Consider the following 57,671-nt stretch of genomic DNA (forward strand, 5'->3'; position numbering starts at 1 on the left):
TCCTTTGATAAAGCTATGATGAGCCGAAAACCCTCTCTTCTCAATTAATACAATTTGGTCTCATGGGCGTTGATGTCGGACAGCAGGCACTTTTCGGCCTCGGCTACTACCATCAGCGCTTCACATACTTCAACCGAACCAAGCAATCCGACGCGAACACTTCCGAGGGGAACTGACGAATGACTGCAATCGCCAACCGCTATGATTTTGCCCTGATCTTCGAGGTCGTCAACGGCAATCCCAACGGTGATCCGGATGCTGGCAACCTGCCGCGCATTGATCCCGAAACCAACAAGGGACTGGTGACGGATGTGAGCCTCAAGCGCAAGATCCGCAACTATGTTGATCTCGCACTCCATGGCCAGGAAGGCTATCATATCTATGTCGAGGAAGGCTCCATTCTCAACGAAAAGCATCGTCAAGCCTACAAGGCGCTGCGACCCGATGATCCGAAGGTGGAAAAGGACGCCAAGCTGACACCGAAGGATGACATGGAAGCCAAGAAACTTGTCGCCTTCATGTGCAAGAACTTCTTCGATGTACGCGCATTCGACGCGGTGATGTCGACCGGCATCAATTGCGGTCAGGTGAAGGGGCCGGTGCAGCTCACCTTCGCGCGTTCTGTCGAGCCTATTCTGCCGCTCGAGATCTCGATCACCCGCATGGCAGCGACGAACGAAGCCGAGAAGAAACAGAAGGCGGAAGGAGACGATTCTCCCGAACGCATCGAAAACCGCACCATGGGCCGCAAGCACATCGTGCCATACGGGCTCTATGTGGCGCACGGTTTCGTCTCCGCCAGGTTTGCCGAACGTTCCGGCTTCTCCGAGGAAGACCTGCAGCTTCTGTTCGAGGCACTTGTGAACATGTTCGAACACGACCGGTCGGCGGCGCGCGGCGAAATGGCGACCCGCAAGCTGATCGTCTTCAAGCATGAAAACGCGCTCGGCAACGCCCCGGCACACCAACTGTTCGACCTCATCCGGATCGGACGCAACATCGACGGTGAATTCCGGGTTATCGACAAGAGTCTCGACAACCTGCCGCCGGCCAGAAATTTTGCCGACTACATGGTGACAATCGACCGCGAAAATGTGCCAGCAGGTGTGGAGGTGATGGAGATCCTGTAAACCATGATCTCGAACCGGGTGCCATTGCCGGAGCCCGAGGGCGGAGAACCCATCCCTATCTCCGCCCTGCAATACGCTGTCTATTGCCTGCGGCAGGCAGCCCTCATCCATCTTGAGCAGGTGTGGGCCGACAACCGTTTCACGGCGGAAGGCGAAGTGCTGCATCAGGTGGCAGACAAGGGCGGAACGCGCAAGGTCAAGGGCATCCGGCGAGTCATGGCGTTGCCCATCGCATCCCGCCGACTTAACATTTCCGGCATTGCCGACATGGTTGAGTTCTATATCGGAGCGGAAGGCGAAATTCCCTATCCTGTCGAATACAAACGCGGCCGACCGAAACTCCACCGCGCCGATGAGGTGCAGCTCTGCGCCCAGGCACTGTGTCTTGAGGAAATGACAGGCCGGCCCGTTCCGGAAGGTGCCCTCTTCTATGGTGAGACAAAACGGCGTGTCACGGTTCCGATCGATGCCGAGCTCCGTGGCCTCACTGAGGAGACGATAACTGCTCTGGCAGAAGTATTCGCAAGCGGCCGCACACCGCCGCCTACGGTGAAACAGCAGCACTGTCGCGCCTGTTCACTCAAAGAGACATGCCGGCCGGATGCAGTGGTGCGTTCGGCACGTGTCTGGCGCAGCCGCATGGTTGAGCGGCTGATCGCGCAGGAGGAACCCGAGTGAAGAAGCTGCTCAACACACTTTATGTGACGACCGAGGGGGCTTCGCTCCGCAAGGACGGCGAAAACCTTGTCGCGGAGGTAGAGGGTATCGAAACGGGGCGTGTGCCGCTGCACATGCTATCGGCGGTCGTCGTATTCGGCGCCGTACTGATCACACCAGCCTTGATGGCAGCGCTCGCTTCTGCCAGCATTACGCTAACCTTTCTCAGCCGGCACGGGCGGTTCGCAGCGAGACTCGAAGGGCCGACCAGCGGCAATATACTGTTGCGGCGGGCGCAGTATCGTGCCTGCGATGCGCCGCTCGATATCGTTCGCTCGATTGTGGTGGGCAAAGTTGCTAACCAGCGCGCCGTACTGATGCGCGCACTGAGGGACTATGGCAACGAATATGTAGCTGGGGAGCGCATCATGATTACCGGAGTCACCGAACGCCTTGCCCAGATCCTGAGGCGCGCGGAACTTTCGGATGATACACTGGAGCGCCTACGCGGTTCCGAAGGCGAAGCCGCCAACCTGTATTTCTCCGTTTTCGACCTCCTGATCCGATCACCCGATCCGGAGCTGCGGTGGAATGGCCGGTCACGCCGACCACCGCTTGATCCGATCAATGCGCTGCTTTCCTTTCTCTATACGCTTCTGACGCATGATTGCCGCTCGGCGCTGGAAAGCGTCGGGCTCGATCCGGCAGCAGGCTTTCTGCACCGTGACCGGCCAGGGCGGCCAAGTCTGGCGCTTGACTTGATGGAGGAGCTGCGACCGGTATTTGCGGATCGGCTGGCGCTATCACTGGTCAACCGCCGGCAGCTGCGCGCAGGTGATTTCGTCACGCAGGAAAGCGGCGCGGTGGTGATGCGCGACGAGGCGCGCCGGACGGTACTCACCGCATGGCAGGAGCGCAAGCGCGAGGAACGGATTCATCCCTTTATTGAGGAAAGGGTGTCGCTCGGTCTTGTCCCCTATATCCAGGCGCTGATGCTGTCGCGGCACTTACGCGGCGATCTTGACGCCTATCCACCATGGTTCTGGAAATGAGGCGCAAATGCTCGTACTCGTGACCTATGACGTGAGCACGACGTCGGAAAAAGGTGCAGCCCGCCTGCGGGCAGTAGCCAAGGCCTGCCGCGACTATGGCCAGCGGGTGCAATATTCCGTCTTCGAAATCGAGGTGGATCCGGCGCAGTGGACGAAGCTCAAGGCACGGCTTGAAAAGATCATCAGACCGGACGTGGACAGCCTGCGCTATTATTATCTTGGCTCAAACTGGCAGCGCAAGGTGGAGCATGTGGGGGCCAAGCCGCCGTCTGACCTCAACGGCACGTTGATCTTCTGACGCGGAGCAGATCCATCATTGCTGTGTGCGAACCCCCAGCATGTCGGAAAACACGCTACCTTTCGCACCACAGCCAGCTCTTTGACATTGTTGAAAGATCGAAATTGCAGACGCTGCCTTACCCGGCGCGCCGCGCAAAGCCTAGCATGTTCGCACAACAGGCGTTTTTGACGCAGCAGAATCGTTGCATTATAGGATGACAGTCGCCTCCCGTGCGGAGGCGTGGATCGAAACATCGTCCTGCCAAGGTCAGCCAGCAAGCGCTTAGGTCGCCTCCCGTGCGGAGGCGTGGATCGAAACCTGACAAAATCGGTCGTGGCGCTCGTGGAGGGCCCGTCGCCTCCCGTGCGGAGGCGTGGGGTGAAACTGCACAAGCATCGGTTTATGACCGGCGACATGCACCCTGCCCTGCATGCACCACACACATGCGCGGCCATTACACGGCGAACCGCTCAGTGTTTTCAGTTGCTCAATGCCATAGTTGGCAGAGAATGCCGATCCACAGCTGCCACGTCCTGCCCTTGACCTGTCTCACAAGACGTCGTACCACGCCTTGCAAGCGAACCTGACTGCAACGGCTCGGAAAACTGATCTGACCGGGAAATCCAGGCGCCCCAGCCAGTTTCCCCAATTACAGGTTGGTGCAAGATTCCATGAAAAATGGAGCGTAAACCCTTTTATAAGGACAATCTATTTAATAACCTCATTCGATTTCGTAATGGAATCAACCATATCTGTTCATGGGATAAGTACTCTACATTGTACAAATGCAGGGGGTCCAAAATACGCCTTATTCAGCGAGAATCATGGATTCGACTTGACGAGCTGATTTCATAAACTACTCCTGAAACGAATTTTGAAAATGAATTGGTCGTGACAATAACCAGGTTAAGCATAGACACATGAGCATGGACATTTCCCAGCCACACAGCGCGACCGGTCCAGATGAACTACGACCGATCAAAGGCTTCAGGGTTGCCCTTGAGGATATTACGGAAGCGCTTGCCAAATATCGCCTGGCGCTGATCTTCGGCTGGCAGGATGTTGCGCAACGCTATCGCCGTTCGCGTGTGGGCGCATTCTGGCTGACGTTGAACATGGCCGTTTTCGTTTCTGCGCTGGGCGCGATCTTCGGCACACTGTTTCAAAGCCAGATGAGCGACTTCCTGCCTTATCTGTGTTCCGGCATCATCATGTGGGGCTTCATTTCCACCTCATTGTCGGAAGGCTGCAACACCTTCATCAATGCATCCGGCATGATTCTGCAGATCCGGCTGCCATTCTTCATTCATGTCATGCGCACAATCTGGCGCAATCTGATCATATTGGGACATAATATCATCATTTTCCCGATCGTAGCGCTGGTGATGGGCAAGGCCATCACTTTTCACGCCCTTTGGGCCATACCGGGCCTGGTTCTGATCTGTCTCAACCTTTCATGGATGATTCTGGTGCTTGCCACATTGTGCGCGCGCTATCGCGACATGACGCAAGTCCTGACAAACATATTGCAGGTTCTGTTCTATGCCACACCGATCATGTGGATGGAGAAAACGCTGCCAGCGCATGTTTCCCGTCTATTCATCGACGTGAACCCGTTCTACCATCTGATACAACTGGTGCGGGCACCCCTGTTTGGCGTTGCTCCAACCGTGCTTGACTGGTCTGTCGCCATTGGCATGGCCATTTGCGGCTGGATTTTCGCACTGATATTCTTTGGCAAATATCGCTGTCGCGTAGCGTATTGGTTGTAACCATGACACATATCAAGCTGCAAAACGTCAGTGTCGAATTTCCGATCTTCAATTCGACCACACGCTCATTCAAGAACAAGGTTCTGAGTGTTGCTACGGGCGGCAAGATTGAACGCAAGACGGATCGCATCGTCATCATCCGTGGTCTGGACAATATCAACCTTACTCTGAATGAAGGCGACCGCGTCGGCCTGATCGGCCATAATGGCGCAGGCAAGACGACATTGCTGCGCGTTCTGTCCGGCATCTATACGCCAACGCAGGGGCATGCGATCATCCACGGCCAGGCCGTATCGCTGATCAATATCAATCTGGGTATCGATCCGGATGCGACAGGGCGCCAGAATATCCGGCTGCGCTGCGCCATGATGGGCATGACGCCGCAGGAAATCGCTGAAAAGATTGAGGATATCTGCGAATTTACTGATCTCGGCGAATTTCTCGATGTGCCGCTCAGAACCTATTCCACCGGCATGCAATTGCGTCTGGCCTTTTCTGCCTCGACCTCGATCAAACCCGAAATTCTCATCATGGATGAATGGCTTTCCACCGGTGATGAGAATTTCAAGGAACGCGCCAATCAGCGCATGCAATCTCTGGTTGATTCAACCAAGATCCTCATCCTTGCAAGCCATTCCAAGGCGCTCCTGGCAAAAAACTGCAACCGCATCATCTGGCTGGAACATGGCCGCATCAAGATGGATGGCCAGCCGCAAGATGTTCTGCCAGCCTATTTCGGCTGAATGACAGCTATTGTGCCATACAACCGGCGGCCTGTCTGACGACAGCGCCGCCGTTTTGGCAATCTTCATCGCCTGCCGGCAACTGGACGGTGGCCTTCAGTCAGTAGCGCACAGGGCATTTGCAAGCTTTTCGGCCTGTACACGAATATCCGGGATGGCGGTGACTTCCCAATAAACACCCTTGGTCAAGGGGCCGATGGCATAAAGCGGATTGGCAGCCTCGCCCATGGCATTCACGATTTTCAGCTCTGGCGTCACGTCAAAACCGAGATCGGTCTGGTCTGGCCTTGCCAATCCCCGCTCCAGCAGGGAAAGCAGGGCACGGTTGCGCGTGACGGAAAAACACAGATTACCGCCACGGCAATCAATGATGGTGGAGACGCGCAGTTCCGTCACATCATTGCCGTAACGGTTGCGATAACGGATGAGCATATCCGTATCCATCTGCGACACGGATTGCAGATAGCCTGAGCGGATAATAAGCTGGCCAGTCTGGCGCGCCTTGTCAATTCTGTCGGCCACTTCCGGCGCCATGCGGTGGCGGTGCACATCCCACCATGGACGCAGATGGCGCAAGAAACGCTGCTTATCCGCCAGCGAAAGGTGGTGCCACAACTTCTGGCTATGCGGCCGCAATCCATCAATGATGCTGCGCCAGTCACCGCCTTGTTTCGTGGTTTTCCGGATCATGACGCGCACTGTCTGCATAAGCCTTGACAGGGGCGCACCAAAAGACAATTCATCCGCCTCGATCACGGCCGGTACCACGACAGTGTGCCGCGCCGGCAGCAGCCCACGTCTGGAAATGGCATGAATCGGCACCTGATGGCCGCGATCCAGCAGAGACAGAACACTGTCAACCATTGACAGGCCCGTTCCGAAAATCGCAACCGTCTGATCCGGCGCAATGTCGAACATGCCATTGCTCGTCCAGTATTCGCTGACCTGGCTGCCGGAACTGGTCACGGACGGTTCATTACCGGTTGCAAAAATCACGACATCGGCAGAAAAACGCTTGCCGCTTTCCGTCACGACAATCGGCTTGCCAGCCTCAAGCATCGTATCGACAATTTCATCCTGATGAATGACAAGGCGCCTGTCACCTGCATCCAGATAGGACTGCAACAGCGATTCCAGATAGTTGCGATAAAGCCGCCGCGGTACAAAACTCTGCTTTTCCCAGCCCCCTTCACGCGGTGGAAGTCCGCAGGCCTGCAACCAATTGAAGAAATGATCCGGATCATCCGGAAAGGCGCTCATATTGCCAGCGCGCACATTGAGCAGATGGTTGGGATTTTCCGTCGAATAGGCAATGCCGGCGCCAATCTGGCCGGTGAGTTCGAACAGAACGACACGTCCGCCACGCCGCAACAATTGTGCTGCCATGATGACGCCACTGGCGCCGCCGCCGACAATGATGAATGATTTCAAATGCTGGCACCTTTCATCATATCACCAGATCTCCCTGGCCACTTGTAGATCAGCCTCTTCCTTGTTCTTCCCCAGTTCCGGACAGAAGCCGGCTCCCGAGCGGCCCAAATCCCACCAATTTGGTAGGTTCCATGATTGGCTGCTGCTTGTAAAGCCATGCCATGCATTTTCCTGTCTTGCTAATGGCAAAAAGGAGAAAGATCATTCCCGTTTCTTTCCTGCGGCGCAAGGTCGATCTGCTTTTGAACACATATCGTTGACAGTCTATAGACAGTCTGTAACTGAAACCGGGACTGGTATTGAGCCGTTCAACACCCATATCCTAGAACATTAACGCATTCAGATGATTAACCAAACGGCATTTCAATTGTGCCAAGACAGGAATTGAATATGTATCAGGCTCCTCTCACTTTCCTCAAAAAGCGTCGAACCCAATATGCACTGGGCAAGAACCTTCCAATAAGCAAGGAACAGACGAGCGAACTCATTCAGGAAGCCATCAAGCACTCACCTTCCGCCTTCAACTCGCAGAGCTCACGTGCTGTCATTCTGTTTGGCGCTGAAAGCGAAAAATTCTGGAATTTTGTCAAGGAAGCCCTGCGCAAGATTGTTCCTGCCGAAGATTTTTCTGCTTCGGAAGCGCGTATCAATGGCTTTGCTGCTGGCGCCGGCACGGTTCTGTTCTATGAAAACCAGGATGTGGTCAAGGACCTGCAGGAAAAGTTTGCGCTTTATGCTGACAATTTCCCGCTCTGGTCGGAACAGTCGAGCGGCATGGCACAGCTTGCCGTATGGACGACGCTGGCCAATGTCGGCATTGGTGCAAGCCTGCAGCATTACAATCCGCTGATTGATGCCGAGGTTGCGGCTGAATGGAACATTCCTGCTTCTTGGAAGCTGCGCGCCCAGATGCCATTTGGCTCCAATGAACAGCCATTTGGCGAAAAGGACTTCATGGACGACAAGGAGCGTTTCAAGGTTTTTGGCTAACCCCCCATTTCAAGCCAGGGCCGGCTAAAACGCCGGCCCTTTTTTTCGATCGTAAGACAACGCACTTGTCAAAGCGAAACGCCGGCAGCTGGTCGAGCGCAGACTGCAATGCGACAGAGCAATGTTCCCAAACGGCCTGATAATGGCTCAGCCGCCGTGAAACGATGTCTTTCACCAAGCTCCAGACTGTCAGCCTCGTAGATCTGCATATCAAGCGGCAGACCTCAGAAAGATTGGCCTTCGGGATTGAAACGAATGAAAGCAGCAAAAGATTGAGCGCCCTTCGAAGCTCATCTCTTTCTTGTAGGCCACACGAGAATCGGCTTGCCATATTTGTGTTCACCGATCTGGAAAACGACGTATCGGGTGAGCATTCGATAAAATTGCCTTCCGGATAAATATAGAACAGTCAGGGCTGACCGCCCCTGATCTGCCCACCGATAGAGGACGTGCCGAAGGCATCGGCATTCTGACTGCCTTTGGCCGAGGTGGGATGACTTCCTTGCCCGTTTCACCGACAAGGCGCGCCGCATGGAACATGAACGGCGCTTCAAACAGGCTCGGATGACGATCACCCGGCGCCTTCATACGCTCTTCCAGCAGGCTTGAAACTGCCTGGATTGTTGCCAGACTGCCCGCCGACAGCATGACGATCACCCGGAACCGATCAGCTGCGCATTTTTTGAAAATGTAGGGATTTTGTCGAGGCCTGCATTCGTCCACGTATCGGACATGAAAATCAGCCCGTGATCAATCCGCATTCCAACATAACAGGTTATTGGCAATTCCGTATGGCATGTCGTCTATGGTATCTCTCAGGACAATGCACTGCAGAGTCGGCCATCAAACCATCACTGCCCGACATTGATGTGAACGCAAGACTTTCCTCCGTGCCGCCAAGCCTGATGCCGGAGATCAGCGCTGCATCACGACAATCAAGCCAGTTGCAAGACTCACATAGCAGTCATTGGAACAGATATTGTTTGCCGCATCGAACCAGACCCAGCCAGGCCCCCACCCGATCCTCGACCACACCGCTTGCCGTAATGACAATCCCGGTGACGTGGCGGTGATGCTGGACAGGGTCAGTCCTGTTGCCGAAGCCATCAATATGGCTCACTTCCTGCACGCCACCTTCAAGCGCGGCATCTCATTTCAGTACACTCTGCCGGGAACGGAGAGGAGATGCAGCCTTTGCACGGCATCGGGAACCGGGTATCCATAGGAATAATGCGAAACATGCCGGATATTGAGCAGCATGGCGTCTTCTCAATAGAAATTGCAGGCTTCGGCGATTTCATTGCCGAGCTGATTGTTGTCCGGATGCTGCTCATCAAGCCAGCGCTTGAGAAACTCATGAGGTTGGCGGAGCTCTCCGCCATGACTAATCAGTTCATCAACTGGCTTCACTGGCGCCCCTCTTTTTGCCTGTCATTGTTCAGCAGGCAATTTGCGGAATGCAAGCGGTGAAATAGTACAATTGCGCAAAACAGGCTTGCAGATTGCAGGCAGCACAAGCGTATGAAGATGAAGTCAGTGGATGGTCTGTTACGAAAGAGACCTTACGCTGCCATGTATTATACTATAATCTCAATGTTATATTTAAGTTTATAAAACCATTGCCGTAAGGGTTGCACGTCGTCTCCCGCGCATGAAACCGTTCGCTCCGGTATATTGTGAAGGACAGGAACGCCTTGCCTCATGCCGGACGATGCGCCTTCACCACGACCGGATCCGTTTCAATCCGCCCTGCCCCGATCAGATCAAGGCAATAAGGTATCGCAGGGAAGACCGCCTGCAGGGTGAGCGCAATGGAAGCCGGCTTTCCGGGCAGATTGAGTATGAAACTCTTGCCGCGACTGCCTGCCGTCTGGCGCGACAGGATGGCCGTTGGTGTCTGCTCAAGGCTCACACGGCGCATCAGCTCACCAAAGCCCGGCAACTCCTTGTGCAGAACCGCCTTCATGGCTTCAGGCGTTTCATCGCGCGGCGAGGGACCTGTACCACCCGTGGTCAGGATCAGGTCGCAGCCGACATGATCGCAAAGCTCAATCAGCGTATCACGCACCGATTCCATACCATCCGGAATCACCCGCCTGACAATGTCATAAGGTGTTATGACAGCTGATCTGATCCATGCCTCGATTGCCGGGCCGCTCAGGTCTTCATATTCCCGCCTGCTTGCCCGATCTGAAACTGTGACAATACCGATTCTGACGCGCACCTTTGCCTTCCACACTACTGTTCGACAATTGGCAAATTTATTTCGTTAATTGTTCATATTTCCGCAAACAATAGGCTTGCATTATGGCATTATTGCTGCCATAGTTCCATCTGCGTCGGCGGATTGATGCCATGCATTGTGACAATACCGCAAGAGTGCTTTATAAATAGTTCCAGAGTTTCAATAAGATGCCGTTCTCCAGAGATTTCTATCTCGGCCGATTTACCCCTGAAGAACTCAATGACCTGCAGTCTGCCTATCTGCTCTCCTGTGAGAGGCTGAATCGTTGCGCCATTACCTCACCCTTTCGCGATGAAATGGCGCGTGAGATTACCCAGATTTTTGAATGCGGCATCAAGGATCCGGCAAGGATTGCCGAAATCATGGTCAAGGTGGCAAGCGTCAAGCACAGCCAGCCCAGAGAGACCGATAGCAACAGCACGATCGCACCGCCAAAATCACTGTGACAGGCCAGTGACCAGCCTGTTTGAGCGCCTGATCCGATCAGGCATGGCGCTTTGGCCTGCCGCGCCGCAATGTGAAAAGCTCAAACCCCACAGCCATTTCTGCCACGTAAACTTTGGATTCAGCATTTCCCGGTAAGCTTCTGTCAAGAATTGGGTTTTAACCAATATTCTCCTTTGTTGCGTACGGGTAAAAATGCGTAAATCGGTTGTTTCCGCTCTCATTGTCTCCAGCATGGCGCTTGCCGGCTGCACATCCAGTTCAGGCGTGGACGGGCTGATGATGCAGGCTGGAACTTCGGCGGAAACAACGGGATCCGTTGTGCGCCCCTCAGTCCCCGTGGCTGCAGCCGAGCCTGCGCCACAGCAGACAGCACCAGACAGCCCGTCCCTTGCCTGGGCTGGCCCGGTTCCGCAAGCTGCCCAGTTCAATGCAGCCCCGCCTGCCGTCGTGCCGCAGCCAGCACAGCGTCCGCAAAATGTCGTTGAAAAGCCGATCAAGGTATCTGCGTCCCAGATGTCAGCCTATCCGGTCAGGCGCCTGAGCCGTGAAACGCGGCACAAGATCTATGCCCATCGTTTCCGCGATGCAAAGCCCATCAATTTCGGCAAGGCCTCGCCCTTGCGCCATCCGGTGCATGGTGTCGATGTCTCACGCTGGCAGGGCAATATCGACTGGGCGCGCCTGCGCACACAGGGCGCCAATTTCGCCTTCATCAAGGCCACCGATGGCGGCGACCATCTCGATCCGATGTTCATGAAAAACTGGCATGCCGCGGATGCGGCCGGCATCAAGCGCGGCGCCTATCACTTCTTCTACTGGTGCCGTTATGCCAGCCACCAGGCAGACTGGTTCATTCGCAATGTGCCGAAGGATCCGAACGCCCTGCCGCCGGTGATTGACGTTGAATGGAACGGGGATTCCTCGTGCAAGCGCCGCTTGTCTCGCGAACAGGTGCTGGAAAAGATGCAGGTCTTCATGGACAGGCTCGAAAAGCACTATGGCAAGCGCCCGATCATCTATACGACGCCGGATTTCTACCGCGACAATCTGGAAGGCGCGTTTCTCGACTATCCATTCTGGTTGCGCGCCGTCAAGGAACATCCAAGCAAGGTCTACAAGGGACGCCGCTGGCTGTTCTGGCAATATTCCGGCTCTGGCCTGTCACATGGCGTGAACGAGAAGATTGATCTCAATGTCTTCTATGGTTCGGAACATGACTGGCATCGCTGGCTTGCCCGCGTGACCGGATAATCTGCTTGCCTGCCGATCGGGCGGAATCATAAAGCCGGACGGATCGCCCGCCCGGCTCTTTTGTTCATTCCCGACCGATTCTGGCCAGATCATAAGGCGTTGACTGGTACATCTCGTTGATCCAGTTGCCAAATAGAAGATGTGCATGGCTGCGCCAGCGATTTTCCGGCGGCCTGGTCGGATCATTGTCCGGGAAATAATTGGCCGGAACCGGCGTGTTCGGCTCAAGCTGGACATCGCGGAAGTATTCGTCCGACAGCGATGTCGTGTCATATTCGACATGGTTGAACATGTGCAGCGCGCGATGACGCGGATCATGCAGCAGGCAAAGCCCGGTCTCGGCACTGTCAACCAGAATCTCCAGGCCGCTGTCCTGCGGAATATCGGCCTTGCGCACTTCCGTCCAGCGCGAGACGGGAATGGAAAAATCATCTGAAAAACCACGCAGATAGGGCGAGCTTGGCGCCAGATTGCGCTGACGATAGATGCCGGAGGCCTTTTGCGGCAGCTCATATTTTGGCATGCCGTGAAAATGATGCACCGCCGCCTGCGCGGCCCAGCAGATCGTCAGCGTGCGATGCACATTGGTCTGCGTCCAGTCAAACACGCGCTGCATTTCGTCCCAATAGGTCACGTCCTCGAACCGCAGACGCTCGACCGGCGCACCCGTGATGACAAAACCGTCAAACTTCTCGCCCTTCACCTCTTCCCATGGCAGATAAAAGGAGAGCATGTGATCAGCCGGCGTGTGACGCGCGACATGGTTGGTGATGCGCACCAGAGTAAGCTCCACCTGTAGGGGCGTAGCACCAAGCAGGCGCGCAATCTGCGTTTCGGTGGTCACCTTGTTCGGCATCAGATTGAGCAGGCCAATCCTGAGCGGACGGATATCCTGACGAATGGCATCCGCCTCACGCATGACCATAACACCCTCGGCTTCAAGCACGCTGGTTGCAGGCAGGTCATCAGGTATCTTGATCGGCATGTTGCGTCTGTCCTTGTTTTATTGGTGCAGACGCCTGTGGCTTGATCCGTATAATTGCCGGCTGGCCACATCCTCCCTATCGGGAGTACCACCTTGCCCGGAATGGCAGGTTGGCGTTGGGCGTCTCCCCAACTCTTGATGTTGCATCCCTTCTAATCAAACTTGCGCCAACACGCAACCGGAATTGCATCCTTGCGACCGGCAAGCTGGTACAGTCTGCTTTCCCGGCAAGCGAATTCGCAAAATCATTGCTTGCCTGCGCTGCGCCCTGCATGGGGAAGCGGCCCTTCCCCCGCCCTGCCTGCCGATGATGCCTGTGCTCGCTTTCTGTGCTACAATGGTCCTGTCCCGCATTCCGGCTGCGGCAGGCGGGCATGAAGCGCCATGAAATACATAAAGGCGCAGGGAGGATTGAACATGAGCAGCATTTTCTTCTGGATGGCACTCGTTCTGGCCCCGATCCTGATCGGCACGGCTTTTGCCTATGTGCGGCACATGCGTCACGAGGATGATTTCTGAGCTGGGAAGCAGCCTCATCCGACGACAAGGCGGCTGTCTGCGTATAGCCTGGCCTGCCACGCGCTCAATTCCATCCCTGTCATGGCCGCTCATTGACCGGTTATGACAAGTCAAAAGGCTACAGCGTTTCATGCTCCGCGCGCAGGCAAACCGCCTTTTTCTTTCACAAGCTTGACACGAACCAATGATCGCGATCTGCTCATTTTTCAAATGACTGCAGTTCATATTGTCATGAAACCTATTTGTGAGGGAAACAATGTCTGGTTCCATGCGCCAGTTCTTTCTGTCGATCGCCATCCTTGCCTTTTGTGCAATCGGCATCAGCGTTTCCCAAGCTGCGGAAACCCGCAAGGTTGTTACGACGGATGACAGCGATTATTTCGGCTTTGATCTGCGCACCCAGAAAAATGTGACGCTTGACCAGTGCAAGACGGCCTGTCTTGGCGACAATGCCTGCCGCGCCTTCACCTATAATGTGAAGGCGAAATGGTGTTTCCTGAAATCGGATTTCAACACGCTCAATCCGGCACCCGGCTCTGTTGCCGGCAAGGTCGTCACCGTGGCCGCCGAAGCCGATATGGGCGCCCCGCCTGCCCTCGGCTTCCTTGCCGATAATCTGGTTGCAGAGGCCCGCCGCTATACGGCAGATCTTGCCAGGACGGACAACGCCCTGGGCCGTGGGGAAAATCTGGCCGCCGCGCGCGAGGCGCTTGCCAATGGCGATCCACGCAATGCCATGGCCTATTATGCCGCCGCAGCAAACAGCTCCCCGGATGACAGCAGGATCTGGATCGAGCTTGCGCGCGCCATCATGGCGACAGAACCGTCGAACGACCCGGAAAAGGCCAGATTACAGCGCAATGCCACTTCTACCGCATGGCATGCTTATCAGACCTCGCGCAGCCGCACCGACCGCGCTGCCGCACTTGCCCTCATGGCAGAAGCGCTGGAGCGCCGTGAGCTGTCTCGCCCTGCCCTGCAGGCCTATGAAGCCAGTCTGGAACTGGTCAATTCCGGGCCGGTGCGTGCGGCCTATGAGGATCTGAAAGCGCGCAAGGGTTTTCGCATCGTTGATCACAGCGTTGACAATGACAATGTCAGCCCGCGCATCTGCGCGCAGTTTTCCGAAGATCTGGTCAAGGCTGGCGTTGATTACGCCAGTTTCGTCAAGCTTGACAACAAGACCCCACAGGCCATTGAAGCCAAGGGCCGGCAGATCTGCGTCGAGGGGCTGGAACATGGCCGCCATTATGATGTGACCTTCCGTTCCGGCCTGCCTGCCGCCATTGGCGAGAGCCTGCCAGCCCCGGTCAATCTTTCGATCTATGTGCAGGATCGTCCGGCCTCGGTGCGCTTTACCGGCGACAGTTTTGTTCTGCCTGCCAAGGCACGGCGCGGCATTCCGCTGGTCAGCATCAATATGGATGCGGTCAGGCTGAAGCTTTACCGCATTGGCGACCGTTCACTGGCGCAGCTCTTGTCCGGCTATCAGTTTTTGCGCCAGCTCGACAATTATGACATTTCCACCGTCTCCGATCAGCTTGGCACCAGCATCTGGGAAGGCGAGATCGAGATCGCCAATAATGTGCTGAACCGGGAAACCACCACAAGTGTGCCTATTGACGAGATCTTGCCGCAACGCAAGCCCGGCGTCTATGTGCTGACAGCCGAGCCTGTGATCAGCAAGCAGGAAAGCTATGAGGCCAAGGCGACGCAATGGTTCGTCGTCTCGGATATCGGGCTTTCCACCTATACCGGACAGGACGGCATTCACGTCTTTGCCCGTTCGCTTTCAAGTGCAAAGCCGCTTTCCGACATCAAGCTGACCCTGCTTGCACGCAACAATGAAATCCTGGGTGAAGCCGTAACCGGCAGCGACGGCATGGCCATCTTTGCGCCGGGTCTTGCGCGTGGCTCAGAGGGTCTTGCGCCCGCCGTCATGATGGCAAGCCAGGGAGAAGAGGATTTCGTGTTCCTCGACATGACCCGCGCCGGCTTTGACCTTTCCGATCGCGGCGTGACGGGACGCCCCGCTCCCAAGGCCCTTGACATCTTTGCCTGGACGGAACGTGGCATTTATCGCGCGGGCGAAACCGTTCATGCCGCCGCCCTTGCCCGTGACGATCAGGCAAGAGCGATTGAAAACCTGCCGCTTACCTTCATTTTCACCCGCCCGGATGGGGTGGAAGATCGCCGCCTTGTCTCCGACAGTTCAAAGATGGGCGGCCATGTGGTTGACCTGACGCTGACGCCCAATGCCATGCGCGGCACATGGCGGCTGGCAATCCACACCGACCCGAAACAGCCAGCCATCGCCAGCCAGATGTTTCTGGTTGAGGATTTCGTGCCGGATCGCATCGAATTTGATCTGACCGCCGACAAGACGGAAATTGCCGCCGGTGAAAGCGCAAATATCAGCGTCGATGGCCGTTTCCTCTATGGCGCACCGGCGGCAGATCTTGCGCTTGAAGGCGAAATCACCCTTTCCACCACGCGCGAATGGCCGCGTTTCAAGGGCTATCATTTTGGCCTTGCCGATGAAGACAGGGGCGAGGCAAACCGCATCGCGCTGGATGATCTGCCGCCAACCAATGCCAAGGGCAAGGCAACCTTCCCTGTCAGCATTGATGCACTGCCTTCCACCACGCAACTGGTCAATGCCAATATAGCCATTCGCATGCGCGAAAGCGGCGGTCGTGCCGTTGAACGCAAGCTCGACCTTGCCATCCGCCCGCAGGGCGACATGATCGGCATCCATCCCGACTTTACCGGCAATGAAGTGCCGCAAGGCGGCACGGCAAGATTCCGGCTGATTGCCACCGACAATCAGGGCAACCGCAAGACCATTGATGGCGCCAACTGGTCGCTCAACAGGATCGAGCGCCGTTATCAGTGGTTTCGCAGCGGCAGCAGCTGGAACTATGAGCCGGTAACCGTCACCAGGGCCGTTGCCAATGGCCAGATTGACCTTCACGCCGACGCCGAGGCCGAACTTGCCCTGCCGGTCGATTGGGGGCGTTACCGCCTCGAAGTTGAGGCGCCAAATGGTACCGGCCCGATGTCGAGCCATGAGTTTGATGCCGGCTGGTTTGTCGAGGCAACCTCCACCGAAACACCGGATGGCCTGGAAATTGCCCTCGACAAGGAACAATACAGGACGGGCGAGACAGCAAAACTGCGGGTAAGTCCCCGTTTTGCCGGTGAATTGCTGGTTGTTGTTGGCGCGGAAAAGCTGATCAAGACCTTCACAGCCCATGTGCCGGAAGGCGGCACGACGGTTGATATTCCGGTGACAGAAGATCTGGGGGCCGGCGCCTATGTGACGGCAACACTGTTCCGCCCCGGCGAGGCGAGTGAAAGCCGCATGCCAGCGCGCGCCATTGGCCTGAAATGGCTGAAGGTTGACCCCGCCGGGCGCCAATTGTCGGTCAAGCTTTCACCGCAGGAAAAAATCACGCCGCGCGGGCCGCTCGTCATCCCTGTAGAGGTTCAAAATGCCGGCGGCGAACAGGCCTATGTCATGGTGGCTGCGGTTGATGTCGGCATATTGAACCTCACCCGTTATCAGCCGCCAAATCCGGAAAACTGGTTTTTTGGTCAGCGTCAGCTGGGGCTGGAGCTGCGTGATATGTATGGCCGTCTGATTGACGGCTCGCTCGGCACCACCGGCAGGCTGCGCACTGGCGGCGACGGCGGCACCATGGCCGTGGAAGGAAGCCCGCCCACGGAAAAACTTGTCGCTTTCTTCTCCGGCCCCGTCGAACTCGACAATGAAGGCAAGGCAACCATTGAATTCAACATTCCGCAATTCAATGGCACCGCGCGTGTCATGGCCGTGGCCTGGACGAAGAATGCCGTTGGTCATGCCTCAACCGATGTCATCATCCGGGACCCGATCGTGCTGACAGCCGGTCTGCCGCGTTTCATGGCACCGGGCGATGAGGCGACAGTTACGCTCGATCTTGCCAATACGGATACGCCAGATGGTGATTATCATCTGACGATTGAAACCAGTGACAATCTGCATATCGCGCAAGATTCAATCCCTGAAACCGTGACACTGCAAGGCGGCAAACGGAAAACACTCAAACTGCCGCTCAAGGCAAGTGCCACCGGCTCTGGCAGCCTGATCATTCGCGTGGCAAATGATGCCGGCCTTTCCGTTGAGCAGAATTTGACACTGCCGGTTCGCCCGATCGATCTGCCGATCACCACCCGCAATGTGGTGAGCCTTCCGGGCAATGGCGGCAGCCTCAAAATCGATGGCGAACTTTTATCGCAAAGCCTGCTTGATGGTGCCTTTGTCAGCGTTGCTGTCATGCGCAGCGCAGCCTTTGATGTGCCATCGCTTCTGCTGGCACTCGACCGCTATCCCTATGGCTGCTCCGAACAGACCACGAGCCGTGCCCTGCCGCTGCTTTATCTGGGTGAAATGGCAGGCGCGATCCAGAGCGATTCCACACCGGATGACGAGGAGGAAATCAGAAAGCGCGTTCAGGATGCGATCTATCGTCTGGTAAACAATCAGTCATCATCAGGCTCCTTTGGCCTATGGGGTCCGGACGGATCGGGCGATCTGTGGCTTGATGCCTATGTCACCGATTTCTTCACCCGTGCGCGTGAAAAAGGCTATGACGTACCCAAGGAAGCCATGGTCGCGGCTTTGTCCAACCTGCAAAATTCGCTTGGTTACAATACAGACGTGGCCGAACGTGGCAGCGATATTGCCTATGCGCTCTATGTGCTGGCACGCAACAAAAAGGCCTCGATCGGGGATCTGCGCTATTACAGCGACACCCAGCTCGACAATTTCGCAAGCCCCATGGCGATGGCACAGATTGCGGCAGCGCTGGCGCTTTATGGCGACAATGAACGCTCCGACCGCGTGTTCAACGCAGCCCTTGCCCGTGCTGTAGCAAGCACGAACCATGATCTCAGCCGTTCCGACTATGGCTCGCGCCTGCGTGACAGTGCAGCCATCCTTGCCCTTGCCGCCGAGAAAAAGCCACAACCGCCTGTCCTGCCTGCCTTGATCAGGCTAGTGTCAGCGGCACGCGCGGATGCGACCCATCTGTCGACCCAGGATCAGGCCTGGATGCTGCTTGCCGCGCGCGGCCTCAATCAGGACAATGCCAGCATTGATCTTGCCGTGAATGGTGCCGAACATCGCGGCGCATTTGCGCAGCGTCTTGACGGCAGACAGCTAGAAGCCCAGCCGCTGCTTGTCACCAATCGCGGCAATAATCCGGTTGATGTGGTGGTCACCGCCGTTGCCCCGCCTGCGCAATCCCTGCCTGCCGGTGGTGATGGCTTCCGTATCGAGCGCAGCTATTATGCGCTCAATGGCGAGCCGGTTGACATCACCAGCGTGGAACAGAACGAACGCTATGTCGTGGTCTTGCGGATTGAGAACCTGCAAGACTGGCAGACACGCCTGCTGGTGAGCGACCTTCTGCCGGCCGGTCTGGAAATCGACAATCCGGGTCTGGTTTCCAGTGCAGATCTTGGCAATTTCCCGTGGCTGGAAAATACCGAGGCGGCCCATCTCGAATTCCGCGATGACCGTTTTGTCGCAGCTTTCGAACAGGCGGCAGGCACGAAAAAGCCGATCACGCTGGCCTATGTCGTGCGCGCCGTCACACCCGGCCTTTACACCCATCCGGCGGCAACAGTTGAGGACATGTACCGGCCGCAATTTTCTGCCCGCACCGCAACCCGCCTGATGGAGGTCACAGCGCCCTGATGATAAGGCGCCGGAAAATCCTGTTTGCCTTTGCCGCGCTGGTCATCAGCGCGGCAGCGCTTGTGGCTGGGCTTGGCTGGCTTGACAGAGCCTATCCGCCGCCCCTGCCGGAACGGTTGACAATTTCAACCGAAGTGCTTGATCGCGATGGCGAATTGCTGCGCGCCTATGCAACGCCGGATGGCTATTGGCGGCTCAATACGCGCATTTCCGATGTCGATCCGAAACTCATCAAAATGCTGATCGCCTATGAGGACAAGCGCTTTTATGAACATGGTGGCATAGATCCTGCCGCCCTTGGCAGGGCTGCGCTGCAACTCATCACCAATCAGCGCATTGTCTCCGGCGGCTCGACCCTGTCCATGCAGCTGGCACGTCTGATCGAGCCGCGCAGGCAGCGCAGCCTTGGCTCCAAACTCTTGCAGCTTGCACGCGCCATCCAGATTGAGCGGCGGCTCAGCAAGGATGAAATTCTCGAACGCTATCTGACGCTTGCCCCCTATGGCGGCAATCTTGAAGGCGTGCGTTCTGCCGCGCTGGCCTATTTCAACAAGGAGCCGAGAAGCCTCACATCGGCTGAAGCTGCCCTTCTTGTCGCCCTGCCGCAATTGCCGGAACGCCGCCGCCCCGACCGTGCGCCCGACAATGCACGAAAGGCGCGTGATCGCGTGCTTTCCCGCGTTGCCGAGGCAGGTGTGATTACGCATGACGATGCCGAACGCGCCCGCCTCGAATCCGTGCCCACCACACGTGCCGCCTTGCCTGCCTTGGCTGCCCATTTTGCCGATCTTGCCTTGCGCAAGGCGCCAATGGCGCCACACCATAAACTCACCTTGAAGAAATCGGTGCAAACCGGCCTTGAAGCTGCCGCGCGCGAGGCGGCACAAAGGCTTGGCCCGAAGGTTTCGGTCGCCATGGTTCTTGCCGACAGCCGCACAGGCGAAATTCTGGGTGAGGTCGGTTCCGCCGATTATTTTGATGGCAAACGGCAAGGCTGGATCGACATGACCCGCGCCATCCGCTCGCCCGGCTCGACTCTCAAGCCCTTCATCTATGGGCTTGCCTTTGAAGAAGGCCTCATTGCGCAGGAAACCATCATTTCCGACAGGCCATCTGATTTTTCCGGCTATCGTCCGCGCAATTTCGACATGAGCTATCAGGGTGATGTCAGCATCCGTCAGGCGCTGCAAATGTCGCTTAATGTGCCGGCCATCAGCCTGCTTGATGCGGTTGGGCCAGTGCGCCTGACCACCCGTTTCCGTCAGGCAGGCGTCACTCTGCAATTGCCGAGAGGCGAGGCGCCAGGGCTTGCCATCGGCCTTGGCGGAGCCGGCATCAGCCTGCGCGATCTGGTGCAGCTTTATACCGGCCTTGCCAATGGCGGGCGGACAAGTGCCTTGCGCGATGGCACCGAACCGTCCGAGCCTGCCTCCTCCACCGCTCCCATTCTTGATGAACGCGCGACATGGCAGATCGGCGACATTCTTTCCGGCGTCGTCCCGCCGCCCGGCGCGCCGCATCGCGGCATCGCCTACAAGACCGGCACGTCCTATGGCTATCGTGATGCATGGTCGGTTGGCTATGATGGCCGCCATGTGCTTGGCGTCTGGGTCGGGCGGGCAGATGGCGGTTCCGTGCCCGGCATTTCTGGCTTCACAACGGCAGCCCCCATCCTGTTTGACGCCTTTACCCGTTCTGGCGTGGCCATCGTGCCGCTGCCGCGTGCTCCCGCTGGCGCATTGCGCACCCCGCGCGCTGACCTGCCTGTGACGCTTACCCATTTCACCGCCACAAGCGAGGCGCTGCCCGTGGTCAAAACCACGCTGGAGCCTGCGCCGCGCATTGTCTTTCCGCCAGATGGCGCGCATATCGCCCTGAGTGATGCACAAGATGGCACGCCGCTTGTGCTGAAACTGCAAGGCGGTCGCGCGCCCTTTCGCTGGCTTGCCAATGACAAGCCCTTTGCCAATGCCGAGCGCCGTCGCACCGCGACATGGCAGCCGGACAGTACCGGCTCTTCAACCCTGACCGTCATTGATGCAGCCGGACGGGCGGCAAGCGTCAAGGTCGTGGTCGAATAGATCAGGGCGTTGAGCGGGAAACCCGCCCAACGCCCCGACAGTTCAGCCCCCCGCAGAGCTGATCCTATTTTTTCACATGTGCCTTCCAGTGCATCGGGCCGCCACGCCAACGCGGGAAGCCATAGCCATGGATTTCCACCAGATCAATATCGCTTGCCTGCTGGGCAATGCCTTCGGCCAGAATGGCTTCGCCTTCCGCCGCCATTTCGCTCACCAGATGTTCGCTGATCTCATCCAGCGTCATGGATGAGCTGCCCTGAATATGCGGCGCCAGCAATTCGGCCACGGCTGGCGATGGCTGTGGCGTGCGATTGCCTGGCACATAGTCATACCAGCCGCCGCTGGTCTTCTGGCCCTTGCGTCCGGCACGCACCAGAATATCGCCCAGCGTTTCCGGCACGTCCTGCCCCGCCGCACGCGCACCTTCGCGTTGCAGGAAGGCGATATCGAGACCGCCCAGATCCTGTGCCTCGAATGGCCCCATGGCGAAGCCGAACCTGCGCATGGCGGCATCGACATCGGCAATCGCCACGCCCTGGCGCACCAGGGCTTCAGCGGCCGCACGATAGCGCTTCAGGATACGGTTGCCGATGAAGCCTTCACAGATACCGGCCTCAACCGGCATTTTGCCAAGCTGGCGTGCCAATGCAAAGCCGGTTGCAATGGTTTCCTTCGCGCTTTCCGGCGTCGGCACGATTTCCAGAAGGCGCATGATATTGGCCGGGCTGAAGAAATGCAGGCCGATAAAGCGCGATGGATTGGGCAGGCCTTCCACGATCAGGCGCGGATCAAGATAGGACGTGTTGGTGGCCAGAATTGCATCTTCGCGGCAGACCTTGCCAAGACGTGCGAACACATCGCGCTTGACGCCGATTTCCTCAAACACGGCCTCGATCACCAGATCGACATCGCCCAGACTGTCATAGCTGGTCGAGCCGGTCACACCCGCCATGCGATCAGCCGCAGCCTCTTCCGTCAGCTTGCCGCGTTTGACGCCGCCATCAAAAATGCCCTTGATATTGGCAAGTCCACGCGCCAGCGCCTCTTCATCACGCTCGATCAGGATCACCGGCAGGCCGGCATCGCGCAGGGTTGCGGCAATGCCAGCCCCCATGGTGCCGCCACCAATGACGGCAGCAGAATGGATCGCGCGCGTTTCAACATCCTTGTAACGTGCCGGGCGCGGCGCAGCGCGCTCTGCAAAGAATACGGCGCGCAGCGCCGCAGCCTGTTCCGAGCCACGCAGTTCAAGAAAAGTTTCGCGCTCGAAGGCCATGGCGCTCACAAAATCACTTTCGCTTGCCTTGCGCAGGCAGGCAAGCGCACGCACCGGCGCCACTTCGCCCTTGGCACGCTTTTTCACATCGGCTTCCAGCTTCTGCCATTCAGCCTCACCAAGCTTTTCAACCGGGCGCCCGGAAATCGGCAGCGGCAATGGCTGGCCAAGTGCCTTTTGAGCAAAGCTGATGGCCTCGGCAACGAGATCGTCACCGACAACGGCATCAATCAGGCCGATTTCGAGTGCCTTTGGCGCTTTCACCGGCTTGCCGATGGTCACCATTTCAACCGCATTGGCAAGGCCAACAAGGCGCGGCGTACGCACCGTGCCGCTGGCGCCCGGCACAATGCCAAGGGTGACTTCCGGCAGGCCGAGCGAGGCACTCTTGACCGCCACCCGGAAGCGGCAACCCATTGCCACTTCCAGCCCGCCGCCAAGGGCAGAACCATGGATGGCAGCAACCCATGGCTTTTTCGCCTGTTCAATGCGTGTCACCAGATCGGGCAGATGCGGCGGCATGGGTGGTTTGGAAAATTCGGAAACATCCGCGCCAGCAATGAATGTGCGTCCGGCACAATGCAGCACGACCGCTTCCACGCCGCTATCTGCGTCAAGCCTTTCCGCTGCATTCCATAGAGCTTCGCGCAAGGCGTGGCTCAAGGCGTTAACGGGTGGATTATCGACGGTCACAACCGCGATATTTCCATGATTTTCGATGGCGAGAATGCTCATTTCAAATTCCCAAATAGGCTTCGCGAATGCGGGGGTCGGCGATCAGCTCTTCCGCAGTTGCGGTCATGCTGATTTTTCCCGTTTCCATGACATATCCGCGATCGGCGATTTTGAGCGCCGCATAGGCGTTCTGCTCAACCAATAGAACAGTGACGCCTATGGACTTCAGATTCTTGACCACGTCAAGAATTTGCTGCACCAAAATCGGTGCAAGGCCCATGGAAGGCTCATCCAGCAACAGGCAGGTTGGCCGTCCCATCAGCGCACGGGCAATGGCCAGCATCTGCTGCTGCCCGCCCGAAAGACCGCCAGCGGCGAGGTTGCGCTTTTCCTTCAGGATAGGGAACATCTGGAAGGCGTCTTCCATGTCCTTTTCCACGCGCGCATCGTTAAACAGGAAAGCGCCGAGACGTAAGTTTTCCTCAACCGTCAGATTGGTGAAGATCTGCCTGCCTTCCGGCGATTGCGCCAGACCATGACGCAGGCGCTTATAGGCCGGCACACCAATCAGATTTTCACCACGGAAAATGATCGAACCGCCGGATACGGGTTGAATGCCGGACAGACATTTGAGCAAGGTTGTCTTGCCCGCACCATTGGCACCGACAACCGTGACGACTTCGCCTGAATCCACGCGCAGATCGATGCCGTGGAGCACTTCAATACGCCCGTAATGGGAACGCAGCCCCTCAACCGTTAGCATTCGCGCCTCCTTCGGTACCGAGGTAAGCGGCAATCACTGCCGGATTCTGGCTGACCGTAGCCGGATCACCCTCGGCAATCTTGCGTCCATGATCAAGAACCACAATGTGGTTGGAAATGCGCATGACCATTTTCATGTCGTGCTCAACCAGAAGAATGGCGACACCCGACTTTGCCACTTCCGCAATCAGATGATCGATCTCTTCGGTTTCAACCGCATTGCAGCCGGCAGCCGGCTCATCAAGCAGCAGAACCTTTGGTGACAGCGCCAGGGCGCGGGCAATTTCCAGACGCTTCAATGCGCCATAGGAAAGCGTGCCAGCCTCACGTTCCGCCACGCGTTCAAGACCCACGCGCTTGAGCAGCTCAAACGCGCCTTCCTCGGCGATCCTTGCGCGCTTGCGCGAGGAAGACAGGCTCAGGAGATCGGAAATCACCGGGCCCTTTTCTTTCAGGTGATAGCCGGTAATCGCATTTTCCAGCACGGTCATGTTCTGGAAAATCTGCAGGTTCTGGAACGTGCGCGACATGCCGCGGCGCGCCAGAAGATGCGGCGAAATCGCCGTGACATCTTCCCCTTCCAGAAGAACACGCCCGGCACTTGGCTTGTAGACGCCGGAGATCATGTTGAACAGCGTCGTCTTGCCGGCACCATTCGGCCCGATGACCGAGACAATCTCGCCAAGATTGACCGAAAAACTCACATCAGCAACAGCCTGAAGTCCTCCGAAGCGGATACTCAAGCCTTCAACCTGCAACAGGCTCATTCACCCCTCCCCCGGATAAGCTTGGCAATCGACGGCAACAGGCCATCGCGCATGAAGATCATGACCAGCATCATGATGAGACCAAGGACAAGCTGTTCATATTCGGCAAAGACAGTGAGAACCTGTGGCAACAGAGTGAGGATCGTTGCCCCCAGAATGCCACCCAGAACCGAGGCCGCACCACCCAGCACCGCCATGGTGACCATTTCGATCGAGTGCATGTAGCCTGCAACATCGGGTGTCACGAACTTGTTCTGCAAGGCAAGCAGCGAACCTGCGACCGAAGCATAGACAGCGGAAATGACGAAGGCATTGAGCTTCTGTTTCGCCACATCGACGCCAACCGTGGAGGCGGCGATTTCGGAACTGTGCAGCGCGCGCAGTGCACGCCCCGTCGGGCTGTGCTGCAGATTGAGCGCAATCCATGCGCCAATAAGCAGGAAAATGCCGCAGAACGCATACCAGAACTCACCATTGGAAAGGTTGAGGCCCCAGTCTTTCAGGAGCGCGCGCAGGCCCAGATCCGGCACATCAATACCGTCCGGCCCACGGGTAATGTCGCGTTCATTGCTGAGCACCATGGCAATCAGGATGCCGAAGCCAAGGCTTGCCACCGCCAGATAATAGCCCTTGAGCTTCAGGATCGGTCGGCCAACCACCCAGGCAATCACGCCGGACAGAAACGCGCCCAGAACCGCGGCAAGCCCCGGATGAATGCCAAGATAAATGGGCAGAAGCGCACAGGCATAGGCACCAATCCCGGCAAAGCCGGCATGGCCAAGGCTGATCTGGCCGGCGAAGCCGGTCAGGATGACCATGCCGATCACGGCAATGCTGTTGATGAAAATCACTGTTCCGACGCGGAAATAATATCCGGACGGGAAAAAGATCGGCGCAAGCGCGATGATGATTGCAAGCGCAAGAAGTGTCGCGGATTTAGCGGATAATTTCATGATCACACCCGTTCTGTACGCTTGATGCCGAAAATGCCCTGCGGCATGGCAAAGAGAACAACGAGAATGACCACGAAGGCCGCGGCATCCTTGTATTGGGAGCTGACATAGCCGGCGGTAAGCGACTCGAACAAGCCAAGCAGAATGCCGCCAACAAGCGCACCGAGCGGGTTGCCCATGCCGCCCAGCATGGCGGCGGCAAAGCCCTTGAGCGCCATGGCAATGCCAATGTCATAGCTCGTATTGGTAATCGGGGTGATGAGAATGCCGGCCAGCGCGCCAATGGCCGCCGACAGGGCAAAGGACATGGTCATCACCCAGTTGGTGTTGATGCCGACAAGCTGTGCGGCAAGGCGGTTATTGGCAGTTGCCAGAACCGCACGGCCTGTCAGGGTGCGGGTGAAGAACAACCAGAGCGCAATGAATACGGCAATGCCGCCGAGAATGACCCATATGCTCTGCGGCAGGATGGTGGCGCCGAGAATATGGATTGGGTCATCGCCAGAAAATGCTGGAAAACGATGCAATTGTTTGCCGAATACAAGTTGTGCCGCGCCGCGGATGAAGATCGATGCACCAATGGTGATGATGATCAGCGAGACAACCGGCGCGCCGCGTGCAGGCTCAATGGCAAGCTTGTTCAGCAGGACACCCACGACCGCTGTCAGTACGATGGCGATCAGGCAGGCCAATGGCAACGGCAGGCCGGCGGCATAGGCGAAAACGGTGATCATGCCGCCCAGCATGACGAATTCGCCCTGTGCGAAATTCACCACATCAGAGGCGTTGTAGATGATCGTAAAACCGAGGGCGAGCAAGGCGTATACCGCGCCAACCGTCACCCCCGAAAGAAGGAATTGCATGAGTTCAGGCATTATGCCGGCTCCAGGTTAGCTGTCCGCGAACAAGGTGCACCAAGAGCGGTTCCGTTCCCGGCCGGAGGCGGAACCGTCCATCGATCTGTTTCCCATGCCCGCAAGGAAAAGCCTTGCGGGCATGCGGACATCAACATTCATTGCAGAAAGAACCTGCCTTTTCATGCGGCAGGCCATGGCTGCCCGCAGGCAGCCATTCAAGCCTATTCAATGAGGGTCCACTTGCCGTCCTTGATTTCCAGCATGCGGAATGCACTGAGGTCGAGGCCGAGATGGTCATCCGGCTTCATGGTCACGATGCCCGTGGTGCCAACCAGACCAGAGGTCTGTTCAATGGCATCACGGATTGCTTCCGGCTCGGTGGAACCGGCACGCTTGATGGCATCCACGAGGATGTTGAAGGCATCATGCGCATAGCCACCGAAGGTCGAAACAGCCGCATTGTTCTTATTTTCGAAGTCCGTCTTGTAAGCGACGACGACAGCCTTCTGCGGATCATCATCCTTGAGCAGATCGGAAACGATCAGCGCCGTGCCGGGCAGACGTACACCTTCAGCCGCCTTTGCGCCGGCAAGCTTGATGAAGCCGTCCGAAGCCACGCCATGCGACTGATAGAGCGGCAGGTCGATGCCAAGCTGGGCATAGTTGCGGGTGACGATCGACGGACCCTGACCAAAGCCCGGATTGAGGATAGCCTGAATGCCCTTGGCACCACGCAAATTGGTAAGCTGCGGCGTCATGTCGGCATCCTGCGGGCCATAGGTTTCTGCCGCGACGATCTCGATGCCGTAATCGCCGACGACCTTCTTGCACTGCGCTTCCATCGAGGCGCCAAAACCGTCCGTACCGGAGATCAGGCCGATCTTGGTGATGCCCTGCTTCTTCATGTCCTCGAAGATTTTCTGGCAGGCCATACGGTCGGTATGCGGGGTCTTGAAGACGAATTTGCGCACCGGATCGATGATTTCGATTGCGCCGGCAAGCGAGATGAACGGAACCTTGGCATCTTCTGCCACAGGGATGATCGACATCGATGTGCCGGTGGTCGTGCCGCCGATAATGGCGACGACTTCATCATCCTCGACCAGGCGTGTTGCAAAGGTACGCGCCTTGTTCGGATCGCCATTGTCGTCATAAAGAACGAGCTTGATCTTTTCGCCATTGATGCCGCCTTCCGCATTGAGCTTTTCGGTCAGCATTTCAAGCGTCTTGGCTTCCGGGTCCCCCAGATAGGAAGCAGGACCTGTGGCTGAAACGGTCGCACCAATGACAATATCGGCCTGTGCTGCGACTGTCATGCCAAGTGCCATGATGGTTGCCATGGCGGTCATTGTAATTTTCTTCATGTAACTCCTCCCGAGAGTAAAACAGATTACTGTTTCAAAGGTCTTCTCCACATCACGCGACGGAAGCGGTTGGCGACAAAAGCCGTATCCGTCAGGCTGGCATTACCTGCCGGATTTCCGCCCGTTACGTGAAAATCACTGAATGCGGCTGACTGGTTGACGAAAATATTGCCAGTCAGATTGATCGAGAGATTAACCGCAGCCTGCGAAAACGCGTCAATGGCCGTTTCGATGCGTTGTTCATCCGTATCGTATAGTGCTGCCGTTATTGCCCCTTTATGGCTGGCCACAGCAGACGCCTTCGCAATGCCGTCCTCTGCATCAGCCACAGGGACGATGAAGGCGATAGGGCCGAACCACTCATCGATGTAATTGGCCTGATTGGCATCTTCAATTACAACAATCAGCGGGCTTGCCGTGCGTTCACCCTCGATTGCAGTACTATCGCGCAGGATCCTGCCAAGGCCGCGCGCCCTGTTCAACCGTTCAATCGTTGCCGGATTGGCGACAGTGCCGCAAACACCAAGGGCACGCGCCGGATCGCCAAGCAGACGATCAACCGCCGAAGCAATGCCTTCTGCAACTTCATCAAAGGATTTGCGCCCTTCATCCGTCTCGATACCCGCCTGCGGCACATAGATATTTTGCGGCGCGGTACACATTTGGCCGGAATAAAGCGAGAGCGAAAAGGCAATATTGCTGCACATGCCCTTGAAATTGTCACTCGCAGCAATGACAATCGTATTGACGCCCGCCTCTTCCGTATAGACATCGGCCTGCGGCGCATTGGCCCGCACCCATGCGCCAAAGGCGCTTGAGCCAGTGTAATCAATGATGCGCACGGCAGGGTTCGTGACGAGATCACGGGTGATCTCCTTGCCCGGCTCATCAACAGCGAGAAGCACAACATCCTGCGGCAGGCCCGCTTCAGCCAGAACTTCACGCGCAACCCGCACGGTCAGCGCCAGCGGCAGAATGGCATTCGGATGCGGCTTGACGATCACCGGATTGCCGGTGGCAAGGCTTGCAAACAAGCCAGGATAGGAATTCCAGGTCGGGAAGGTCTGACAGCCAATCACCAGCGACAGGCCACGCGGCACGATCCGCCAGTGTTTTTCCAGCCGAATCGGATCACCCTTGTCATTCGGCTTTTCCCAGATGGCACTTGATGCATAACGCGTCATTTCATCATAGGCTGAAACAATGGCCTCCAGCGCACGATCCTGTGCATGCGGCCCACCAGCCTGAAAGGCCATCGGGAAGGCCTGACCGGTCGTATGCATCACCGCATGACCAAAAACGAAGCTCAACCTGTTCAGCCGGGTGACGATTTCCACACAAATGCCGACACGCTGTTCAGGCGAAAGAGCCGCCCATTGCGGCTGGGCAGCCCTTGCGGCTGCGATCAATTGTTCCGGTGAAGCAGCAGGATAGGTAATGCCGAGATCTTTGCCCCAGGGAGAAACTTCGCTACCGATCCGGCCTTCTTCCGGATGTCCGGGCAGCGCAAAAGCCTGACCAATGAGCGCATTGAATGCAGCCTCACCGTCTGGCTTGGCCGCTTCTCCATAAAACTTGGCGCTTGGAATTTCCTGAAACGGAGCCCAATATCCACGTGCATAAACAGCCGCACGTGCAGCCTCAATCAGATCACGATGGCGTGCAAAATAATCCGGCATCAACAACCCCTCCTCTACGGTTTAATATTGACCGGCCGGTCGGTTTATGCAACAAAAATTTTCATAAGCGCTACAAATTGTGCAGCGCGGGAGGATTGAATGACTCAGTCTGATACTGTTTTGGTAACGCTGGCCGACGGCGTGCTTCAGCTCGTCCTGAATCGCCCTGACAAGCTGAATTCCTTCAACGAAGAAATGCATATGGCCCTGCGTGCAGCATTCGAGCGTGCGCATTCGGACAATAGCGTTCGCACCGTTCTGCTCACGGGAGCAGGCCGTGGTTTCAGCGCCGGTCAGGATCTTGGCGACCGTGATCCGCGCAAAGGGGGCCCGGCCCCGGATCTCGGCCATACGCTGGAAACCTTCTACAACCCGACATTGCGTCTGATTCGCTCGCTGAGCAAACCGGTAATCTGCGCGGTCAATGGTGTTGCAGCCGGTGCGGGTGCCAATATTGCCTTTGCCTGTGATATTGTCTTTGCCGCGCGTTCGGCCAAATTCATTCAGGCATTTTCCAAGATTGGCCTTGTACCGGATGCAGGCGGCAGCTGGCATCTGGCACGCATTCTGGGCGAACCCCGCGCCAAGGCTTTGGCGCTGACGGCAGAGCCATTGACGGCCGAACAGGCTGCCGAATGGGGGCTGATCTGGAAAGCAGTGGACGATGAAAAACTGCTGGAAACCGCACATGCGCTTGCGCTTTCCCTTGCCAAGGGCCCGACACGCGGCCTTGGCCTGACAAAACAGCTCATTCAGGCTGCAGCAACCAACAGTCTCGACCAGCAGCTCGACCTTGAACGCGATTATCAGCGCGAGGCAGGCCGCACCAAGGACTATGCCGAAGGCGTCACCGCATTTCTGGAAAAGCGTCCGGCCAATTTTCGGGGGGAGTAGCCATGGATCAGCAGACCAATCTCACGCCACAGCAGATTGCCGAAAAATCGGCTGAAGCCATGTGGAAAGGCGATCATGCCAGCCAGAAGCTCGGCATGAAGCTCGAATCGGTTTCGCCTGGCTGTGCTGTCATGTCGATGGAAATCACCGCGGCCATGTCCAATGGCCATGGCAATTGCCATGGTGGCTATATTTTCACGCTTGGCGATAGCGCCTTTGCCTTTGCATGCAACAGCCACAATGAAATTGTGGTCGCACAGCATTGTTCGATCACCTTCATTGCGCCGGGTCGCGTCGGCGACCGTCTGACTGCAGAAGCGCGCGAAGTATCCAAGCGCGGCCGCTCCGGCATTTATGACATTCGCATTACCAACCAGAAAGGCGAGCATATCGCCGAGTTTCGCGGTCATTCGCGTACTTTGTCTGGCACGCATTTTTAGGAAGCGCTTGCGCTTTCTGGACAGATTTGGAGGAAATCATGGAAAATTTGGCACCGCGGCCAGGCGATCTTGAGCCTATTGAAACCGCATCCCGCGACGAGATTTCGGCATTGCAGCTGGAGCGGATGAAATGGTCGCTCAAGCATGCCTATGAAAACTCACCCTTCTATCGCAAGCGCTTTGATGAAAATGGTGTACATCCTGACGATCTGAAGACCCTGTCGGATCTGGCGAAATTCCCGTTCACCTACAAGACCGACCTGCGCGATACCTATCCGTTCGGCATGTTCGCCGTGCCGCGTGAAAAACTGACGCGCATCCATGGCTCGTCGGGCACCACCGGCAAGCCAACCGTCGTCGGCTATACGGAAAAGGACATCAACACCTGGGCCGATCTCGTTGCCCGCTCCATCCGCGCCTCTGGCGGTCGCCCGGGCGACATCGTACATGTCTCCTATGGCTATGGCCTGTTCACCGGCGGCCTTGGCGCACATTATGGCGCTGAACGCCTGGGCTGCACGGTCGTGCCCATGTCGGGCGGCATGACCGAACGTCAGGTCAGCCTCATCCAGGACTTCAAGCCGCGCGTGATCATGGTCACGCCGTCATACATGCTCTCCATTCTGGACGAGTTCCGCCGTCAGGGCATTGATCCGCGCGAAAGCTCGCTGGCGGTCGGCATTTTCGGCGCCGAACCATGGACGAACGCCATGCGCAAGGAAATCGAGGAAGCCTTCGACATGCATGCCGTCGACATTTATGGCCTGTCGGAAATCATGGGGCCGGGCGTAGCCAATGAATGCGTGGAAACCAAGGACGGTTTGCATTTCTGGGAAGACCATTTCTACCCGGAAATCATCGATCCGACCACCGGCGAGGTTCTGCCGGACGGTGAACTGGGCGAGCTTGTCATCACCACGCTGACCAAGGAAGGTCTGCCGATGATTCGCTATCGCACGCGCGACCTCACCCGTCTTCTGCCGGGCACCGCGCGCTCGATGCGCCGCATTGAAAAGATCACTGGCCGCAGCGACGACATGATCATCCTGCGCGGCGTCAATGTGTTCCCGACCCAGATCGAGGAACAGATCCTGAAATGCCGAGGCCTTGCACCGCATTTCTATATCGAGCTTACCCGTGCCGGCCGCATGGACAACATGGTCGTCCATGTTGAAGCCATGCCGGAAGCAGCCGAACAGAGCGCACGTGATTATTCCGCCAAGGAACTTGCCCATCACATCAAGAGTGTCGTTGGCGTGTCGACCAAGATCACCGTGCATGATCCGAATGCCATTGCACGCTCCGAAGGCAAGGCAAAGCGTGTTGTAGACAATCGTCCACGCGGTTAAATATCCATTCCCGGCAGGGCTCTGCCTTGCCGGGAAATCCCATAAAGCAAGAAACGCCCGCAGGGCGCACAACCCTTGATTGATCACGCAAGTCACAATTGACGAAGCGCGATTGATCTCGTCGACACTGAAAGGCAAAGCAATGGCTCGCACACGGGCTGCAGATTTTGAGGAAAAACAGCACAGCATTCTGATCAGTGCTGCGGCGGTTTTTGCCGAACAGGGTCTGGAAAAAGCCTCCATGTCGCAAATTGCTGCGCAGCTGAAGGTCTCCAAGGCACTGCTTTATCATTATTATCCGAGCAAGGATGCGTTGATTTTCGCCATTATCAACACGCATCTGGTTGAGCTCGATGCCAATGTCGCCGCAGCCGATGACAAGAATTTGCCAGCGCCGGCAAGACTGCGCAAAATGGTTGGTGCGGTGCTTGAATGTTATCGCGGTGCCGACAACCAGCACAAGCTGCAGCTGAACGCCACTCCCGCCTTGAGTGATGAGCAGCGCAACATCATCACCGACATAGAACGCCGTATCGTGCGTCGCTTTTCAGCAGTGATTCGTGAAATTTGCCCGCATCTGGACAAGCCGGAACGGCCTCTCCTGATGCCCGTCACCATGTCGCTGTTCGGCATGTTGAACTGGGTCTATCTCTGGTTCAAGGAAGGCGGTTCCATTACCCGCGAAGACTATGCGGATGTTGCAACCACGCTCATTCTGGAAGGCGTCAAGGCCGTTCGCTGATCCACTTTAATCAGCTTTTCTTTTCATACCCCGCCAGCCACGATCCGGCTGGCGGGGCTTTTCATATATCCACTCGCGCAAGGCGAAGCGGCAGTTCACTGATTGATGACCGGTGCAAGATCTGGGCGTCCATCAGGACGCACCAGACTGAACACGCAGGCCCTATGCCTTGTCCCAGGTCTTTGCCACCATGGTCAGCACGTCATATTGCGCAACCAGTGCGCCATTCTGATTGGTAACCTGGCAATCCCAGGCAACCTCGCCATGTTCCGAGGTCGGACGTGGATTGATTGCCTTGCAGGTCAGGCGAACCTGCAACGTGTCACCAAAATAGACCGGCGTCAGGAAGCGCAGATTGTCCACGCCGTAATTGGCAAGAACCGGGCCTGGCGCTGCATCGACAAACAGGCCGGCGGCAAAGGATACGATCAGATAGCCATGGGCAACACGGTCATCGAAGAACGGATTGGCCTTGGCGGCTTCGCTATCCATATGCGCATAGAAGGTGTCGCCGGTGAAATGCGCGAAATGTTCGACATCTTCCCTGGTGATGGTGCGCTTTGCGGTGATGATCTGATCACCAATCTTGAGTTCGGCAAGCGACTTGCGGAAAGGATGGCCTTCATGGCGCACGGGTGCGCCCTCCATCCAGCGGCCAGCCACGGCCGACAGCAGTTCAGGTGCTCCCTGAACCGCGGTGCGCTGCATATAATGCATGACACCGCGCATGCCACCCATTTCCTCACCACCACCAGCACGGCCCGGACCGCCATGAACGAGGCCAGCCAGCGGCGAACCGTGGCCTGTCGATGACTTGGCTGAGGTGCGGTTCCCAATCAGGATACGGCCATGCCATGGCGCAATGCCAAGCACGGCCTCGCGGGCAATCGTGCTATCGTTGGTAAAGACCGAGGCCACCAGGGAACCCTTGCCGCGCGCGGCCAGCGCAATGGCATCATCCAGCGTGTCATAAGGCATGACCGTGGCAACTGGGCCAAAGGCCTCGACATCATGGATGGCCTTTGCCTCGAATGGCTTGTCGCAATAAAGCACGATGGGGTTGAGGAAGGCGCCCTTTTCCGGATCGCCCGAGACCACTTCCACCTTGTCCGGATTGCCGATGACGATTTCGGCATCAGCCTGAAGATCACGGATGCGCGCACGCACTTCCTCGCGCTGGGCAAGGCTTGCCAGCGCACCCATGGTCACACCTTCCTGATCCGGCAGGCCAAGCGCAACCTTGGCAAGACGCGCCTTCAGCGCCTCGATCACTGCCTCAACCCGGTCACGCGGAACCATGACGCGGCGGATGGCCGTGCATTTCTGTCCAGCCTTGGCGGTGATTTCACGCGCAACCTCGCGTACGAACAGATCAAATTCCGGCGTTCCCGGCTCGGCATCACTGCCGAGGATCGAGGCATTGAGACTGTCGGCCTCCATGTTGAAGCGAACAGAATTGGCCACGATCGCCGGATGGGTCTTGAGCTTCTGGCCGGTTGCGGCAGACCCTGTGAAGGTTACGACATCCTGCGCCGTGACATGATCGAGCAGATCGCCAACCGAACCGCAGATGAGCTGCAATGCGCCTTCCGGCAGGATATTGAGCTCGATGATGCGGCGCACCATCAGTTCGGTAAGATAGACCGTCTGACTTGCAGGCTTGACGATGCAGGGCACGCCGGCAATCAGCGTTGGCGCAATCTTTTCCAGCATGCCCCAGATCGGGAAATTATAGGCATTGATATGCACGGCCGCGCCCAGAAGCGGTGTATAGATGTGCTGGCCGGAAAAACTGTTGTCGCGCGAGAGAACTTCCACATCTCCATCAAGCAGGACGGGACGGTTTGGCAGTTCACGGCGCGCCTTGGACGAGAAGGACAGCATCGTGCCGATGCCACCTTCAATGTCGATCCAGCTGTCAGAGCGCGTCGCACCGGTGCGGTAGCTCTCGGTATAGAATTCCTCCTTCATGCCCATCAGGGCCTGACCGAGCGCCTTCAGCATGGCGGCACGGTCATGGAAGCTAAGCGCGCGCAGCTTTGTGCCGCCAACCTTGCGGGCATAATCCAGTACTTCGGCAAAATCGATCCCGCTGGAATCGATCAGCGCGACCGTTTCACCGGTTGCCGCATCCAGAAGCGGCTGACCGTCTTTTGCGCCAGCCGTCCAACGTCCGCAAACATAGCTTTCAAGGCGGCGCGTTGCAGCGCTAACAGAGACGTTCATTGGCAGTTCCTTTGCATCATGGGAGATTTCTCGGTTTCGTGGCGTGTCATTGCCAAATCTCAAAGGCCAAGGCTTTTCAAACGCTCCGCAACAAGCGCTTCCCATTGCGCAAGCAGCGTTTCGTTCGGGATATGGCGCAGACCAAATCTTGCCAGCATGTCATAGCGCGCAGAACCGGCAACGCCGAAGCTTGCGGCAACACGCGGTTTCCAATAGGCAATTGCCGCTTCGATCCCGGCCTTGTTGGCCGCATTGGCGGCAAGCTTGGCAAGTCCTTCCAGGCCAAGCTCGGTATGGCGCTTTTCACGCGGGGCGATTTCGCGAAGGGTTTCAGCAAGCGGCGTGTAGGAAATACGTGTCATTTCAGCCATTTTCACTTCCGTGGCCAAACCCTGCAGCACATTCATCACCACTGCATCAATCCAGCCTGTGATCGGATAATGAAAGACGGACAGGCGCATGTCGCCGCCGGTGCGCGTCGAGCCGAGATCCGCATTGCGTTCAACACGCGCAGCCCAGTCATATTGCGCCTGATAGCGCTCGACATCCGTACCAAAACTTGCCATGACCATCAGCACACGCTCGGCATGATCCGCCTTTTCCAGCGTGATGCGGCTTGCCGCGATGCGCTCCTTGATACCGGGCGCAAAGTTGATGGAATCGGCAAAGCCAGCCGAAGCAGCGAGCTCACTATCAACAAATGAGGACATCAGGCGCATCAGCTCACCACGATAGCGCGCTGGAACATTATCCGGAGAAGTGAGCACGCCTCCCTTTGCCAGATAGTCTTCAATATTCATTGTCTCGGACATGGCTCCCTCCCAATTTCCGATCATGCCGGGGAAACGGAGCGGTCCGCCCATATCGGAGCCGCTCCATCATCTATCCTGCGTCTTACTCGTCGAAGCTGACGACGACGCGGTCGCTCAAGGGCTGTGCCTGACAGCTCAGCACGTACCCGGCACGCACCTCATAATCCTCCAGCGCGTGGTTGACGGCCATGTCGACCTCGCCTTCGAGCACCTTGCAGCGGCAGGTCGAGCAGATGCCGGCCTTGCACGAATAAGGGGCATCGATATTGGCTTCGAGGGCTGCATCCAGAATGGTCCGGCCATCCCTGGCGATCTCGATCGTGCGGCTGGCGCCATCAAGCTTGATGACCGCGCTGATCGTCTCGCCCATCGGAGCAGCACTTTCCGTTGTCACCGGCGCACGACGGCGCGTCGGCTGGCTCGCGGCAAACAGTTCGAACTTGATCTGCGAGTCCTCGAAGCCATGATCACGCAGCGAAGCGGAAATTGTCAGCATCAGCTCTTCCGGGCCGCAGATGAACACGGTATCCACCGACTTCGGATCAACCCAGTTGGCAAACAGCGCCCTGATCTTTTCCTCATCGATGCGTCCGGTGAACAGATCGATTTCCTGCGCATCGGCCTTGAGGATATGGATGACCGAAAAACGACCGAGATAGAGGTTCTTCAGATCTTCCAGCTCTTCGCGGAACATGATCGACGAGATCTGGCGATTGGCATAAACCAGCGTGAATTTCGACTTCGGTTCACGCGAAAGCGTCGACTTGATGATCGACAGGATCGGCGTGATGCCGGAGCCTGCGGCAAAGCCGAGATAATGCTTTTCAGCCTCCGGATCGAGCGGCGTGTAGAAACGGCCCATCGGCGGCATGGCGTCAATCTCGGTACCGGGGACGAGATTGTCATTGGCCCAGCTTGAGAACAGACCGTCCTTGACGCGCTTGATGCCGACACGGATCACGCCTTCATCCACGCCAGAGCAGATCGAATAGGAACGGCGGACTTCTTCACCATCAAATTCACGGCGCAGCGTCAGATATTGTCCCTGGATGAAATTGAAATGTTCGCGGTCTTCGTCACGCGGTTTCAGCGTTACGACCACTGCGTCACGTGTGTCATGCACGACATCCGTGACCGTAAGAGGAAAAAAACGTGCCATAGGCGCTCCTCCGCATCCTCAGATGCATTTGAAATAGTCAAAGGGTTCCAGACAGTCCAAACAACGGTAATTCGCCTTGCAGGGCGTGGAGCCAAACTGACTGACCTTTTCCGTCTTCGTGCTGTGGCAGCGTGGGCATTCGATGATAAGTGGCGCATTGCTGCCAAGGCGCTGAATACGGGCTGCCAGTCGTCCATCGGCTGCGGTGCCATCCACGGGCGGCGCAATGCCATAGGCTTTCAGCTTTTCACGCGCTTCCGGCGTGATCCAGTCGGTTGTCCAGGCAGGAGACAACTGACGGACAAGCTTCAGCTTTTCTATTCCGTGCTCACGCAGCGCCTTTTCAATATCGAGATTGATGATCGACGTTGCCGGGCAGCCGGAATAGGTTGGCGTAACGGTGACGACGAGCGTGTCGTCGTCCCAGGCCACATCGCGGATGATGCCGAGATCCGTCAGGCTGATGACTGGAATTTCCGGGTCCGGTATTTCCGATAGCCATTCCCAGACCTGTGCAGTTTCGGGTCGGCTCGCTATCGTCATGGCCGTTACCACGTACAGCCAGGGTAAGCGCGCTGCAGGAATTGCAGATCGGCCAGGATGTAGCCCAGATGTTCGGTATGGACACCACGCTTGCCGCCCTTGTGAGCATATTTGCTGTCAGGCACCTTCAGCGTTGCTTCCGCCAGAACCGGATAGACCTTCGCTTCCCAGCGTGCCTTCAGCGCACTTGGCAACGGAGCAATCCCTGCCTCTGCCATGGCCTCATCAACAGCATCGTCCTGGAACATTTCACCCGTATAGCTCCACAGGCTGTTCAATGCGGCCTGCGTGCGGTTATGGCTTTCCTGCGTACCGTCACCCAGACGAATGATCAGATCGGCCGACCGCTCATAGTGATAGGCGACTTCCTTGGCCGCCTTTTCGGCAATCTCGGCCACGCGCTTGTCGGACGATGACTTCAGGCTTTCCAGCAGTTCGATGTGGAAGGCATCGAACAGGAACTGACGCATCAGCGTGAAGGCGAAATCGCCATTCGGGCGTTCGACCAGCAGGACATTGCGGAATTCATGCGCATCACGCAGATAGGCAAGATTGTCGGCCGTGCGGCCCTTGCCTTCCACTTCGCCGGCAAGGCCAAGCCAGAGCTGGGTCTGGCCGATCAGGTCAAGCGCCATATTGGCAAGGGCAATGTCCTCTTCCAGCGCGGGCGCATGTCCGCACCATTCCGAGCAGCGGTGGCCAAGGATGAGCGCATTGTCGCCAAGGCGCAGCAGCCACTCAAAGAGATCCGAATTCGAAACGGTCTGTGCCATTACATGTGCCCCACTTCTTCCGGAATCTCGAAAAAGGTCGGATGACGATAGACCTTGGAATTGGACGGCTCGAACAGCGGGCCCTTGTCCGAAGGCGAAGAGGCAAAGATGTCCTTCGACTTCACAACCCAGATCGACACGCCTTCATTGCGGCGCGTATAGACATCGCGGGCATGGCGGATGGCGACTTCCGCATCCGGGGCATGCAGGCTGCCAACATGGCGGTGGTTAAGACCATGCTGGCCGCGAATGAAGACTTCCCAAAGTGGCCATTCATTAGACATGGGGCGTATCCTCCCTGTAATCTCGGATTATTCTGCTGCCTCGCGGAAACCGGCGCGGCGTTCCTCAGCCTTGCGGGCATAGGCCATCAGGCCATCGCGGAACCATGCGCCCTCTTCCCAGGCCTTCCGGCGTGCGCCTAGGCGTTCTTCATTGCACGGACCATTGCCCGCAATCACGTCGAAGAATTCCGTCCAGTCCGGATCGGTAAAGTCATAGCCGCCCTTTTCCTCGTTCCACTTCAGATCCGGATCGGGAATGGTAAGGCCCAGATATTCTGCCTGCGGTACGGTCTGGTCGACGAATTTCTGGCGCAATTCGTCATTGGTGTTGACCTTGATCTTCCAGGCCATGGACTGGGCCGAATGGACGGAATCCTTGTCGGACGGGCCAAACATCATCAGCGCCGGATACCAGAAGCGGTTGAGCGCATCCTGTGCCATGGCTCTCTGTTCCGGCGAGCCCTGGGCCATCTTCATCATGATGTCGTAGCCCTGACGCTGGTGGAAGCTTTCTTCCTTGCAGATGCGGATCATCGCACGGCTGTAGGGGCCGTAGGAGGTACGCTGCAGCTGCACCTGGTTCATGATCGCAGCACCGTCAACCAGCCAGCCAATGGCGCCGATATCGGCCCAGTTGAGAGTCGGATAGTTGAAGATCGAGGAATATTTCATCTTGCCGGCATGCAGCAGCTCAAGCAGTTCGTCGCGGCTGACACCAAGCGTCTCCACGGCCGAATAGAGATAAAGGCCGTGGCCGGCTTCGTCCTGCACCTTGGCCAGGAGAATGGCCTTGCGCTCCAGCGTCGGCGCGCGCGTGATCCAGTTGCCTTCCGGCAGCTGACCGACAATTTCAGAATGGGCATGCTGACCGATCTGACGGATCAGGGTCTTGCGATAGCCTTCCGGCATCCATTCCTTCGGTTCGATCTTCTCGCCGCGATCAATGCGCTCCTGAAATGCGCGTTCTTCCGGGCTCATTTCCTCCAGCGATTTGCCGCCTTCGGTCTGTACCATCTGTGCGTACATGATTACCTCCTACCCGTTCAAATTCTTTCAATGATCATTGCGATACCCTGCCCCACACCGATGCACATGGTGCAAAGGGCATAACGCCCGCCCGTGCGATGCAACTGGTATAATGCCGTCGTTACCAGCCGGGCGCCTGACATGCCGAGCGGATGCCCAAGCGCAATGGCACCGCCGTTTGGATTGACATGCGCGGCATTGTCAGGAAGACCAAGCGCGCGCAGCACCGCCAGAGACTGGGCGGCAAAGGCTTCATTCAGTTCGATGACATCCATCTGGTCGAGACCGAGACCAGTCTTTGCCAAAACCTTGTGGACAGCCGGCACCGGGCCAATGCCCATGATGCGCGGTTCAACACCCGCAACCGCCATGGCAACCACACGCGCCTTCGGCGTGAAGCCATGTTTTCTGGCTGCCTCCGCAGAACACAGCGCAAGAGCTGCCGCACCATCATTGACGCCGGATGCATTGCCGGCCGTCACGGAAAGATCAGGGCCATTCACGCCCTTCAGCCGCGCAAGCTGCTCAACGGTCGTGCCCGGGCGCGGATGCTCATCGACCGAGACCACCAGCGGATCGCCCTTGCGTTGCGGTATCGTGACCGGCACGATTTCATCGGCAAACAGACCTGCTTCCTGCGCCCTTGCCCAGCGCGCCTGGCTTTCGGCAGCAAAGGCGTCCTGATCAGCGCGGCTGATATTAAAATCGGCAGCAACATTATCTGCCGTTTGCGGCATGGTATCAACACCATACTGCTTTTCCAGCGCCGGATTGACAAAACGCCAGCCGATCGTCGTGTCATAAACCGCATTGCTGCGCGAAAAGGCCGTCTCTGCCTTTGGCATGACGAAAGGTGCGCGACTCATGCTTTCAACGCCGCCAGCAATCATGAAATCACATTCACCAGAACGGATGGCACGGGCAGCAATGCCAATCGCATCCATGCCAGAACCGCAAAGACGGTTCACCGTGGTGGCCGGAACACCAACCGGAAGGCCAGCCAGCAGCACGGCCATGCGGCCGACATTGCGGTTGTCCTCGCCTGCCTGATTGGCGCAGCCATAAATGACATCATCAACGCAAGACCAGTCTGCCTGAGGATTGCGATCCACCAGAGCCTTGATCGGCAAGGCCGCCAGATCATCAGCACGTACCGATGACAAGGCACCGCCATAGCGGCCAATCGGCGTACGAACAGCATCCACAATGAAGGCTTCGGACATACAGATCATTCCTCCCAGACATTTCCGCGCGGCCGCCCATTGGCTGACCGATCGGTCAATGTATAACTTATTGCGTCACACTTTTCAATATTTGTCAGAAATTTTGTGACACTTTCGGGCGCGTGTTTCAACGCTGAAACTGGCGCTCGTGAACTCATTGGAATTTTTATAATTTCAGACTTCGGAGGAAAGCTTCAACAACAATCGGTTGCCCGCTCATGCATTGAGCGAATTCAGACGCTGAATTGTCGCAGGTGTTTTTTCCGGCAAAAGCCCCAGCGCATTTTCATGATTCTGCGCAATGTAGGACTCGGCATTGGGCGTCAGCGCGCGATAGAGTCGTGCAAACAGCGCACGCGCCTCCGGGGCAGGCCAGTTGGCAGGCAGTGCCTCGCCCGGCAGACGCGGATCGCGCAGCAGGACCGAACGATAAACATGAACCAGGAGCAAGCGCACGGCCACCGCACGGCGTCCGTCTAGCCGGATGCCGGATTGCAGCGCGCGGTCAACCGGCTCGAAATGGTCAATGAATCGACGATAGCCGGCCGACAGCGCCTCAAGATCCCACAGGCTGGCAATATATTCCGGCAGGAATTCGCTTCCCCCATTCACCTCTGCGGTAAAGCTGAGGCCCGGCAACGCGATTTTCTCGCCACGATGGCGTGGGCGCAGGTAAAGATCCGGCCCGATCCGCGCCAGGGAGGACTTGCGAATAATATCGTTCGGCAATTCGCAGCGATGAATGGCCCAGCCTTCCGCCGGCTGTTCGCGTCCGTAAAGCAGTTCGGCTGCGGCGGCAAATTCCTCCTCGGCCGCCTCGGCCAGTTGATAGAAGCTGCGCCGTCCCTCGCGCATGCCGGTGAGCTGCCCGGCCGCAACCAGCCGCGATACGGCCGTGCGCACCAGCGTTTCGCTGAGGCCCAGATCCGCACAGATCTGGATCAGCGTGCCCATCCACAATGTGCCACCGCGCGGAACAACAATATCACCATAGATCGTGACAATGACCGAGGCCGCCCGCAGGCTGAGCCCGGCAAGAAGATCATTCAGAATCCTGGCTGCATCACGCACGTTTATGCTTCCTCATGCCCGGGCATGGACAGGCCGTCTTTCATTTGTCGGCATGGATAGGATGGAACGGGAACAAATTCAACCTTGGCCGTCTTTATAGCCACGCCATCGACAGAAGAGCGACTGACCTGTCGGATGGTTGCCTGTCAGTGCTTGACGACCTTGCTCCTGCGGCCATAGTGATACCGTCCGATCATGATCCGCCGATCCGCATGGGAGTTTTCCTTGAAAGCCTGCATCGCTTTCCTGACCGTGGCGCTTGCCGCCAGCCCCTGTCTTGCCGACTGGAAAGCCAGTGAAGAGACCAGTTTTTATTCCGTCTCCGGCACGAGGCCATCGGACATCTATCAGTCCATCGGCCAGCGCGGACCGGAAATCGGCAAGGCCAAAAAACGCGTCATTGCCCATACGCGCTATGTCCTGCGTTGGGATCGCAAATTCGACCGCTCCAACGGCACCTGCACGATCGTTTCGGCAACACCCAGACTGAAGATCACCTATACATTGCCAAAGCCGGCGCAGAAACTGCCGCCTGCGGTGCAGAAAAGCTGGGATATCTTCATTGATGGCATCCGCCGCCATGAGCTTGTCCATGGCGACCACGCCAAGGAAATGACGCAAGACATTGTGCGCGAAACCGTCGGGCTGTCCATTCCCAATGATCCTGACTGCAGGAAGATGAAACAGGAGCTCATCCGCATCATCGAGAGCCATGTAGACAGACAGCGCATACGCGGCCGCGACTTTGACCGCGCAGAGATGGGCCCTGGCGGGCCGATCGAACGTCTTGTACTGGAATTCCTGAACAGCGCCCGATGAGAGATCAAACAAAAGGCGCCGGTCTCCCGGCGCCTTTCATGCAGTAAACTGGCATTGCGATCAGGCAGCAGCCTTCTTTGGCACGATCAGATCGCGTGCAATCAGCAGTTCGGCAATCTGCACCGTGTTCAATGCAGCACCCTTGCGCAAGTTGTCGGAAACAACCCACATGGCCAGACCGTTTTCAACCGTGAGGTCTTCGCGGATACGGCTGATATAGGTCGCGTCTTCGCCGGCCGATTCATAAGGCGTGACATAGCCGCCATTCTCGCGCTTGTCGACAACGAGGCAGCCTGGCGCCTCGCGCAGGATTTCGCGAGCTTCGTCCGCAGTGATCGGCTTTTCAAACTCGATATTGACGGCTTCCGAATGGCCAATGAACACCGGCACGCGCACAGCCGTTGCCGTGAGCTTGATCTTCGGATCCAGCATCTTCTTGGTTTCGGCCACCATCTTCCATTCTTCCTTGGTGTAGCCGTCTTCCATGAAGACATCGATATGCGGGATCACATTGAAGGCAATGCGCTTGGTGAACTTCTTCGTGGTGATCGGATCAGCCACGAAAACAGCGCGCGACTGTTCAAACAGCTCATCCATGCCTTCCTTGCCAGCGCCCGAAACCGACTGGTAGGTCGAAACGACAACGCGCTTGATGGTTGCCCTGTCATGCAAAGGCTTCAGCGCCACAACCAGCTGTGCCGTCGAGCAGTTCGGATTGGCAATGATGTTCTTCTTGCGAAAGTCGACAATCGCATCCGGATTGACTTCCGGCACGATCAGCGGAACATCCGCATCATAACGCCAGGCCGATGAATTATCGATAACAACGCAGCCCTGCGCGCCAATCTTTGGCGACCATTCCTGCGACACCGAACCGCCTGCCGACATCAGGCAGATATCCGTGTCTGAAAAATCATAATTGTCGAGTGCGCGCACCTTCAGTGTCCTGTCGCCATAGGAAACTTCCGTTCCCTGGCTGCGACGCGAAGCCAGCGGTACAACTTCATCTGCCGGAAAACCGCGCTCTTCGAGAATATTGAGCATTTCGCGCCCAACATTGCCCGTAGCGCCTACAACTGCAACCTTGAAACCCATTTTCTCAACTCCTGTCCCTCTCCGCTTCCAGATCGGTGACCCGCCAGCCATGCGGGTTGTCCGCCCCGGGCCAGACCCGGGGAGAGGGCGAGCAGGCCAAGGGAATCAGACCGTTTTGGTGGTCGTTTTAGTTATGGCCGTACGTTTTTTGGAAAGCGAAGGCAAAGGCGGACACCCAACCGGCCGGTTGGCAGATCTGATCGATGCTGGCGCGATGGATGCGCGGTCCACGGTGAATCTCCTTCGTTCAGAAAGCCTTTTACGCAATTTACAAATCGTGTCAATGAATTGATATGCGAACATGTCGATTTGCAGCATTGGCAGTCTTTGCAACTGTCCCTGACAAGTTTCCCACATCATACTAATGGCTACTGCACGAACGCAAAATTTCCGTTCATCATGATGCGTGTGAGGAGTGCCCAATCAGAGGGGAGTCTGATTGGGGCAGAATATGAAACATCGTCCATATTTGAGGAAAGCTGCAAATTTGCAGCCTTTGGGAGGACAGATTCATGACAGTCTCGTCAAGCGTCGACGTTGGCGCGCAAAAAATGACGAGCGAAGAGAAGAAAGTCATTTTCGCCTCTTCGCTTGGCACTGTTTTTGAATGGTACGATTTCTATCTTTACGGAACGCTGGCCAGCTTCATCGGTGCGGCGTTCTTCAATGAGTATCCTGAAACCACACGCAACATTTTCGTGCTTCTGGCCTTCGCCGCCGGCTTTCTGGTTCGCCCCTTCGGCGCCCTGGTTTTCGGCCGTATCGGCGACCTTGTCGGCCGCAAATATACCTTCCTTGTCACCATCGTCATCATGGGTGCGTCGACCTTCCTTGTTGGTCTTCTGCCCGGTTCTGCAACCCTTGGCATTCTGGCGCCGACCATCCTGATTGCGCTGCGCATGCTGCAGGGTCTGGCACTTGGCGGTGAATATGGCGGTGCTGCAACCTATGTTGCCGAGCACGCGCCCAACAACCGCCGTGGCTTCTTCACCTCCTGGATCCAGACCACCGCAACGCTTGGCCTGTTCCTGTCGCTGCTGGTCATTCTGGGCATCCAGAGCATGATGAGCCGCGAAACCTTTGCCGCATGGGGCTGGCGCGTTCCTTTCCTTGTCTCGATCGTCCTGCTCGGCATCTCGATCTGGATCCGCATGCAGATGAACGAGTCGCCCGCCTTCAAGCGCATGAAGGAGGAAGGCAAGGCATCCAAGGCTCCGCTTTCCGAAGCATTCGGCCAGTGGAAGAATGCCAAGATCGCCCTGCTTGCCCTGTTCGGCCTTACCGCCGGTCAGGCCGTGGTCTGGTATACGGGTCAGTTCTATGCCCTGTTCTTCCTGCAGAATGTTCTGAAGGTTGAAAACCAGTCGGCCAATATCATGGTGGCCACTGCCCTGCTGATCGGCACCGGCTTCTTCGTCTTCTTCGGCTGGTTGTCGGACAAGATTGGCCGCAAGCCGATCATCATGGCAGGTCTGATCCTTGCTGCAGTGACCTATTTCCCATTGTTCAAGGCGCTGACCAGTGCCGCCAACCCGGCTCTTGCCCAGGCTGAACAGACCATCCGTGCCACTGTGACCGCAGCACCCGGCGACTGCAACTTCCAGTTCAACGCCACGGGTACGGCAAAGTTCACCAGCTCGTGCGACATTGCAACCAGCTTCCTTGCCAGAACCTCGGTTCCTTATGACATCGTTCAGGACCCGACAGCTTCATCTGCAACGATCACGATCGGTGACGTAACGATCACCTCTTACGATGCTGCGGCTGCCGGTGCGGAAGCACCTGCCAAGCAGGCTGCATTTGCGCATGCCGTCAATGTCGCCCTGCAGAAGGCGGGCTTCCCGCTCATTCGTGATACGGCCAAGGTGCCAGACAGCAAGCTGGACAGCTTCATTGCTGCCAATCCAGAGCTGAACCTTGATGCCAACACCATCCGCAATGGTGACAAGGCCATGGTGGCACTGGTTGACCTCGTCAAGCAGAAGCTTCTGACCCAGAGCGAAGCCGATGCACTGACGGGTGATCAGGCCGTCTATTCGATCCCGAATGCCGGTGCCTTCCGTCTGGCAGCCGATCCGGCCCAGATCAACTGGCCACTGACCATCGCCATCCTGACCATCCTGATGATCTATGTCACGATGGTCTACGGCCCGATTGCCGCAATCCTGGTCGAAATGTTCCCGACCCGCATCCGCTATACTGGCATGTCCCTGCCTTACCATATCGGTAATGGCTGGTTCGGCGGCCTGCTCCCGGCTGGCGTATTCGCCCTGTCGGCAGCCAGCGGCGACATCTACTACGGCCTGTGGTATCCGATCGTCATTGCCGGCATGTCCTTCATCGTCGGATCGTTGTTCGTGAAGGAAACCAAGGGCATTGACCTCCATGAAGTTGACTGATCCTGGCCGGATCATTCAAACGGAACGCCGCCCGAAATGGGCGGCGTTTTGTTGCGGACGGATGATTTGTGATCGCCCCTGGCGAAAGACAGGATGAAGCAGAAACACGCGCTCAATCGTCGAACTGGATCGCCCGCTTGCCGCGCGTGATATCGCTGACAAGCTTATCCATGCGATCACGCGCCTCAGCCGGCATGCTGCCGGTCATCAGGACGTGGTCTGCCAGAAACTCCTCCTGCGCCAGCGTCAGATTTTCCACCGCCGTCAGCCGCGCCTTCAAGAGCGCATGATCGGAAAAATCGCACGCCAGCGAAAAACCGATCAAATCAATCACTTCGGTTTTTTCCGCCAGGCGCAGACAGTTCGCCGCCGTACCGCCATAGGCACGCATCAGGCCGCCGCTTCCCAGCAATATGCCGCCAAACCAGCGGATGACCAGCACAACGACATTATCGAGCTGCTGCCCATCAATCGCCTGCAGAATGGGCTTGCCAGCCGTACCACTTGGCTCGCCATCATCGCTGAAGCGATAATTTTGTCCCATGCGCCAAGCCCAGCAATTATGGGTGGCGGTCGGGTCGGAATATGCGCTCAGAAAATCCTTGGCCGCCTGCTCCGTCGCAACAGGGGCTGCAATGGCAACAAAGCGGCTTTTCTTGATTTCCTGACTGAAGGTCTCAACATGGCTGATCGTGAACATGAACCTCGTCTCAACGCATCCCAGATTCCGGAAATGCCTTTTAAGATAAACTGACAAGAAATCAAAGCGATAGAGCATAATCCTGTAGCCAGCCGGGAAGCCCCATGCGTCCAGCATTCAAAAAACCTCCCAAGAATTGCTGAAAATTATAAGTAAATATGGGCATTCTTATGCGTGAAGTGGTAAAATTTCATGGCATTCCATCAAAGAAACTTGGAACAGCTGTCATTTCATGCATTATATCTGGCGGCTACACCGTCCAGCAGATCTGTTGACCAGAATTGTATTCATGAGCCAATCGGCTGCTGTTGGAGCGGTCATTTGAGGGAGTAGTATTGAGATGGGTATATTTGACACGATCAAGAATGCAATTTGGGGCAAGGCAGAAGCGGCAACGCCGGAAAGCCCTGCAGCAGAAACCGCTGCAAGCCCGGCACCCGAAGCGCAGTCCCCGGCCAGTAGCCCGGCGGCACCAGCCGCAACAGTTGATGTTGGTGCCATCCTTGACGCGGCCGTCAAGGCAAGCGGCCAGAAGCTGAACTGGAAAACATCCATCGTCGACCTGATGAAGGCACTGAACCTCGACAGCAGCCTTGAACATCGCAAGGCCCTGGCCAAGGAGCTTGGCTATACCGGCGACACGAATGATTCTGCCACGATGAATGTCTGGCTGCACAAACAGGTGCTTGAGAAGCTGAAGGAAAATGGCGGCAAGCTGCCGGCCGGTTTCTGAAAGTTCAGCCAGAAACGGATAAGATCAAGCCTGAAACAGATGAGGCCCCTTGCGGGGCCTCTGCTGTTCATACCCCGATTTTCAGCAGCGCGAAACGCGGGATTGATTTTCTCTATGCACCCTTATTCCGGGCCATTTCGTCAATCTGAAACTATTTTGCCCCAGAAAGCCCATGTCCGAGGCCCTGGCGGGGCCTCCAGACTGTCATGTCGGCAAACGCGGCCTTACCGCGGCAGAACCGAATGGCCCATCAGATCCGCGTCAATGGCATGAGCTGCCTGACGGCCTTCGCGGATCGCCCAGACAACGAGCGACTGGCCGCGGCGAATATCACCTGCCGCATAGAGCTTGTCGACTGAGGTGCGGTAATCGCGATCATTGGCCTTGATTGCCCTGGAGCCACGACGATCCGTCACGAGCTCCAGCTTGTCGCCAAGTTCCCTGATGACGCTGCCTTCATCCGGACCGGCAAAGCCGATGGCGATGAAGGCAAGATCCGCCTTGATAAAGAATTCCGTACCGGCGATTGGCTTGCGCTTTCCATCAACCTTGCAGCATTTGACATGGGTCAGACGGCCATCTTCGCCGATGAATTCAAGCGTTGCCACCTGAAATTCGCGCGTTGCACCTTCAGCCTGGCTGGAGGAGGTACGCATCTTGGTTGCCCAGTAAGGCCAGACCGAGAGCTTGTCTTCCTTTTCCGGCGGCTGTGGACGAATATCAAGCTGGGTGACATTGACTGCGCCCTGACGGAAAGCCGTGCCGATGCAGTCCGACGCCGTGTCGCCGCCGCCGACAACAACGACATGCTTGCCGCCGGCAAGGATTGGCGGTGCAGGCCAGGCCACCGATTCAATGTTTTCGCGGCCAACGCGACGGTTCTGCTGCACCAGATAGGGCATGGCATCAAATACGCCATCGAGATCAGCGCCCGGAATGCCTGCCGCGCGCGGGGTTTCCGAACCGCCGCAATACAGCACGGCATCATAGGTATCGAGTAGACCACGCAGCGGCTTGTCGACGCCGATATTGACACCGCAATGGAAACGCACACCCTCGCCTTCCATCTGCGCAATGCGACGGTCGATCAGGTGCTTTTCCATCTTGAAATCCGGAATGCCATAGCGCAGCAGTCCGCCCGGACGGCTCTCGCGCTCATAGACATCGACCATATGGCCAGCGCGGGCAAGCTGCTGGGCTGCGGCAAGGCCAGCCGGGCCCGAACCGATGATCGCCACCGACTTGCCGGTCTTGCTGGCGGCAGGCTGTGGCACGATGTAGCCAAGTTCATAGGCCTTGTCGCCGAGCGCCTGTTCGACCGTCTTGATTGCCACCGGCATATCTTCAAGGTTCAGCGTGCAGGCTTCCTCGCACGGCGCCGGGCAGACGCGGCCGGTAAATTCCGGGAAATTGTTGGTCAGATGCAGGTTGCGGATCGCCTGATCCCAGTTGTTGTTATAGACGAGATCGTTCCAGTCCGGGATCTGGTTGTGTACCGGGCAGCCCGTCGGGCCATGGCAGAACGGAATGCCGCAATCCATGCAGCGCGCAGCCTGCTTCTGCACCTCGCCATCCGTCATCGGAATGGTGAACTCACGGAAGTGACGGATGCGATCCGATGCCGGCTGATACTTTGCCACCTGCCGGTCGATCTCAAGAAATCCAGTTACCTTACCCATTTTATACTCCCCTCGGCGGCAGACGATCCACCAGTCTGCTCTGCCGGAAGTGGCCTCGCTGCGGCGCAGCTCTTGCGCAGTGGCAAAACGAGGCAGGTTGTCCACATGGCGAAGGATGCCCGGCTGTGCAGCCGGGCTGCTCCTCATTCAGCCGCAACGCCGATCCGCATACGCTCCATTTCTTCCAGAGCGCGGCGATATTCGACCGGCATGACCTTCACGAATTTCGGACGATAGCTCTCCCAGTTGTCGAGTATCTCCTTCGCCCGTGTCGAGCCTGTGTAATGCAGATGTTTTGCAATGAGCTGTACCAGACGTTCCTCGTCGTGGTGGCTCATATTGCCGGAGACATCCACGCGGCCCATATGCATGAGATCGCCGCCATGATGGTGCAGCTTTTCAAGCATGTCGTCTTCTTCCGGAACAGGTTCCAGCTCGACCATGGCCATGTTGCAGCGCTGGGCGAAATCGCCCTGCTCATCCAGCACATAGGCAACACCACCAGACATGCCCGCCGCGAAGTTGCGACCCGTCTGACCGATGACGACAATCACGCCACCCGTCATATATTCGCAACCATGGTCGCCCACGCCTTCGACAACCGCCACCGCGCCAGAGTTGCGCACGGCAAAACGCTCGCCCGCAACCCCGCGGATATAAGCCTCGCCTTCAAGTGCACCGTACAGCACCGTATTGCCGACGATGATCGAATCTTCCGCGACAATGCGGGTGTCTTCCGGCGGACGGATGACGATGCGACCGCCCGACAAACCCTTGCCGACATAGTCATTGCCATCACCGATCAGCTCGAAGGAAATGCCGCGTGCCAGGAACGCGCCGAAGGACTGACCTGCCGTGCCGCGCAGCGTGACGGAGATCGTGTCATCCGGCAGCCCCTTGTGACGGAAGCGCTTGGCCACCTCGCCCGACAGCATGGCGCCTGCGGAACGATCGACATTCTTGATGTCGATATCGATCTTGACCGGCTGGCGGTCTTCCAGCGCGGGCCTGGCCAGTTCAATCAGCTTGCGATCAAGCACATCGTCGATCGGGTGGTGCTGACGCTCTGTCCAGTAGATCTCGTGCTTTTCCGCCTCCGGCTTGTAGAAGATACGGCTGAAATCGAGCCCCTTGGCCTTCCAGTGGTCGATCATCTGCTGCTTTTCCAGAAGATCGGTCTCGCCGATGATCTGTTCCAGCTTGGTAAAGCCCATCTCGGCCAGGATCGCGCGCACTTCTTCAGCCAGATAGAAGAAGAAGTTGATCACATGTTCCGGTGTGCCCTTGAAACGCTTGCGCAGAACCGGATCCTGGGTCGCAACACCGACCGGGCAGGTGTTCAGATGGCACTTGCGCATCATGATGCAGCCAGCCGCAATCAGTGGCGCGGTAGAGAAACCGAATTCATCCGCGCCAAGCAGCGCGCCGATGACGACATCACGGCCGGTACGCAAGCCGCCATCGACCTGCAGAGCAACGCGTGAACGCAAGCCATTAAGCACCAGCGTCTGATGCGTTTCAGCCAGACCGATTTCCCATGGCGAACCGGCATGTTTCAGCGAGGTGAGTGGCGAGGCACCCGTACCGCCATCATAGCCGGCAATGGTGATATGGTCGGCGCGCGCCTTGGCAACGCCGGCCGCAACCGTACCAACGCCCACTTCCGACACCAGCTTGACCGAAATGTCAGCCGCCGGATTGACGTTCTTCAGGTCAAAGATCAGCTGGGCCAGATCCTCGATCGAATAGATGTCGTGATGCGGCGGCGGCGAAATCAGGCCAACGCCCGGCGTCGAGTGACGTGTCTTGGCAATCGTTGCATCCACCTTGTGACCCGGAAGCTGGCCGCCTTCACCCGGCTTTGCGCCCTGCGCCACCTTGATCTGGATCACGTCGGCATTGACGAGATATTCCGTTGTCACGCCAAATCGGCCGGATGCCACCTGCTTGATTGCCGAGCGTTCCGGATTTGGCTTGCCATCCGGCAGCGGATAGAAGCGATCCGGCTCCTCGCCGCCTTCACCCGTATTGGACTTGCCGCCAATCGCGTTCATGGCGCGGGCAAGCGTCGTATGGGCTTCGCGCGAAATCGAGCCAAACGACATGGCACCAGTCGAGAAGCGCTTGACGATTTCCGTTGCGGGTTCAACCTCCTCGATCGGAACAGGCTTTGCGCCACGCTGTTCGGCAAAGCGGATATTGAACAGGCCGCGGATGGTCTTTGCCTGTGCCGACTTGGCATTGAGCATGTTTGTATATTCGGTGAAGATCGCCGGATTGGACGTGCGCACCGCATGCTGCAGCTTGGCCACCGCATCCGGCGTCCAGATATGCGCCTCGCCACGCATGCGATAGGCATATTCGCCGCCAACTTCGAGCGAAGTCAGCAGGACCGGATCATTGCCGAAGGCATCACGGTGACGACGCACGGTTTCTTCCGCCACTTCCTCCAGACCGACACCTTCAATGCTGGTGGCCGTGCCGAAGAAATATTTGTCGACGAAATCGGACTTCAGGCCGACCGCATCAAAGATCTGCGCACCACAATAGGACTGATAGGTCGAAATGCCCATCTTGGACATGACCTTCAGCATGCCCTTGCCGATCGACTTGATGTAGCGCTTGACCACTTCCTGCTCATCGACTTCCGGCGGGAATTCGCCGCGGCGATGCATGTCAAGCAGCGTGTCGAAGGCAAGATATGGGTTGATCGCTTCCGCACCATAACCGGCAAGGCAGCAGAAATGATGCACTTCGCGCGGCTCGCCAGATTCCACGACCAGCCCCACGGATGTGCGCAAACCCTTGCGGATCAGGTGATGGTGCACGGCAGCCGTTGCCAGAAGCGCCGGGATCGGAATGCGATCCGGGCCGACCTGGCGGTCAGACAGGATGACAATGTTATAACCACCATGAACGGCGGCCTCCGCGCGGTCGCACAGGCGTTCAATCGCACCATGCATGCCAGCCGCGCCCTCACCCACATTATAGGTGATGTCGAGCGTCTTGGTGTCAAAGCGGTCTTCGGTATGGCCGATGGAGCGGATCTTTTCCAGATCGCCATTGGTCAGGATCGGCTGGCGCACTTCCAGACGCTTGCGGCGCGATGTGCCGACAAGGTCAAAAATGTTCGGACGCGGACCAATGAAGGAGACAAGGCTCATCACCAGCTCCTCGCGGATCGGATCGATCGGCGGGTTGGTGACCTGGGCAAAGTTCTGCTTGAAATAGGTATAAAGCAGCTTCGACTTGTCGGACATGGCCGAAATCGGCGTATCCGTACCCATCGAGCCGATGGCTTCCTGACCGGTCGTTGCCATTGGCGACATCAGAAGCTTGGTGTCTTCCTGCGTGTAGCCAAAGGCCTGCTGACGGTCGAGCAGGCTCACATCCTTGCGCAATGCGCGCGGCTCAACCGGGTTGAGATCTTCCAGAATAAGCTGCGTATTGGCAAGCCACTGCTTGTAAGGATGTTTCTGGGCAATCTGCGACTTGATTTCCTCGTCGGAGACGATGCGGCCCTCTTCCATATCGATGAGCAGCATGCGGCCCGGCTGAAGACGCCATTTCCTGACGATCTTCTTTTCCTCAACCGGCAGGACACCCGCTTCCGACGCCAGAATGACGTAATCATCATCCGTCACAATATAACGTGCCGGACGCAGACCATTACGGTCAAGCGTTGCGCCAATCTGGCGTCCATCGGTGAAGGCAACAGCAGCAGGGCCGTCCCATGGCTCCATCAGGGCTGCATGATATTCATAGAAGGCGCGGCGCTCTTCCGACATCAGCTTGTTGCCCGACCATGCTTCCGGGATCAGCATCATCATCGCATGGGCAAGGCTGTAGCCGCCCTGATAGAGAAATTCGAGCGCATTATCAAAGCAGGCCGTATCCGACTGGCCTTCATAGGAAATCGGCCACAGCTTCGAAATGTCATTGCCAAACAGTTCACTGTCAACGGACGCCTGGCGCGCTGCCATCCAGTTGACATTGCCGCGCAGCGTATTGATCTCGCCATTATGTGCAACCATGCGATATGGATGCGCCAGACGCCATGACGGGAACGTATTGGTCGAGAAACGCTGGTGCACCAGTGCGATCGCACTTTCAAAACGCGGATCATTCAGATCCTTGTAATAGGCACCAACCTGATAGGCCAGGAACATGCCCTTGTAGACGACGGTGCGCGCCGACATGGAGACGACATAGAAGCCCTTATCGTCGCCGTCATTTTCCTGATAGATGCGGTTGGAAATGACCTTGCGCAGCACGAACAGGCGACGCTCAAATTCCTCATCCGTATCAAGAAGCGGGTTGCGTCCGATGAACACCTGCAGGTGATAGGGCTCGGTTGCAGCAATATCGGGCGCCCTGGACAGCGAGAAATTGTCGACAGGCACTTCGCGGAAACCGATGAATTCCTGCCCTTCGGCAACAATCACTTCCTTCACGATATCCGCAAAATGCGCGCGCAGCTCCGGATCGCGCGGCATGAACAGATAGCCAACGCCATAATGACCCGGCTGCGGCAGGTCGACACCCTGGCGCGCCATTTCCTCACGGAAGAAACGATCCGGAATCTGGACAAGAATGCCCGCACCGTCACCCATCAGCGGGTCAGCGCCGACCGCGCCACGATGCGTCAGGTTTTCCAGCATCTTGAGGCCATTCTGCACGACCTCATGCGACTTCCTCCCCTTCATATGGGCGATGAAGCCAACGCCGCAGGCATCATGCTCATTGCGCGGATTGTAAAGCCCCTGGGCAGGCGGGACACCTGCCGCTTTGGTTTTTCGGGTAGTTCGGATGGCCGCCGTCGTCGCAGTTTTGACCGATCCGTTCTGTACGTTGTGTGAACCCACATGCGATACAGATGGCGTCAAATGCGTCATCGTCATTCCTCCGTTAGGCGCCACTTCAGCGCGCGAAAAATAAAGCAGGCAGCGATTGCCAACCCATGGATGCAGTTCAATTGTGGTAAGCCTTAACTCACAGGACGCCCGACGAAGCTCTCTTGGGCAAGCCGCCAAGGAACCATGTTCCAGCGCCATATCAGCATCAGGCCCGACCGCGATATTTGTCCCCTCGCAATCGACGAGCCAACTTACCTTTGGTCACGGTCAAAGCGCCGGTTACCGGAAGCTTCTACCCTCCAGTACGACGCCTTTTCTCCACACCGATCATTGCGGCATCATATCATAAATCATATCACAAGACCGGATTTTGCAGAATTGGACAGCATTGCTGTCCTAATTAGCTATGACAGAATTCTGTGCGCCCCACAAGATGTAAACGGAATTTTCTGCAGCATATTGTGTAATTTTCTTTCATCAAATGTGATGAATTTTTGCCATTATTTCCTTTGCGATTTCTTGCGTCAGTATGGCGCAGAAATTGGCACGCCCGCCCGGGCATGCCTGACTTCACAAAAATGTAATCCGGCAGGCAGGCTTACCCCTTTGTGCAGGAATCGATATAGAAGAGGCATCTGGAACCACATGCACCTGATGTGTGCATGAAGAACGCCCTGACTGAACTGTTCTGCGCATCATGGAGCCGGCATTGTTTCGGCTGAAAGCGCAGAACCCGTGACACGGAGAAAAGCGTGCATTTTGCTTCTGACAACTGGGCCGGCGCCCATCCGAAAATCGCCGAAAGTCTGACCACGCATGCGGCCGGTTTTGCAGCCGCCTATGGCACAAGCGATCTCGACAAGCGCGTGGAACAGCGTTTCAACGAATTGTTTGAGCGCGAAGTGGCCGTATTTTTCGTTGGCACCGGCACGGCGGCCAATTCTCTGGCGCTTGCCAGCGTCAACCGTCCGGGTGGCGTTTCGCTTGTCCACCGCGAAGCCCACGTTATCGAAGACGAATGCGGCGCGCCGGAATATTTTACCGGCGGCGCACGCCTGCACCCGATCGACGGCGCGCTGGGACGAATCGACCCTGAACTGCTCAAGGCGGAGCTGAAACGCTTCAACCCGGCCTTTGTTCATGCCGGCCAGCCCATGGCCGTCAGCATCACCCAGGCAACCGAGGTCGGCACGATCTATCAACCAGAGCAGATTGCCACGATTGCCGCCATCTGCCGCGAAGCCGGCCTGCCGCTGCATATGGACGGTGCACGATTTGCCAATGCGCTGGTTTCGCTCGGCATCACGCCAGCCGAAATGACCTGGAAACAGGGCGTAGACATCGTGTCATTTGGCGGCACGAAAAATGGCTGCTGGTGCGCAGAGGCACTCGTCTTCATGGACCCAGCCCGCGCAAAAGACCTGCCCTTCATCCGCAAACGCGCCGCACAGCTCTTTTCCAAGACGCGCTTCATCGCCGCTCAGTTCGACGCCTATCTGAAAGACGACCTCTGGCTTGAGCTTGCGCGCCATTCCAATGCGCTGGCACAAAGATTGGCAAACCACATCAATGCCTCCAGCCAGATGCGCCTTGCCTGGAAGCCGGAGGCCAATGAGGTCTTCGCCATCATGAAGCGCGCGGTTTATGAGCGGCTCACGGCGCAAGGTGCGGTCTTTTACGACTGGAACCCGCCGCATTCAGAAATGAATCGCATCAGCGACGGTGAGATTTTCACGCGCTTTGTGACGAGCTTTGCCAATAGCGAGGAAGAAGTGGATCAGTTTGGCGCGCTGATCGCCTGACCGGAAAATGCGCGCCGTGCGCCTCATCACGCACGGCGCGCAATCTTGCTGCCGGTTACCGACCATCTGCACAGCCCCGCTCAGGCACAAGCACACCATGCCCCTGCTTTCTCACATTGTCTGGTGCGCACTGTTTTCGCATGCGCCAAACCCTTGCGGCACTTCCAGCACATTTAACGCACTATACGCATTGTTCTGCGTTTTGCCTTGAACGCAGACGCAGCCGATCCGTGGTTGGCTTGCGGTCCAAGCGCATCATTTGGCCGCGATAAAAAAATGCATCAGAATGTGTTTTCTTGAATTTTCCCTGTTGCAATCCGCAAAGTGTTAGTTCATATAGCGCCTGCCTGATGGCAATGACTTCAAGTCAGCGACTGGCGCGAGCGGGTGTAGCTCAGGGGTAGAGCACAACCTTGCCAAGGTTGGGGTCGAGGGTTCGAATCCCTTCGCCCGCTCCAGTCCGGACATTCAGGCCCTCAAAATCCCGGCTTTGTCCGGGATTTTTGCTTTTTACAAGTCTCAATAACCCCATTCGCAGTGCCTGCAGGTGTTTTACACCTGCAAGAAAAGCAATAGCCTCTTGTTTTAGTCCTCAAACTTCTCTGTCGTATCCGCCTTGCCGCGCACCCAATAGCCAAATGCTCGGAGCCATTGTTGCGGGTGACGGCGCTCGGTCAAAAGATAATTGCGGATGGTTTTGGCAACCGAGCCTTCCGCCGCAAGCCAAATGAAGGTGCCAGGCTCAATCGTCAGATTTTTCAGGCTATCAAGCATTCCGCTCGCATCGGTCGGATCCTTGCGATGAACCCAGAGCGTGGTGACATTCGCCAGGCTTTCAAACTGCTGTTCGTCACGCACGTCAGCAACACCGACAATGGTTGTCACCGATGTGCCCGCCTGCATTTCCTCAACCCGGCGGCCAATCGATGGCAAGGCGGTTTCATCGCCAATCAGAAGCCAGTGTCGGATCGGGCCGGAGATAATTTGTGACCCCCGCGGACCGCCGATCTGAAGCCTGTCTCCAACCTGCGCATTCATCGCCCACCGGGTGGCTGGCCCCGCATCATGCACGGCAAAATCGAGCGTCAAAAGCTGGCGTTCGCCATCATAATGACGCGGCGTATAATCGCGCATCACGGTCTCGCCCGTCTCGTCCGGCACAAAGACCTTGATGTGGTCGCCAGCCGACAGGGACGTAAAGCCTTCAAGTTCCGCCCCACCCAGAATAATGCGGATCATGTTGGGCGTCAGCCGCGTTACCGAGCGCACTTCCAGATTACGACGGCGCAATTCATGGCGCACGCGCTCAATGCGTGGTGCCGCTTCAGTACTTTCGCTGGCGATCGAATGATCCATCATGATGTTTCTGGCCTTTAAAGTAGATAAT

General features: G+C 57.1%; 46 protein-coding genes, 1 tRNA gene and 1 riboswitch. Of the genes, 21 read left to right on the forward strand and 26 right to left on the reverse strand.

From position 1 onward, the window contains the following. The first annotated feature begins 179 nt into the window (after positions 1 to 179). From cas7c to ACFO1V_RS05790, 6 genes are all read left to right on the forward strand, one after another. Positions 180 to 1,130, forward strand: coding sequence for a type I-C CRISPR-associated protein Cas7/Csd2 (gene cas7c, locus ACFO1V_RS05765; protein ID WP_374833349.1), 951 nt, complete (start codon positions 180 to 182; stop codon positions 1,128 to 1,130). Between the two features lie 3 nt (positions 1,131 to 1,133). Then, a complete protein-coding gene (gene cas4, locus ACFO1V_RS05770) occupies positions 1,134 to 1,808 on the forward strand; it encodes a CRISPR-associated protein Cas4 (RefSeq protein WP_374833351.1) in 675 nt (224 codons plus the stop codon). Then, the gene (cas1c, locus tag ACFO1V_RS05775; protein ID WP_374833353.1) at positions 1,805 to 2,839 is read left to right on the forward strand and encodes a type I-C CRISPR-associated endonuclease Cas1c; all 1,035 of its coding nucleotides are present in this window, start codon (positions 1,805 to 1,807) and stop codon (positions 2,837 to 2,839) included. Before cas4 ends, cas1c begins: the two co-directional genes overlap by 4 nt. A 7-nt stretch (positions 2,840 to 2,846) precedes the next feature. Continuing rightward, positions 2,847 to 3,137: a CRISPR-associated endonuclease Cas2 gene (gene cas2 / locus ACFO1V_RS05780; protein ID WP_374833355.1), complete on the forward strand. Its 291-nt coding sequence runs from the start codon at positions 2,847 to 2,849 to the stop codon at positions 3,135 to 3,137. 902 nt (positions 3,138 to 4,039) lie between these two features. Further along, entirely contained in the window at positions 4,040 to 4,891 is an 852-nt protein-coding gene (locus tag ACFO1V_RS05785) for an ABC transporter permease (protein WP_374833357.1), read from the forward strand. Positions 4,892 to 4,893: 2 nt separating this feature from the next. Then, entirely contained in the window at positions 4,894 to 5,634 is a 741-nt protein-coding gene (locus ACFO1V_RS05790; RefSeq protein ID WP_374833359.1) for an ABC transporter ATP-binding protein, read from the forward strand. Positions 5,635 to 5,730: 96 nt separating this feature from the next. Here the strand turns inward: ACFO1V_RS05790 and ACFO1V_RS05795 are convergent, their stop codons facing one another. Beyond that, positions 5,731 to 7,065: an FAD/NAD(P)-binding protein gene (locus ACFO1V_RS05795; RefSeq protein WP_374833361.1), complete on the reverse strand. Its 1,335-nt coding sequence runs from the start codon at positions 7,063 to 7,065 to the stop codon at positions 5,731 to 5,733. A 390-nt stretch (positions 7,066 to 7,455) separates the two neighbouring features. Here ACFO1V_RS05795 and ACFO1V_RS05800 point away from each other — a divergent pair, with 390 nt between their 5' ends. Next, positions 7,456 to 8,055 (forward strand): nitroreductase family protein, encoded by a 600-nt coding sequence (locus tag ACFO1V_RS05800; RefSeq protein ID WP_374833363.1) that lies wholly within the window; start codon positions 7,456 to 7,458, stop codon positions 8,053 to 8,055. Between the two features lie 339 nt (positions 8,056 to 8,394). Here the strand turns inward: ACFO1V_RS05800 and ACFO1V_RS05805 are convergent, their stop codons facing one another. Together ACFO1V_RS05805 and ACFO1V_RS05810 are read right to left on the reverse strand one after the other, a co-directional pair. Beyond that, positions 8,395 to 8,703: an Ntn hydrolase family protein gene (locus ACFO1V_RS05805; RefSeq protein ID WP_374833365.1), complete on the reverse strand. Its 309-nt coding sequence runs from the start codon at positions 8,701 to 8,703 to the stop codon at positions 8,395 to 8,397. 316 nt (positions 8,704 to 9,019) lie between these two features. Then, complete coding sequence (locus ACFO1V_RS05810; protein WP_374833367.1) at positions 9,020 to 9,184, reverse strand: hypothetical protein; 165 nt, start codon at positions 9,182 to 9,184, stop codon at positions 9,020 to 9,022. Positions 9,185 to 9,294: 110 nt separating this feature from the next. Between ACFO1V_RS05810 and ACFO1V_RS05815 the strand changes: the two genes are divergently transcribed. After that, entirely contained in the window at positions 9,295 to 9,525 is a 231-nt protein-coding gene (locus ACFO1V_RS05815) for a hypothetical protein (RefSeq protein WP_374833369.1), read from the forward strand. Between the two features lie 229 nt (positions 9,526 to 9,754). On the opposite strand, the gene mog is transcribed toward ACFO1V_RS05815, so the two are convergent. Further along, positions 9,755 to 10,279: a molybdopterin adenylyltransferase gene (gene mog / locus ACFO1V_RS05820; protein ID WP_374833371.1), complete on the reverse strand. Its 525-nt coding sequence runs from the start codon at positions 10,277 to 10,279 to the stop codon at positions 9,755 to 9,757. A 188-nt stretch (positions 10,280 to 10,467) separates the two neighbouring features. Here mog and ACFO1V_RS05825 point away from each other — a divergent pair, with 188 nt between their 5' ends. Together ACFO1V_RS05825 and ACFO1V_RS05830 are read left to right on the forward strand one after the other, a co-directional pair. Then, positions 10,468 to 10,746 carry a hypothetical protein gene (locus ACFO1V_RS05825; RefSeq protein WP_374833373.1) on the forward strand — a complete coding sequence of 93 codons (279 nt, stop codon included), beginning with the start codon at positions 10,468 to 10,470 and terminating at the stop codon, positions 10,744 to 10,746. Between the two features lie 193 nt (positions 10,747 to 10,939). Continuing rightward, positions 10,940 to 11,998 carry a GH25 family lysozyme gene (locus ACFO1V_RS05830; protein ID WP_374833375.1) on the forward strand — a complete coding sequence of 353 codons (1,059 nt, stop codon included), beginning with the start codon at positions 10,940 to 10,942 and terminating at the stop codon, positions 11,996 to 11,998. A 64-nt stretch (positions 11,999 to 12,062) separates the two neighbouring features. On the opposite strand, the gene ACFO1V_RS05835 is transcribed toward ACFO1V_RS05830, so the two are convergent. Beyond that, positions 12,063 to 12,983: a homoserine O-succinyltransferase gene (locus ACFO1V_RS05835; protein ID WP_374833377.1), complete on the reverse strand. Its 921-nt coding sequence runs from the start codon at positions 12,981 to 12,983 to the stop codon at positions 12,063 to 12,065. Positions 12,984 to 13,023: 40 nt separating this feature from the next. Further along, positions 13,024 to 13,130, reverse strand: a riboswitch (SAM-I-IV-variant riboswitch). A 640-nt stretch (positions 13,131 to 13,770) separates the two neighbouring features. Here ACFO1V_RS05835 and ACFO1V_RS05840 point away from each other — a divergent pair. Together ACFO1V_RS05840 and pbpC are read left to right on the forward strand one after the other, a co-directional pair. Further along, entirely contained in the window at positions 13,771 to 19,245 is a 5,475-nt protein-coding gene (locus ACFO1V_RS05840) for an alpha-2-macroglobulin family protein (protein WP_374833417.1), read from the forward strand. Further along, a complete protein-coding gene (pbpC, locus tag ACFO1V_RS05845; protein ID WP_374833379.1) occupies positions 19,245 to 21,326 on the forward strand; it encodes a penicillin-binding protein 1C in 2,082 nt (693 codons plus the stop codon). The genes ACFO1V_RS05840 and pbpC overlap by 1 nt, the downstream gene beginning before the upstream one ends. A 64-nt stretch (positions 21,327 to 21,390) precedes the next feature. On the opposite strand, the gene ACFO1V_RS05850 is transcribed toward pbpC, so the two are convergent. The 7 genes from ACFO1V_RS05850 to paaN form a co-directional block, all read right to left on the reverse strand. Further along, complete coding sequence (locus ACFO1V_RS05850; protein WP_374833381.1) at positions 21,391 to 23,337, reverse strand: 3-hydroxyacyl-CoA dehydrogenase NAD-binding domain-containing protein; 1,947 nt, start codon at positions 23,335 to 23,337, stop codon at positions 21,391 to 21,393. 1 nt (position 23,338) lies between these two features. Beyond that, the gene (locus ACFO1V_RS05855; protein ID WP_374833383.1) at positions 23,339 to 24,040 is read right to left on the reverse strand and encodes an ABC transporter ATP-binding protein; all 702 of its coding nucleotides are present in this window, start codon (positions 24,038 to 24,040) and stop codon (positions 23,339 to 23,341) included. After that, complete coding sequence (locus ACFO1V_RS05860) at positions 24,027 to 24,806, reverse strand: ABC transporter ATP-binding protein (RefSeq protein WP_374833385.1); 780 nt, start codon at positions 24,804 to 24,806, stop codon at positions 24,027 to 24,029. Before ACFO1V_RS05860 ends, ACFO1V_RS05855 begins: the two co-directional genes overlap by 14 nt. Continuing rightward, the gene (locus tag ACFO1V_RS05865) at positions 24,803 to 25,759 is read right to left on the reverse strand and encodes a branched-chain amino acid ABC transporter permease (RefSeq protein ID WP_374833387.1); all 957 of its coding nucleotides are present in this window, start codon (positions 25,757 to 25,759) and stop codon (positions 24,803 to 24,805) included. Before ACFO1V_RS05865 ends, ACFO1V_RS05860 begins: the two co-directional genes overlap by 4 nt. Before the next feature lie 2 nt (positions 25,760 to 25,761). Then, positions 25,762 to 26,634 carry a branched-chain amino acid ABC transporter permease gene (locus ACFO1V_RS05870; RefSeq protein WP_374833389.1) on the reverse strand — a complete coding sequence of 291 codons (873 nt, stop codon included), beginning with the start codon at positions 26,632 to 26,634 and terminating at the stop codon, positions 25,762 to 25,764. 203 nt (positions 26,635 to 26,837) lie between these two features. Next, on the reverse strand, positions 26,838 to 27,980 hold the full coding sequence (locus tag ACFO1V_RS05875) for an ABC transporter substrate-binding protein (protein ID WP_374833391.1): 1,143 nt from the start codon (positions 27,978 to 27,980) through the stop codon (positions 26,838 to 26,840). Between the two features lie 26 nt (positions 27,981 to 28,006). After that, positions 28,007 to 29,659, reverse strand: coding sequence for a phenylacetic acid degradation protein PaaN (gene paaN, locus ACFO1V_RS05880; RefSeq protein ID WP_374833393.1), 1,653 nt, complete (start codon positions 29,657 to 29,659; stop codon positions 28,007 to 28,009). Positions 29,660 to 29,758: 99 nt separating this feature from the next. On the opposite strand from paaN, the gene paaG reads away from it, so the two are divergent. The 4 genes from paaG (at position 29,759) to ACFO1V_RS05900 (ending at position 33,084) form a co-directional block, all read left to right on the forward strand. Further along, entirely contained in the window at positions 29,759 to 30,553 is a 795-nt protein-coding gene (gene paaG, locus ACFO1V_RS05885) for a 2-(1,2-epoxy-1,2-dihydrophenyl)acetyl-CoA isomerase PaaG (RefSeq protein ID WP_374833395.1), read from the forward strand. Positions 30,554 to 30,555: 2 nt separating this feature from the next. Then, positions 30,556 to 30,993: a hydroxyphenylacetyl-CoA thioesterase PaaI gene (gene paaI, locus ACFO1V_RS05890; RefSeq protein WP_374833397.1), complete on the forward strand. Its 438-nt coding sequence runs from the start codon at positions 30,556 to 30,558 to the stop codon at positions 30,991 to 30,993. Between the two features lie 38 nt (positions 30,994 to 31,031). After that, the gene (gene paaK / locus ACFO1V_RS05895; RefSeq protein ID WP_374833399.1) at positions 31,032 to 32,342 is read left to right on the forward strand and encodes a phenylacetate--CoA ligase PaaK; all 1,311 of its coding nucleotides are present in this window, start codon (positions 31,032 to 31,034) and stop codon (positions 32,340 to 32,342) included. 142 nt (positions 32,343 to 32,484) lie between these two features. After that, the gene (locus ACFO1V_RS05900; RefSeq protein ID WP_374833401.1) at positions 32,485 to 33,084 is read left to right on the forward strand and encodes a TetR/AcrR family transcriptional regulator; all 600 of its coding nucleotides are present in this window, start codon (positions 32,485 to 32,487) and stop codon (positions 33,082 to 33,084) included. Between the two features lie 162 nt (positions 33,085 to 33,246). Here the strand turns inward: ACFO1V_RS05900 and paaZ are convergent, their stop codons facing one another. From paaZ to ACFO1V_RS05945, 9 genes are all read right to left on the reverse strand, one after another. Next, positions 33,247 to 35,310, reverse strand: a complete 2,064-nt coding sequence (paaZ, locus tag ACFO1V_RS05905; protein ID WP_374833403.1) for a phenylacetic acid degradation bifunctional protein PaaZ — start codon at positions 35,308 to 35,310, stop codon at positions 33,247 to 33,249. A 59-nt stretch (positions 35,311 to 35,369) separates the two neighbouring features. Next, positions 35,370 to 36,122 carry a Phenylacetic acid catabolic protein gene (locus tag ACFO1V_RS05910; RefSeq protein ID WP_374833405.1) on the reverse strand — a complete coding sequence of 251 codons (753 nt, stop codon included), beginning with the start codon at positions 36,120 to 36,122 and terminating at the stop codon, positions 35,370 to 35,372. A gap of 82 nt (positions 36,123 to 36,204) precedes the next feature. Then, positions 36,205 to 37,281: a 1,2-phenylacetyl-CoA epoxidase subunit PaaE gene (gene paaE, locus ACFO1V_RS05915; RefSeq protein WP_374833407.1), complete on the reverse strand. Its 1,077-nt coding sequence runs from the start codon at positions 37,279 to 37,281 to the stop codon at positions 36,205 to 36,207. Positions 37,282 to 37,299: 18 nt separating this feature from the next. Further along, entirely contained in the window at positions 37,300 to 37,824 is a 525-nt protein-coding gene (gene paaD, locus ACFO1V_RS05920; RefSeq protein ID WP_374833409.1) for a 1,2-phenylacetyl-CoA epoxidase subunit PaaD, read from the reverse strand. 5 nt (positions 37,825 to 37,829) lie between these two features. After that, positions 37,830 to 38,597, reverse strand: a complete 768-nt coding sequence (paaC, locus tag ACFO1V_RS05925; protein WP_374833411.1) for a 1,2-phenylacetyl-CoA epoxidase subunit PaaC — start codon at positions 38,595 to 38,597, stop codon at positions 37,830 to 37,832. Next, on the reverse strand, positions 38,597 to 38,881 hold the full coding sequence (paaB, locus tag ACFO1V_RS05930) for a 1,2-phenylacetyl-CoA epoxidase subunit PaaB (protein WP_374833413.1): 285 nt from the start codon (positions 38,879 to 38,881) through the stop codon (positions 38,597 to 38,599). Before paaB ends, paaC begins: the two co-directional genes overlap by 1 nt. 27 nt (positions 38,882 to 38,908) lie before the next feature. Then, the gene (gene paaA / locus ACFO1V_RS05935; RefSeq protein ID WP_374833415.1) at positions 38,909 to 39,907 is read right to left on the reverse strand and encodes a 1,2-phenylacetyl-CoA epoxidase subunit PaaA; all 999 of its coding nucleotides are present in this window, start codon (positions 39,905 to 39,907) and stop codon (positions 38,909 to 38,911) included. A 17-nt stretch (positions 39,908 to 39,924) separates the two neighbouring features. Beyond that, positions 39,925 to 41,130: a 3-oxoadipyl-CoA thiolase gene (gene pcaF / locus ACFO1V_RS05940; protein ID WP_380075069.1), complete on the reverse strand. Its 1,206-nt coding sequence runs from the start codon at positions 41,128 to 41,130 to the stop codon at positions 39,925 to 39,927. Positions 41,131 to 41,346: 216 nt separating this feature from the next. Next, positions 41,347 to 42,201, reverse strand: coding sequence for a PaaX family transcriptional regulator C-terminal domain-containing protein (locus ACFO1V_RS05945; RefSeq protein WP_374833471.1), 855 nt, complete (start codon positions 42,199 to 42,201; stop codon positions 41,347 to 41,349). Positions 42,202 to 42,396: 195 nt separating this feature from the next. On the opposite strand from ACFO1V_RS05945, the gene ACFO1V_RS05950 reads away from it, so the two are divergent. Beyond that, positions 42,397 to 43,020 carry a DUF922 domain-containing Zn-dependent protease gene (locus ACFO1V_RS05950; protein ID WP_374833469.1) on the forward strand — a complete coding sequence of 208 codons (624 nt, stop codon included), beginning with the start codon at positions 42,397 to 42,399 and terminating at the stop codon, positions 43,018 to 43,020. A gap of 60 nt (positions 43,021 to 43,080) precedes the next feature. Here ACFO1V_RS05950 and ACFO1V_RS05955 read toward each other — a convergent pair whose 3' ends face one another. Then, positions 43,081 to 44,115, reverse strand: coding sequence for an aspartate-semialdehyde dehydrogenase (locus tag ACFO1V_RS05955; protein WP_374833467.1), 1,035 nt, complete (start codon positions 44,113 to 44,115; stop codon positions 43,081 to 43,083). 512 nt (positions 44,116 to 44,627) lie between these two features. Between ACFO1V_RS05955 and ACFO1V_RS05960 the strand changes: the two genes are divergently transcribed. Further along, entirely contained in the window at positions 44,628 to 46,514 is a 1,887-nt protein-coding gene (locus ACFO1V_RS05960) for an MFS transporter (RefSeq protein ID WP_374833465.1), read from the forward strand. Positions 46,515 to 46,626: 112 nt separating this feature from the next. On the opposite strand, the gene ACFO1V_RS05965 is transcribed toward ACFO1V_RS05960, so the two are convergent. Then, entirely contained in the window at positions 46,627 to 47,214 is a 588-nt protein-coding gene (locus tag ACFO1V_RS05965) for an IMPACT family protein (protein WP_374833463.1), read from the reverse strand. A 340-nt stretch (positions 47,215 to 47,554) separates the two neighbouring features. Here ACFO1V_RS05965 and ACFO1V_RS05970 point away from each other — a divergent pair, with 340 nt between their 5' ends. Continuing rightward, positions 47,555 to 47,947, forward strand: a complete 393-nt coding sequence (locus tag ACFO1V_RS05970) for a DUF3597 domain-containing protein (protein WP_374833461.1) — start codon at positions 47,555 to 47,557, stop codon at positions 47,945 to 47,947. Between the two features lie 224 nt (positions 47,948 to 48,171). On the opposite strand, the gene ACFO1V_RS05975 is transcribed toward ACFO1V_RS05970, so the two are convergent. Next, positions 48,172 to 49,626 carry a glutamate synthase subunit beta gene (locus tag ACFO1V_RS05975; protein ID WP_374833459.1) on the reverse strand — a complete coding sequence of 485 codons (1,455 nt, stop codon included), beginning with the start codon at positions 49,624 to 49,626 and terminating at the stop codon, positions 48,172 to 48,174. Positions 49,627 to 49,769: 143 nt separating this feature from the next. Next, complete coding sequence (gene gltB / locus ACFO1V_RS05980) at positions 49,770 to 54,521, reverse strand: glutamate synthase large subunit (RefSeq protein WP_374833457.1); 4,752 nt, start codon at positions 54,519 to 54,521, stop codon at positions 49,770 to 49,772. Positions 54,522 to 55,234: 713 nt separating this feature from the next. Between gltB and ACFO1V_RS05985 the strand changes: the two genes are divergently transcribed. After that, a complete protein-coding gene (locus ACFO1V_RS05985; RefSeq protein ID WP_374833455.1) occupies positions 55,235 to 56,284 on the forward strand; it encodes a threonine aldolase family protein in 1,050 nt (349 codons plus the stop codon). 383 nt (positions 56,285 to 56,667) lie between these two features. After that, a tRNA-Gly gene (locus tag ACFO1V_RS05990) sits at positions 56,668 to 56,742 on the forward strand. Between the two features lie 127 nt (positions 56,743 to 56,869). On the opposite strand, the gene ACFO1V_RS05995 is transcribed toward ACFO1V_RS05990, so the two are convergent. Then, entirely contained in the window at positions 56,870 to 57,640 is a 771-nt protein-coding gene (locus ACFO1V_RS05995; RefSeq protein WP_374833475.1) for a siderophore-interacting protein, read from the reverse strand. Between the last annotated feature and the right edge of the window lie 31 nt (positions 57,641 to 57,671).

The sequence above is a fragment of the Daeguia caeni genome, assembly GCF_042653845.1.
In the GTDB taxonomy this organism is placed as follows: domain Bacteria; phylum Pseudomonadota; class Alphaproteobacteria; order Rhizobiales; family Rhizobiaceae; genus Brucella; species Brucella caeni.

Bases quoted from the DNA above. Each gene is read 5' to 3' on its own strand.
- cas4 (WP_374833351.1), top strand. From the start codon at position 1,134: ATGATCTCGAACCGGGTGCCATTGCCGGAGCCCGAGGGCGGAGAACCC.
- ACFO1V_RS05900 (WP_374833401.1), top strand. From the start codon at position 32,485: ATGGCTCGCACACGGGCTGCAGATTTTGAGGAAAAACAGCACAGCATT.
- ACFO1V_RS05955 (WP_374833467.1), bottom strand. From the start codon at position 44,115: ATGGGTTTCAAGGTTGCAGTTGTAGGCGCTACGGGCAATGTTGGGCGC.
- pcaF (WP_380075069.1), bottom strand. From the start codon at position 41,130: ATGTCCGAAGCCTTCATTGTGGATGCTGTTCGTACGCCGATTGGCCGC.
- ACFO1V_RS05860 (WP_374833385.1), bottom strand. From the start codon at position 24,806: ATGAGCCTGTTGCAGGTTGAAGGCTTGAGTATCCGCTTCGGAGGACTT.
- ACFO1V_RS05965 (WP_374833463.1), bottom strand. From the start codon at position 47,214: ATGTTCACGATCAGCCATGTTGAGACCTTCAGTCAGGAAATCAAGAAA.
- ACFO1V_RS05855 (WP_374833383.1), bottom strand. From the start codon at position 24,040: ATGCTAACGGTTGAGGGGCTGCGTTCCCATTACGGGCGTATTGAAGTG.
- paaK (WP_374833399.1), top strand. From the start codon at position 31,032: ATGGAAAATTTGGCACCGCGGCCAGGCGATCTTGAGCCTATTGAAACC.
- paaN (WP_374833393.1), bottom strand. From the start codon at position 29,659: ATGCCGGATTATTTTGCACGCCATCGTGATCTGATTGAGGCTGCACGT.
- ACFO1V_RS05840 (WP_374833417.1), top strand. From the start codon at position 13,771: ATGCGCCAGTTCTTTCTGTCGATCGCCATCCTTGCCTTTTGTGCAATC.
- ACFO1V_RS05960 (WP_374833465.1), top strand. From the start codon at position 44,628: ATGACAGTCTCGTCAAGCGTCGACGTTGGCGCGCAAAAAATGACGAGC.
- ACFO1V_RS05825 (WP_374833373.1), top strand. From the start codon at position 10,468: ATGCCGTTCTCCAGAGATTTCTATCTCGGCCGATTTACCCCTGAAGAA.
- cas2 (WP_374833355.1), top strand. From the start codon at position 2,847: ATGCTCGTACTCGTGACCTATGACGTGAGCACGACGTCGGAAAAAGGT.
- ACFO1V_RS05830 (WP_374833375.1), top strand. From the start codon at position 10,940: ATGCGTAAATCGGTTGTTTCCGCTCTCATTGTCTCCAGCATGGCGCTT.
- ACFO1V_RS05785 (WP_374833357.1), top strand. From the start codon at position 4,040: ATGAGCATGGACATTTCCCAGCCACACAGCGCGACCGGTCCAGATGAA.
- paaB (WP_374833413.1), bottom strand. From the start codon at position 38,881: ATGTCTAATGAATGGCCACTTTGGGAAGTCTTCATTCGCGGCCAGCAT.
- paaC (WP_374833411.1), bottom strand. From the start codon at position 38,597: ATGGCACAGACCGTTTCGAATTCGGATCTCTTTGAGTGGCTGCTGCGC.
- paaI (WP_374833397.1), top strand. From the start codon at position 30,556: ATGGATCAGCAGACCAATCTCACGCCACAGCAGATTGCCGAAAAATCG.
- paaE (WP_374833407.1), bottom strand. From the start codon at position 37,281: ATGGCACGTTTTTTTCCTCTTACGGTCACGGATGTCGTGCATGACACA.
- ACFO1V_RS05910 (WP_374833405.1), bottom strand. From the start codon at position 36,122: ATGTCCGAGACAATGAATATTGAAGACTATCTGGCAAAGGGAGGCGTG.
- ACFO1V_RS05870 (WP_374833389.1), bottom strand. From the start codon at position 26,634: ATGCCTGAACTCATGCAATTCCTTCTTTCGGGGGTGACGGTTGGCGCG.
- ACFO1V_RS05815 (WP_374833369.1), top strand. From the start codon at position 9,295: ATGCCGGATATTGAGCAGCATGGCGTCTTCTCAATAGAAATTGCAGGC.
- ACFO1V_RS05950 (WP_374833469.1), top strand. From the start codon at position 42,397: ATGATCCGCCGATCCGCATGGGAGTTTTCCTTGAAAGCCTGCATCGCT.
- paaZ (WP_374833403.1), bottom strand. From the start codon at position 35,310: ATGAACGTCTCTGTTAGCGCTGCAACGCGCCGCCTTGAAAGCTATGTT.
- ACFO1V_RS05975 (WP_374833459.1), bottom strand. From the start codon at position 49,626: ATGGGTAAGGTAACTGGATTTCTTGAGATCGACCGGCAGGTGGCAAAG.
- ACFO1V_RS05800 (WP_374833363.1), top strand. From the start codon at position 7,456: ATGTATCAGGCTCCTCTCACTTTCCTCAAAAAGCGTCGAACCCAATAT.
- ACFO1V_RS05875 (WP_374833391.1), bottom strand. From the start codon at position 27,980: ATGAAGAAAATTACAATGACCGCCATGGCAACCATCATGGCACTTGGC.
- ACFO1V_RS05850 (WP_374833381.1), bottom strand. From the start codon at position 23,337: ATGAGCATTCTCGCCATCGAAAATCATGGAAATATCGCGGTTGTGACC.
- ACFO1V_RS05835 (WP_374833377.1), bottom strand. From the start codon at position 12,983: ATGCCGATCAAGATACCTGATGACCTGCCTGCAACCAGCGTGCTTGAA.
- paaG (WP_374833395.1), top strand. From the start codon at position 29,759: ATGACTCAGTCTGATACTGTTTTGGTAACGCTGGCCGACGGCGTGCTT.
- ACFO1V_RS05865 (WP_374833387.1), bottom strand. From the start codon at position 25,759: ATGAAATTATCCGCTAAATCCGCGACACTTCTTGCGCTTGCAATCATC.
- pbpC (WP_374833379.1), top strand. From the start codon at position 19,245: ATGATAAGGCGCCGGAAAATCCTGTTTGCCTTTGCCGCGCTGGTCATC.
- ACFO1V_RS05805 (WP_374833365.1), bottom strand. From the start codon at position 8,703: ATGCTGTCGGCGGGCAGTCTGGCAACAATCCAGGCAGTTTCAAGCCTG.
- ACFO1V_RS05995 (WP_374833475.1), bottom strand. From the start codon at position 57,640: ATGGATCATTCGATCGCCAGCGAAAGTACTGAAGCGGCACCACGCATT.
- paaD (WP_374833409.1), bottom strand. From the start codon at position 37,824: ATGACGATAGCGAGCCGACCCGAAACTGCACAGGTCTGGGAATGGCTA.
- ACFO1V_RS05970 (WP_374833461.1), top strand. From the start codon at position 47,555: ATGGGTATATTTGACACGATCAAGAATGCAATTTGGGGCAAGGCAGAA.
- ACFO1V_RS05790 (WP_374833359.1), top strand. From the start codon at position 4,894: ATGACACATATCAAGCTGCAAAACGTCAGTGTCGAATTTCCGATCTTC.
- paaA (WP_374833415.1), bottom strand. From the start codon at position 39,907: ATGTACGCACAGATGGTACAGACCGAAGGCGGCAAATCGCTGGAGGAA.
- cas7c (WP_374833349.1), top strand. From the start codon at position 180: ATGACTGCAATCGCCAACCGCTATGATTTTGCCCTGATCTTCGAGGTC.
- gltB (WP_374833457.1), bottom strand. From the start codon at position 54,521: ATGACGCATTTGACGCCATCTGTATCGCATGTGGGTTCACACAACGTA.